The organism is Shewanella sp. SM21, from assembly GCF_025654335.1.
GTDB lineage: Bacteria > Pseudomonadota > Gammaproteobacteria > Enterobacterales > Shewanellaceae > Shewanella > Shewanella oncorhynchi.
Genome location: NZ_JAKKRL010000001.1, coordinates 1 through 57,671 on the forward strand (window position 1 = coordinate 1; position 57,671 = coordinate 57,671).

Consider the following 57,671-nt stretch of genomic DNA (forward strand, 5'->3'; position numbering starts at 1 on the left):
ATGTAAAAATCGAGTATTAAACTCACCCCAAAAACACGACTACAGATAATGAAGTAACAGGTAATACCGGCCTTTGCAGATGCTGAGAGAGTACAAGGAGCATATGACTCCGAAAGGACGATAAGCAGCAAAGGCGCGGTTCTCATTAAGGCCAGAGAACAAAGATTCTCACAAACAGGTCGGATATACGTACGCAGTATTACTTTCTGTTACTCAAAAAGTGGTTGATCTATTCGAGGTGTCCATATACGGACTTGCTGCGTGTCGGTGAGTAAGTACCATGGCAAGCCTATATGCGTGGATACCAGCCAACGCCTAGCAACTAAAATGACAGTTCACTCAGCTATACTAGCCTGCAGAATTTTCCAATGCGTTTTTACCAAATCGAATTGACTCATCATTGCTATTAGTACTGTCAAATCAGTCTATAAAAGCAGTCGGCATTTATTAAGCCGCATTTAAAAGCCCTAAAAGCAAAACGCTCCACAGAGGCTGCGGAGCGTTTTATTCAGCGAATGGCATTACAATAGCAGACTAATACTTGTGTTAGCCTTTCATGTCCTTTTCCATATCTTCGTAGGAAGTATGGCGAACGTCTTTACCTTTCACGTAGTAGATAATGTATTCACAAATATTTTTACAGCGGTCACCGACACGCTCTACTGCGCGTGCAGCCCATAATACGTCGAGTATGTCTGGGATTGAACGCGGATCTTCCATCATATAGGTCATTAACTGGCGAATGATGCCTTCATATTCACGGTCAAGCTTAGCATCTTCTTTATGCAGCTCTAACGCGGTATCTGCATCCATACGGGCCAAGGCATCTAAAGTCGCATGCAACATCCGAGTCGCATGACGCCCCATATTTTCAATGCTAACTAACAAAGGCTGCTGATTATTCAAACGTTTATCTAATGCCGCTTTTGCAATCCGCACACAGGCATCACCAATACGCTCAAGATCGGCGATAGTTTTTGAAATAGCGATAATCAAGCGTAAATCACTGGCAGCAGGTTGACGCTTAGCAATAATACGCGTGCATTCTTCGTCAATGGAAACTTCCATCGCATTGACCTTATGATCGCCTGCAATCACCCGCTGGGCTAACTCGGCATCGAGGGCACTTAAGGCATCAATCGCTTGCTCCAGCTGACGTTCAACCAAGCCACCCATCGCGAGCACTCGATTGCGGATATCATCCAGCTCAGCGGTGAACTGACCCGAAATGTGCTTACTTAAATTCATGTTTTCCATTGCGTTCCAACCTGTTACTTAACTGTTGACCCATACCAAGCCTTGGTGGCCTTATCCGATACTCAAGTGATTAACCGTAACGTCCTGTGATGTAATCTTCAGTCTTACGTTTTTTCGGCGTGGTGAAAATCGTATTAGTATCAGCATATTCAACTAATTCACCCATATACATAAAGGCCGTTTGATCCGATACCCGCGCCGCCTGTTGCATGTTGTGAGTCACGATAACCACAGTGTATTTCGTCTTAAGCTCAGTGATTAACTCTTCAATCGTCAGCGTCGAAATCGGATCGAGTGCCGATGTTGGTTCGTCGAGTAATAGCACTTCTGGCTCAATGGCTATCGCACGGGCAATCACCAGACGTTGCTGTTGACCGCCAGACAAACCAAAGGCGTTATCGTGCAATCTGTCTTTAACTTCGTCCCAAATCGCCGCGCCGCGCAATGAACGCTCAGCCGCTTCGTCGAGTTCACGACGGTTATTCAGCCCTTGCAATCTCAAGCCATAAACAACGTTTTCGTAAATCGACTTAGGGAAAGGATTTGGGCGTTGGAACACCATACCGACATTACGGCGCAAAGCCGCGACATCAATCTTTTTGTCGTAGATATTCTGGCCGTGCAGCAATATCTCGCCGCCAATATGACAATTATCAACTAAGTCATTCATGCGGTTAATACAGCGCAATAGTGTCGATTTACCACAACCACTGGGGCCGATAAAGGCAGTAACTTGCTTCTTGGGGATCTTCATCGATACATTAAACAGCGCTTGCTTATCACCATAGCGCAAATCTAAGTTACGGATCTCCAGCGCGGTGTCGTTCTGGCTTAAGTTAGCTAAATCAAAGTTATTGGTTTTCATTGCTGTCGAATCTATAGAAATCATATTTAGTCCTAATACTTTCAGGATAATCGCTGATTAGTGCTCAAGCGAACGATATTTTTCACGTAAGTGGTTACGCACGCTAATGGCCGTCAAGTTGAGTGCCACAATCACAGACACCAGCAAGAAAGAGGTCGCATACACCAGAGGACGTGCCGCTTCAACGTTAGGACTCTGGAAGCCCACATCATATATATGGAACCCTAAGTGCATGAACTTACGTTCTAAATGCACAAACGGGAAGTTAAAGTCCAGTGGTAATGTTGGCGCTAATTTCACGACACCCACCAACATTAGCGGTGCCACTTCACCGGCAGCACGAGCGACCGCTAAAATCAAACCCGTCATGATCGCTGGACTCGCCATCGGGATCACAATCCGCCACAGGGTTTCAGCCTTAGTCGCGCCCAGTGCCAAACTACCTTGACGCACCGCGCTTGGAATACGACTTAACCCTTCTTCAGTCGACACAATAACCACTGGCAGCGTCAAAATCGCGAGGGTTAATGCCGACCAAATCACCCCTGGCGAACCAAAGGTAGGAGCAGGCAAAGCTTCAGCGTAAAACAATTGGTCGATGGAACCGCCCATCATGTACACGAAGAAACCTAAACCGAATACACCATACACAATCGATGGCACACCCGCTAAGTTGATTACCGCAATACGGATCATCTTAGTAATAGGGCCTTTCTTAGCATATTCATGTAGATAAACCGCCGCGACCACACCAAATGGCGTCACGATCACCGCCATCAACATCACCATAAACACAGTGCCGAAAATCGCGGGGAACACGCCGCCCTCAGTGTTGGCTTCACGCGGGTCGTCACTCATAAAGCGTCCAATACCGACAAACCACTTACCAATTTTGCCTATGAGTCCTAAGTGATTCACATAGGTCACATCAAGAACGGTATCGAGCTTCAGTTCAACTTCTTCGCCGCGCATATCTCGGACGATAACCGAGTCACGCGCCGCATCATCACGCAGGGCAAATAACGCTTTTTCAAGCACTAAGTAATCTTCTTGCAGTTGAGCTCTCTTGGCGACCAACTCAGCTTTAATACTGTCGGTCAGTTCCCCATCCAGCTCGAAACGACGCTCCTGCAAACGCAATTTTTCAATGGCGTAGTTAATCGAGCCAATATCTTGCTTCTGCAAATCAACCGCTTTGTCAGATAAGGCAACAGCGCGTTCGATGTGCTCCATTAAGGAGGATTCAATCGCATCATTCACTAAATCAAGACGCTTGCCATTTTCAATCACGGCTATCGGATAACCGTAGAAGTTACCGTTTTTAGCCCGCTCGATCAGTGCAACCTCGCTTGGCACAGAACGGCTAACAATGTCCGTACCTAATATCCAGCGGAAATCCAAACCCACAAATTCACGGTTACCGGTTTTTACTAAGTAACGGGTCACAAACTCGCCCGGATGTTGCTTAAACACATGGCCAGCAGCAATCAAACGCTCAGTCGGTACTTCTTCCCTATCGTAAACCTCACCAATTAAGATCGAACGTACACCCGTGTTATCTTCAAGCTCCCACTGGTAAACCGTTGCAGGCCAAAAGTAACTTAAGCCGCGCCATGCGATTAACAATAATAAGCCTAAGACGGCAATCAAACTGATGCTCACGGCACCGCCCGTCATCCATATCCATGGCGAGCCTGATTTTACCCACTTACCCATTGCACAAACCTCTCAAGGTCACTGGCGAAATAGTATTTAATGTCATTGTCTTATCCCCGTTACAGCGAGCTATAGCGTTCACGTAGACGCTGTCTCACCACTTCTGCAATGGTGTTAAAGAAGAATGTAAAGATGAATAGTACGAACGCAGCAAGGAAGAGCACACGATAATGCGAGCTACCGATAGCCGATTCAGGCATTTCAACCGCAATGTTTGCCGCCAAGGTTCGCATCCCTTCGAACACGCTCCATTCCATGATGGCAGTGTTACCGGTGGCCATCAGTACAATCATGGTCTCGCCAACGGCACGGCCAAGGCCCATCATAATGGCCGAGAAAATACCCGGACTGGCGGTTAACAACACTACGCGTGTCAATGTCTGCCAAGGCGTCGCACCTAAGGCTAAGCTGCCGTTAGATAAATGACGCGGTACAGAGAAAATAGCATCTTCAGCGATGGAGAAAATCGTTGGGATCACCGCAAAACCCATGGCAATACCGACCACCAGCGCGTTACGTTGGTCGAAGGTGATCCCCAGTTCGTTAGTGATGAATTGACGGGTATTACCATCAAACAGCGCCACTTCGATGATTGGGCTGACCGCAAAAGAGAACCACCCCACGAAACAGACCACAGGGATTAACATCAGCTCTTGGTACACTTCGGGTAAACGTTGTTTCCACTTACCCGGCAACCTGCTCCAGCCATAGGCAGACGTGAGTATCGAGGTCGGCAATAAGATCAGTAGAATTAAAATGCCGGGGAGATGCTCTTCAATCAATGGCGCTAACCACAGACCCGCCAAGAAACCTAAAATCACCGTTGGTAAAGCTTCCATGATTTCAATGGTCGGTTTCACGAAACCGCGTACCTTAGGCGACATAAAGTAAGCCGTGTAAATCGCACCAGCAACGGATAAAGGCACGGCAAATAACATGGCATAAAATGCCGCTTTCATTGTGCCGTAGGCCAATGGCATTAAGCTCAACTTAGCTTCAAAATCATCAGAACCTGAGGTCGATTGCCATACATATTGTGGCTCTGGATAACCTTCATACCACACCTTGTCCCACATGGCGCTCCATGACACTTCTGGGTGGGAGTTTTCCACACTGAAGATATGCAGCTTTTTGTCCGCCTCAACGACTATGCCGTTTGAGCGTGGGGTAAAGCCCATTTTACCTGGGTTTTTAAGGTCAAACTTTGCATCAAACAGTTCACGATGACTCGTAGTATAGAGTAGGGTTAGCTCACCCTCAGGGCTCACTGTCGCGAAACTCTTACGATAAAACTCAGAGGTAATCGAGCTGATGGGCGGTAAGTCATCAAACTGACGAATCTCTTGATATAAACGCCCTTTTTCACCATTAACTTGGAAGTACTGCGCCACAATACCTGTGTCATAACTGACCAGTAATGAACTCGCTCCCGCCAGCAAAGCCACGTTATTGACTTGTGCCTTAGCACGTTCAACATCAATCACCTGCAGCAGATCTAAGCTGTCAGTATCACGGATGTCGTACACGAAAATTTTATTGCCAGTTTGCAACATCAATTGACGTTGATCGGGCGTCATCAGCTCGTGGGAGACTTTCTTCGGCGCATCTTGAATTTGTGACGTCGTAGAAACCCACTCCACTTCTTCAGTCATCATGTTCTCTTGCCCTTCGAGACGAGTGAGGCGCCAAACACCACTCTCATCTTGATAAGCAAAACTCATTTTGTCTGAGCTATAAGTAAAGGTCAGCTTATGAATCGCGCTGCCCGTCTCATCGACGGTAATGGGGGTTTCACCTGCGGGATAACGCAGTTTAGGTGTGATTAAACGTTTGTTATTGGGGTACGTTAAACCAAACTCTAGGCCCGCCACTATGACCTGACCATTACTTAATCCCAGCGCAAAACGTTGTTCGCTCGGTACAGCAACGGCGGCGCTGGTGACTGTAACACCCGCTGGTAACGTCGGGGTAAAGCTAGAAAGTAAGCTACCGTCGGCAACAGTATAGAAGTCCACTTGACCATGAACGCTCACACGGTACATCACCTCATTTTGCTCTTCAGCACCCACCATTAAGGTCGGCACATCCGCGTGTTGATAGCTCACACTCTTAACGGGTGTGACATCAGCACTGTCGAAAATGGGTTTAATCACATACAACAGATAAAAGAAGATCAACAATAAGGCGACAAATACCATAGTGCCGCCGATAGTGACGCTGATTTGCGCCGCTTTATCCTTAAATGCCCTGCGATTCGAGCGTCCGCCTTTAAGCATACTGTGCGATGCAGAACCAGGTTGAGTGACCTGACTTTCCATTAAGAACCTCTATTATTAATAGCTAGCGAGTTTTTTCGCTAGGATTTGCCGAGTGCTATGCTTACACTGTTTGAACGTAAACTGAGCAATAACAACATCCTTTATTCTAAGTGCGTTGGATTATATGACGCAAAGATGACAGTTGTGTTACACCCCGTTTTAAAACAGGTGCCTTTTACAAAAAATAGGAGTCAGTCACTATGCTACGATACTTAATCACACTACAAGCACCTGATAGAAAAGGATTAGTAGAACAAATCGCCCATGCTGTGAGTCGTCATGGCGGCAACTGGCTCGACTCAGAATTACGCCATATTGACGGTGTCTTTGCCGCGATATTGTTACTCGAAGTGCCGTCACTGCGCATGGACGAGCTTATTGAGGCCCTAGAATGCATCGATAGCCTGTCCCTCACCTACTCCAAAACCTCGGTCGCCCTTAAGCCCATCAAACGCTTAAGTTACAACCTAGTGGCCTATGACAGACCCGGACTTGTGCTCGATATATCCAATAAAATCAATGCAATTGGCATCAATATCGAGCAGTTTAGTAGTCAATATGAAACCGCAGGCCACACAGGTATAGCACTCTTTCGGGCCACCATTGGCCTTGGACTCACAGATCTCGCCCAAGAAGATCAACTGGTAGAATCCCTCTATGCTCTTGGGGATGATCTCGTGCTCGATAGATTAAGCCGTTAATGCCATTAACTTTTACGGCAAGCTAACACTTAGCACACCAATATATTTAGAGAGTGCTCTCGCAATGGCACTTTCAAAAAGCACTTTAAGAGCGCTTAAAGCAATGCTTAAAAACCGATATTCGCGACAAGGTGTTCAAATTAAGTTAAGCCAGTGCAATCAATACTGGATAGTTGGAATCGTTAGAATTCGAATAGGAATCAGGCTAGTGGGTTTGTAAGTTGATGTCATCATTTAAAATTTATTAACCATCTAATAATGCTTAATATTTTTACTATAAAAAGCCCACAAAACCCGATTACTGAACCATAAACACACTAACACCAACAAAATTTAATGTTGTAACTGCCTTTCGATTCATGCTCCCTTGGTAGAATAACCCACGAAACACCATAGCTCCGGTTCAGAATGACCACTTTGCCGCTTTCGAGCTTTACCATCTTTATGTTTTATCAATTATTTTAGGGAGTAGTACGTATGGAGCAGTTATACGAACTGGCCCAAGCCATGATACACAATGATCTGGCGGTTTTAGCCAATCCTAAAATCGCCCTCATGGTCAGCGCATTAATTTGTGGCTTTTTAGTGTTAGAAAATGGCTTTATTCCCACCGCATTTTTACCCGGAGATAGCCTACTCTTTCTCACTGGAGTGCTGATTTATCAAGATATTCTTCATATCGGTATTATGCCGTTATTGGTTCTAGCAACCTTTACAGGTACAGCTATAGGTTATTTACAGGGTCGATTTTTAGGGCATACCCAAATTTACCAAAAACTGCTGTCGAATATTGATATCAAACATCAGGAAAAAGCGACCCACCTTATTGATAACTATGGAGTGATAACCCTGCTACTCGCACGTTATATTCCTTTTGTTCGTACCGTTTACCCCTATATTTTAGGTGCAACGGGTATTTCTTCCCGTCGTTTTTTACTCATTAACTTCATCAGTTCAATGGTGTGGATTTTTTCCGTTGTTGGTTTTGGGTATCTCATTAGCCATACCCAATTAGCAACAAAATACCAAACACAATTTATGAGCATAATCATTTACTTACCAGTAGCCTTGCTTACTTTCGGTATTATTGCCTTAGTGTACAAATGGTTAAGTAAAACAAAAGAGGTTTAGGTGCACTCAGTCAATCGACTCACTTATCGACTTACTTATCGAAAAATCCTATCTAAACTGACTGGGATAATCTTGTATACTGACAGTCACGCAATGACGATATAACGAAAGCGTGCACTAGACCGCATGATGAGCGACTAAGCTGCACCAGAACGCAACACATTAGGATGACCATGTTAGGAACGCTAAAAAAGATGCGCGTGCAGTTAGATGACGCGCAACAAGTGCAATATCAACTCGTTGTCGGTGATGAGTTACTCCCGCTCAATCCATTGATAGGCAAGCAATTAATCTTGACCCACACGGGTAATATCTTCTGCTGCAACTGCGGTAAAAAGAGCAAGAAGAGTTACTCGCAGGGCCATTGTTTTGTCTGTATGCAAAAGCTGGCGAGTTGCGATATGTGCATCATGAAGCCGGAAATTTGTCATTACGACCAAGGCACTTGCCGCGAACCAGAGTGGGCCCAGAGCCACTGTTTTGTGCCGCATTATGTATATCTGTCGAATACTTCGGGCGTTAAAGTCGGCATTACCCGCCACACTCAACTGCCCACCCGTTGGATTGACCAAGGTGCTACCCAAGGTTTACCGATTTTTAAAGTCTCAACAAGACAGCTCTCAGGCTTAGTCGAAGTAGAATTGGCAAAACTGGTTAATGATAAAACCCATTGGCAAGCCATGTTAAAAGGCCATGCCGACGATATTGATTTAAATGCTAAGGCTGCGGAACTGATCCCGCAAATTGAGGCTAAGTTGCACGAAATCGGCATGCAAAAAGGCGATTACAGTATCGAGCGTTTGCACGAAACGATTCAGCCAATTCATTATCCAATTGACACCTTTCCGAAGAAGATCACTTCGCACAATTTCGATAAAGATGTAGTCGTCAGCGGAATTTTGCAGGGGATCAAGGGGCAGTATTTGATGTTTGATACGGGCGTGATTAACATTCGTAAGTTTTCATCCTACGAGATCACAGTCGAGCACGACTGAAACAGTCTGAAATCAAAATGGAACTTCCCTCCATTAAAATGAAAAAGCGCGGCAGTTTTCACTGTCGCGCCCTTTATTGAGATGGCTGTCACTAAAGTACCATGTTCCACAGTTCAAAAATGGGAGCTAGCACCACAAACATGGGACCAAGATACCTCAATTAAGCACTAATCCCGTTTATCTGGTGAATGCTCCAACCAAAATGCTGACTCAATTCACTTAGAACTGAACTAAAGCTCAAACGCTGACTAAAGAGCCACATTAACCGACGGCATATTGGCCAACATACTGGCAATGAGACTGTCGAAATTTTCGGTTAGCTCATCCATCTTTTTAATGTTGCCAAAACCTTGGGCAAGCACTCGCCAAATTGGCTCATCAACGCCCTGTATTTTAGTGGGTTTAAAGAGCGCTATCACCACGGTACCTTTGTCATACTTTTGGGTATTCACACCGTCGGTTGACAGCCCAGCGACTAACCCTGTCACTGCCAAAATTTGTTCATCGCTCATTTCAGTTCCCATAGCGACGCCAAAGCCAACCTGAAAATCCGCCAGTAGTGGATCTTCGACCCAGCGATATCCCTTACTCTGCAAAGTTTGCTTTAATACGGCTTGCATGTGTTGCAACACTGGCTGCGGATCTAAGCGTTTATCTGTGATGATTTTTTGAAATTTAGGATGCCAAGTGAATGTCATTGCTGTTGACGGTAATTCACTGAGATCGCCAGACATCACGATTGTGGTTCGCAACGGCTGCGCCGCGTTATCCGTCACAGTTACGCACCCAGTAAGACCTAAAACGCTGCTAAAAAGCAGTATTAACACTCTCAAATACCGACTTAACACTCGGTCGAGAACCCAGCAAGGAACTCGACTGAGCTGTCGATTTAGCACTCCACTTAGCTCACTATGTAATGATGGATTCATCATGCCCTGTTACCTCAATCTATAAAATGCTGTCTAAGGATAGTTGCTATTACTAAAACTGAAAGCTGATATCCATCATAGTGTTAAATCAGCATATTCCAATATATCTTGATTTTCGTACTAACACAGAAAACCATCAAACTGCGCTAGCCCTATTCTCACGCCATTAATCCCATCGAGGCATGTACATATTTTGTTATTCTTTTTAGTTTATAAACTCACTATGTCGTATAGGCGCGGCAACATTTAATCGCTAGAATGCCTCGCCTGCGTTGCAATCAAATGTCGCAATTATAAATAATAGCAACACAGTATTGCGTAACGTCAGATGAGTAAATCGCAGGCTCAATGCGGCAAATAATCACAATGCCATAAAACTAAAATAAAAGGTGTGGATCTATCTATGGAGTTAATACTCGCTATCGCGTTGTTTGCCTTTTCATCGGGGATCACCCCAGGGCCTAACAATATTATGCTGATGACCTCAGGGGTAAACTTTGGCGTAAAACGCAGTATTCCGCATCTTATGGGAATAAGCCTTGGCTTCCCGACCATGATCCTCGCGATAGGTTTGGGCTTGAGTGCCCTATTCCAAAGCTATCCTATCATCCATCAAGTGATTAAAGTCGTCGGCATAGGTTACCTTTTGTATCTGTCTTGGTTGATTGCCAACAGCAGTAGCAAGATGGAAGGTAAAGCCATTACTAAACCCTTCAGTTTTATCCAAGCCGCGGCCTTTCAATGGGTCAATCCTAAGGGCTGGATCATGGCCGTGGGCGCGATTGCGACGTTCACGTCAGTACAGCAGGATTTGACCCCGCAGGTCATCACTATCGCAACGGTATTTTTGTGCGTCGCCTTTCCCTGCGCTATCGTCTGGCTCGGCTTTGGTGTAGCCCTTAAACGCATTTTGAAAAATGAGCGTCAACAGAAGATTTTTAATATCAGCATGGCGCTCTTGCTTGTGGCGTCTATCATCCCTATGATCGCCCCCTAATTTTTAAGCACGAGCAAACGACCGCCATGAACGAAATTGACATGATCACTCAACAAACCGACGACTGGGTGAAAAAAGTGATCATGAAATACAATATTTGCCCCTTCGCCAGACAAGAAGTCGAACGCGGTAGTATTCGGTATCTGGTGGTGGAACAAACTAAAGTCAAACAAGTGCTTAAGGCATTGATCGAAGAATGCCAATACCTCGACGCCCACCCCGAAGCCGAAACCACACTGTTTATTCTACCCCGTGGTTTTGAGGGGTTTTATGCTTATCTCGACCTCATCGACATGGCAACAGATACACTTATCGAACACGAGTACGAAGGCACTTACCAACTCGCCACCTTTCACCCAGACTATTGTTTCGATGGTGAACCACAGGACGGGGCAGCCAACTTCACCAACCGCGCGCCCTACCCAACCCTGCACATCATCCGCGAAGCCAGCATGGAGCTCGCTCTAGCCAGCTACACAGATCCCGAAACCATCCCAGAACGTAACATCGCCTTTTGCGAACGCAAAGGCAGCGACTTTTTCGTCAAACTGTTAGCAGAATGCATGGGGAAATCCTCATAACAGTCCAAATACGGCAGCTTTAATGAGATTGCGGCCTTTATCACTGAAGCGGATGAAGCCCTTTTCGATGATAACTCCAATATCCAGCCAACCTATGTTGAGCTGATTAAAACGATGATTGTTAACCATCTAGGGCTTGAACAAGGCAACAAGATAATCGAGCAATTGGAAATCAGGGTGTACTAATAACGTAGATGTTAATGATTTTAAAGTGTTTAAAATCAATTTTTATAAAAATCTATCGGCCAGCATATCAGCAACATCTTCGTCATGGTCGATACTAAAGGCCATAAAACCATCGGTTTTAGGGATCGCTTGATAGACTTCAGTTTGGGTAAACTGCACTAGGCATTCGTTAAACACTGCGCGTATTTGCCGCACTATCTCCTCCCAGTCACTAAAGTCATCCTCGGGTAAGCTCTGTTGAATCGTCTGCAACTCATCCTCTGAAAGCAGGTAACATGTACTAAAACATTGATACTCCCAGTCACCTGTATTGAATTTAAGTTCTTGGATAGCCTCAGGGCTTTGGTATGACTCAGCCCATTCCCCAGACTGGTAATAGGCCAATCGCTGCTGAAAATCTGCCTCTGTATTAAAACAAAGATTTAATTCTGCGTATTCAGCATGGGTGTCAAAAGCAAAGGCATAAAAGGTTTTATCAGGATGAGCTAATAAAAATTGCTCAACCTCAACCGTTGTAAACCGCAATGTCTCGGCTTTGATTCGAGCAATAAGAGCATTATCTAATGGCATAAAGATGTTCCATTTACACAATATTTTTTGTGTCTCAGTGCATCACTTAAATTAAACCGACGTTACTAAACTCAATGCTTTAGTCATTTTTTACTGACGTCAAGCATTGAGATTAAGCTGAATTAAAGGATTTGTACGCTCCATTTCTCATTGCCATAGCGACGATTTTTATAGCTATCGATACGCCATTCATCGGCTTTTTTAAGAGCAATAAACAAATACTCATCTTCGAAGTTAGTGTTGGTTTTAATATAGATTTCGGCTCTGCTTTTACTTTTTAAAGTAATTTGCACTTCAAGAGGATGATCACAACCATTAAATTTTGAAGGAAACCCGAAGGAATTACGCACTTTTCCGCCGTAAACACGGGGCTTATCGGTACAAAAATCGTCAAATAATGGCGCTATTTGCTCACTCAGTAAAGCAAACCAATCGGTTTGCTTCGCATAATGGAATTCAGCCACTGGCAATTCCTGCCGTAGCTTATCTTCTTCGGCAGTTCTTTCGGTATAGAGGGTATTTTCGATACTGTTCCAGCGCGTACAAAAAGATAACACCCTCTCTGTTAAATATGCTTTTAATTCAATCTCATCCATTTAAATTATTGACTCCTTTATTTATAAGTCTGTCGGTCAAACCCGCCAAGAGTTTATACCATATCGGGACAGACGAATGACTCTTTACCGCGATTAAACGACGTATTAAAACCAACCCTTTACGCTCAAACGAGCTTGCACCACTGCAAACTCGGCAGCAAGCCATAACACCAAGATTTACAATGCTATAGATTTAATCCCCACACCTCAAAGGCATCACGACTCAGTTGTTCCCTAAAATCTGGGTGAGCGATGGCGATCAGCGCTTGTGCCCGTTCGCGCAGTGAACGGCCGCGTAGATTAGCGGCGCCGTATTCGGTCACAATGTAATGCACATGGGCCCGAGTGGTGACAACCCCTGCGCCAGGTGATAACACGCTTGCAATGCGAGAAAGCGTGCCGCCCGCAGCCGTGCTGGGCAGCGCAATCACAGAACGACCACCTTCAGATAACCCTGCTCCGCGGATGAAATCCATCTGGCCACCGACACCGGAATAGATTTTAGTGCCAATGGAATCGGCACACACTTGCCCTGAAAGGTCGACCTGCAGCGCCGAGTTAATCGCCATCACATTGGGATTTTTACGGATAATGGCCGTGTCGTTAACTTGCTCTATGTCCATAAAGATGACCGCAGGATTATCATCAACATAGTCGTATAATTTCTGGCTACCCAGGGCGAAACCTGTGACGAGTTTTCCCGGATAAAAACGCTTCTTGCTGTTGTTAATCACACCCTTTTCAACCAGTTGCAATATACCGTCAGAAAATAGCTCAGTGTGGACGCCTAAGTCTTTATGTTCGGTTAAACAAGACAGCACGGCATCGGGGATCGCACCTATGCCCATTTGCAAACAATCGCCATTACGCACTAATTGGGCAACATTTTTACCGATCGCCAAACTCACCGCATCCCCCGTCGCGAAAGAATGAATGGGCAACGCCGCGCTCTGCTCATACACAGCGGCAAAACGGTCGATATGGATAAAGCTGTCGCCATGGGTTCGCGGCATTTGTGGATTAATATGAGCGATGATCTTACCCGCGACTTGGCAAGCTGCGAGCGTTGCTTCAACCGAAATGCCTAAGGAACACATGCCATGCTTATCGGGTGGCGACACTTGGATAATTGCGGTATCTATTTTTTGCTCGCCGGAACGAAATAACTTAGGCACTTCAGACAGGAAAATCGGCACATAATCCGCGTCACCACTTTGCAGTAATGCCCGCGTTGGCAGCCCACCGAAAAAACATCGATGGCGTAAATGCCCCTGTAAACTGGGATGGCTTAAGGATTCGGCGCCTTCAGTATGTAACTGTAACAGGGTGAGATTTTCTTTGGTGAGTGCATGCTGCGCCAACGCATCTAATAAAATGCGCGGAGTGGCGCCCATGGAATGAGTCCACAGCGTCTCGCCGCTTTGAATTAAAGCAACCGCATCGAGCGCGCTATGACAAATGATTGGAGGCATAATGAATTCCCTTCGCTAAGCATGATGGCGGAAATCGCCCTAGCGGCAGTGTAAGGGATATCCTAATTAAGCAACATCGATTTCAATGGCTTAGCGCGACTGTTTACTGATAATTTGCGCTATATCAAAACTCGGCACTTTGCCCTTGATGATGAAACTCAGTACAGGGTTAATCCAAGCGCTTCGAAAATCTCATACTGGCAATCAATAACCCAATACAAGTAAAACCTATCATCCACAGGGCATCAAATTGCAGATCCATCACTTGGGCATCGCGCAGCACTATGGCCCGTGACATGCGCATAAAATGGGTTGCAGGTAAGGCTTCGGCAATCCACTGCGCCGCGATAGGCATGGCTTCGTAGGGGAACATAAATCCCGACAAGAGAATCGATGGCAGCAGGATAAATACCGTCATCTGCATCGATTGCAACTGGGTTTTCGCTATGGTCGAAATCACTAATCCTAAGGTTAAACTGGCGCAAATGAACAACATAGCAGCAAGGGCGATGGAATCAAGCCCGCCGCGAATGGGCACATCGAACAACAGATGCCCTGCGCTCAGGATAATGGTCACTTGCACAAAGCCAACCATCACATAGGGCACGATTTTACCCAGCATCAACTCCAGTGGCCGCACAGGCGTAGTGATCAAAAACTCCATATTGCCCTGCTCGCGCTCACGCACTATGGCGGCGGAAGTAAACATCACCATGGTCATAGTCAAAATCACCCCCAACAGGCCGGGCACTATGTTGACCACAGAACGTTGTTCTGGGTTGAAATATTGCACCACTTCAAAACTCGGTATCGCCGTTTTTAGTGCTCTTCCTGCGACTTCATCCAGTGGCATTTGCCTTAGGCTACGAATAGTTGAAGCGACAACCGTATCTGAACCATCCACCAGCCATTGGCCAGCGGGTTGTGCGATATAGGACTGAGCTAAATATTGCTGACCCACAAAGCTTGGGTGACGCACTAAGCGCTCATCAAGATCGGCGGGCAAATACAGCACGGCTTTGACTTCGCCGCGAGTGATCGCCGCCTCAGCCTCGGCGGCACTTAAATAACGCTGTTTAAAATCTACGACCTGCGTTGCTTCCACCGCCTTAACCAATGCGCGACTGTAGGCTGAATCACTCAAATTGACTAACCCAGCAGGCAGATGGCGAGCATCGGTATTGATCGCATAACCAAACAACATCAGTTGCACTAACGGGATCATGACTATCATGCCAAAGGTCATGCGATCCCGCGACAACTGCCGCAGCTCTTTGACCACAATCGCAAAAATCCTACGCCACATGGTCAGTCTCTCCCTTGGAAACCCCAGCCAAGCGCTCGCCAGTACAAGTGACAAACACATCTTCTAAGCTAGCGCGCACTTCTTCCATCGTCCGGCTGGCAACCCTAGGTTTAAGCCAAGCGAGCGGATTTTCAATATCGCTGCGCACTAACACCCGCAAACGACTGCCGATTTGCGCCGCCGACAATACCGCAGACTCGCTGATCAGTGATTGTTTTAAATTACGTAAGTCGTCCCCTGAGATCTCAACCACCCGAGCCCCCATAGCCGCCATCAGCTGCTGGGGTGAACCGTCGGCACGTTTTATCCCCCGCTCTAAAATCGCAAGACCATGGCAACGCTCGGCCTCATCCATATAGTGAGTCGACACAAGTATCGTGGTGCCTTGGGCACAGAGATCGAATAAGCGCTCCCAAAACTCGCGTCGATTTTCAGGATCGACCGCCGATGTCGGCTCATCGAGAAACAATAATTCGGGGTGATGTAAGGTCGCTGCCGCTAAGGCCAAACGCTGTTTCTGGCCGCCACTCATGGAGCCCGCCATTTGTTTCTCGCGGCCGACTAAATCGTATAGCATGACTAACTCGGCTATCCGCAGCTTTGAGGCTCGGCGGTTAAGGCCATAAATTTGCGCGACAAACTCTAAGTTTTCCCGCACCGAAAGATTGTCGTACAGGGAGAATTTTTGCGTCATGTAGCCAATGCGGCGGCGCAGTTTTTCCTCGGCGCCGGGTAAGGTTTCACCCAAAACACGAATATTCCCCGATGTGGGACTCAGCAACCCAGTCAACATGCGAATTGAAGTCGATTTTCCGCAGCCATTGGGGCCGAGAAAACCATAAATGGTGCCCTTGGGAATGGCGAGGTCGAGGTTTTCCACCGCATTAACACCACCAAAGGCGCGGGTCATCCCTTGGGTCTCGATAGCAAAATCAGCGCTTTTCATGGCTGCTGCACTTTTTGCTGCACTCCTTGCAGCACATCGAGTTGCAGCACATCGAGTTCAACTTCTAATGCCATGCCAGTAGGTAGATCCTGATCTGTGGCGGAAATGGTGATATCGGTCAAATACATCAGCCGCGCTCGATCACGTTCATTTAGCGCATAAAATGGCGTGTAAGCAGGTTGACTGCGAATATTGCGCACAGTGCCAGCAATCGGTATCTCGCGGCCATCAACAAGAATATTGACGCTATCGCCCGCCTTCACTCTGTCTAACCAAGTCGCGGGCAGGTAAACCCGTACATAGGGATCCTCGCTCGCCAGTAAACCAATCAACTGAGTGCCTGCGGCAATGCGATCGCCGACTCGCCAAGGCAACGTATCGACAACGGCATCACGCGCCGCCACTAAGCTCAAGTCTGCTAAGGCTTTTTGTTCGATGGCTACACTGGCGCGAGCTGCAGCCACCGCGCCTTTGGCTTGTTCAAGCTGCTCACTACGGGTGCCATTTTCTAGCAATCGCAGGCTTTGCAGCGCTTCAGCTTGTTTAGCGATACTGGTATCCCGCGCCGCACGGGCGGTATCTAAATCCGCTTGGCTAAGTACTTTAGTGGCAAATAAACGGTTTGTTCGTTCAAAGGCACGCTGAGCCTCTTTCACACTGGCATTCGCCCCGTCGAGCACGGCCTTGGCGCGTTCTATATCCTCTAAACGCGCACCTGTGACCGCCTCAGAAAGTTTAGCTTTAGCCTGTTCAAGCTCGGCCTGGCGCAGGGCGAGGCGCGCATTGGCTGAGATTGTATCAAGCTGAATTAACACCTCGCCCGCCTTAACCTGTTGACCTTCAACCACATTCACTTGAGTAATCAACTCACCTACGGGCGCGGTAAGCGTCAGCCTGTCCCGCTCGACAGTGCCAAGCACTCTGGGCGGCGCTTCGGTGCAGCCGACTAATAGCAAGATCACACAACCCACACTCACGTGCGTCAGAATTTTAAAATTCACACTCATTACGACTTCCTCGGTTCACGCAGTACACCTTGGGTAAAAACCTGCATATTGTGCAGCGCTAAACGCTGTAAACCATCAGCATCGGCACTAAAAAAACCGAACTGACGCATTAACACCGGGGGCGCAATAAGCGGAAAGACCATCAGACTCACGAAACTGAGGCGTACTAAATCGGGATCTAATCCCTCCTTCAATAGCCCCGCATTGACTAATGTGGATTCGAGCCATTGCCGCGAGAGGGATAAAATTTGCTCAAAAACAGACAACATAATGCGATAGGGTTCTGAGCCATCGCCTTCCTGTAACACCCGTATAATCAACCGTGGCAATCCCAGGTTAGGTGCCATAACGCGATAATATGTTTGCATAAGTTCACCCAAGTTATTAGGGGCATCCGCAGCGGATATTTCGCGAAAACGCGCTAATACGGGTTCAAGGGTTTCCCGCACCATTTGTTCGAACAAGCCCGCTTTTGAACCAAAATAATAACGAATAAGTGCGGCATCAACCTCGGCTTCGCGGGCAATTTCACGGGTAGAAACGCTGGGATAACTGCGATGACTGAAGAGATTTAGGGCTGCGATAATTAAGCGTTGGCGGGCATCGGAATCCCCTTTAGGACGACCAGGAGTCTGCGGCTGTGATTCAGTTTGGGCGGTAAATGGCACAACCCCCTTTGGGCGACCGGGAATAAGCGACATGGCAAGCTCCAGCAAAATTCATCTATTGATGAATATACTGAAAAGCCGCGTAAAAAGGCAGCAGTTAAATTCCTCATTTTCATTGATATTGAGGAATTTAACCCTAGCACTGCAAGGCTAAAATTTGAGTACCGTTCAATCGAAAAATTAAGCGGCCTTCTATTAAAGATTTATACAGTAAAAGCTTATGCGCCTTTCACTATCGCACTCAAACGGGTAATGAATTGCTGTACGGCTTCAACCGTGTCAAAACTAAAGGCAAGGCCATAGTGGGTTTCGGTCAAACTCTTATGTAAACGTTTGGGGAAACGTGTCATCTCGGCATTGTGGAAATAGTCGTATTTGGCATGCACGCCTGCAATAGTGGCAAGTTCGCCGGAAAAGACTTCGAATGCGGGACGAATAATCAAGTTTGGTGATTTACCGTCGAGGTGTAAATAGAAAGCCTCTTTGGTTTCTGGGAGCATGTATTCTGTAATGTTTTTTATGGTGAAGTTAGTGCGACATTGCAGTCCACTTAAGCAACTCACCATCTTATTATGTTCTATCGCCAAACTTATTCTCCCGTGTTTGTTGTCTATTTAGATTAAACCTGCCCATATCGCGCTACTTTTCTACTCCCAGTCAATCCATGGCTCAGATGACTGATTAAGATAAGAAGAATATCATCTCGGCAATGTTGGTTTATTCCGTTTATCCCACTTTACCCCAGCTCAGCCTAATCGGTTTAGTCTTTAAATGCACTAAAGTGATACCCATATCCCAGAGTAAATGGGTGAGTTTGAATTATTTATCACAAAAAACCTTTATATACAGAACGATAAACCTATTAACTCAAACGCTAAGCGGGTGTCACAGAAAATTCTTTTATGTAAGCAAATCGCTATTTCAAACGCGATAAAACACAATTTAGTTTATTAGGCATTGCTTATCATCAGGTTACCAACCTTTAGTTTGACATTAAAACGAACCGTTCAAAATGCGCCCCTGCGATTGCATTTTATAATGATTGTTTTACTTGCCAGCTTAAAATGTTGCGTCTAGGTTAATAAGCTTGAGTTAAGTCCTGTTGATAATGGCTAAGTTACGGCAATCACATTTGATGCCAACGTAAACTAGCGCACTCACGCTATCCCGTCGTATTCAGGCCTTAAGTCATGTTTTACCCAAAATGAGTAACTCGCGCTTGAGCGCCTATAAACCGAGCCATGCCAGCCAATTTCAAGCTTATTTACGGCAAATCCTGCATTAACTGACTTGCCCTAAACTGTCGCAACGGACTGGCGGCCACAATCAACAAGACCAACAACACGAGATATAGCCATGAAGATCAAAAAAGCCCTCATGCTCTTGGGTCTGTTCGCTGTCAGCCCAGTAACGTTAGCCGCAACCGGAGTCGCCTTTATCCATGGTACGGGTCACCAGACCAATGCCTTAGCCGATTACTGGACGCCCGAATTTGTTAACTCAGTGCGCCAAGGCATCCCAGTGCCAAACAATTACACAGTGATCAACTGCGACTTTGACCAATATATGTGGGAAGAAAGCGCCGCAGGTTGTCTGGCCACGCAGCTCAATAGCTTTATCCAAGCCAAAAATATCGACGACTTAATTCTGCTGACCCACTCCAATGGTGGCAACGTAGTGCGGTGGATTTTATCTAACCCAACGTGGGACAGCCGTTATCCTGCAGTGATCAACGCCACCTCAAAGGTTATCGCCATCGCGCCTTCCAGTGCTGGTACGCCGCTGGCCGATGCGGTGAACCAAGGTAATGTGTTCGAAACCAGCTTAGGCTGGCTCTTAGGCTATGGCAGCAATGCGGTGAAACAACAGCAAGTCGGTTGGATGGCAAACTACAACAACGCTTGGCTTAATGGCACAGCGGGTCGCCCATCGCTGGGTAAACCCTTCGAAGTCGTGGTGGGCTCAGATGTTGATTCCGCCATTTGGGACAGCGACAGTTACTGCGCGGGTTATCAATACCAAGTCGCGCTTGAAACCACCCAAAACTGGCTCGATAGCTGCTCCGACGGCTTCTTAAATTGCAGCTCACAAAAGGCGGCTGGCACTGTCTGGTTTACTGATAAACAAAAGACCCGTGGCCAAGAGCCCTTAAGCCATCAGCAGAGTCGTCGTACGTGTTTCAACTTAGACACGCTGATCCGCAACCACATTTAAGGAGCACTAAGATGCACACACTCAGCAAACTTGCCAGTGTCTTGGCGCTAAGCGGACTGCTTGCAGCCTGCCAAGATGAAGCCACACCCATAGATCCCAAAACCAATGCCAGCCCAATGTACGCCAAAGGATTAACCCTAGCCGCGCCGAGCGATACCGATCTCGTCGATAGCAATATTGCCAGTCCAACACTGGCGCCCATCAACACCAGTACGGATTACATTAGCTTTATCACCCCGCTGTACGGTGAGTATCAAGCGAGTATGCTTAAGCTGGAGCAAGCCAGCCAAAGTGACGAGTATTGGGTCAATGTAACCGGCGCACAGCTTAATGCAGGCGTGGGCCTCACCATGAGCCAAGCGTCGAGCTTAGTGCGCATTGCACCTCGGGGCGATACCAGCTCTGGTACTTTGATGCACGCCGAGGTCATCGCCCCTGAGCGCGTACAAATTCAGCGCGTTACCCCTAATCAGTCACCCCAAGGCAAAGCAGCCAACAGCAGTGGGATAAACACCAATGAGTCACTGGTCAAATCGATGGTCAACGCCGATGCTTTGGCTAGCGCAGGGTTAACCGATGATTCCAGTGCATTGCAAATGTCGGCGAAGGCCACACCGGGCGAATATCGCCTGCAGGTCAGCCAGCCGTTAACACCGAGTGCCAGCTACTTAGTCAATGTGAAGGAAAAAGGCTCGCCCTATCAACTGAGCGTCAAAGCCCCCACCGCCATCGCGGCGGATGCGCAAAACCTTGGGCTTGAACTCGCTCTCAGCCAAAGTGATAACACCTTTGTACCACAGGCAAAACTCAAACAAGCCGATGGCAATATGCAACCGCTGGCGATGGTAAAACAAGGGGAGACATGGCAAGCGGTGATCCCCGCGGGCGTCGCACTTTCAAGCAGCAATGCTGGTTTCAGTGAAATTGAAGTCACAGTACAAACCCAAGTCGATGGCCGACCGGTGCAGCGCACGGTCAAATCTGTCTTTAAGTCCTATGTCAATTCGGCGAGCATCAAGCCCGAAGTGCTCACGGTTTGGGATAAAGGCCTGCCTAACCAAATCAACTTTGAGTTATCGGTCGCCGAGGCGGGACGTTTTGGCTTAAGTGGCACGTTAACGGGCACCAATGCCGAAGGTCAAAAGGTAGCGATTCTACGCACCCAAGCAGCCAATTGGCTGACCCCAGAGTCGCCGAAGTTAAAGCTGATGTTAGATCCTAAGCTTATTCAAGCCTCGGGTTTACAGCCGCCATTCGAACTCAATGAGTTAGAACTGCAAGATCAAGGTCAAATGGCCAGATTAAGCTATCAAGCCAAAGCACTAACCTTAACGCGCTAATCCAAAGGGACCAATGTTAAGGGGCTAACGTTAAGATACTCAGCTTAAGGTGCTGATAAGTCAGGCTTGTTAGCCTTAAGTTCCTCTCTAATACAAAGTGCCCAATCACGGGCACTTTTTTATTGTTTATTTTTGTGATTTACACCTAAAAGCCATCACCTGATTTAACACCTAGCGCAAATCACAAACTGTTGACAGAAAAATGACAAGCCAAAGACTATTTACCACACCTCACCCTGATAAAATTTACATTGATTATCAAGGGTTATTCCTTTTAAATAACAATCATCAACGGCATAATGTCAAGGTCTTGACGTCAAACCTTTGAATGACAAGCACAGATCTTTATAACAATACGTATAACAATAAGAGTGACTCACAGCGCAAGTTTTTACCGTGCCATGGTCAATACTCAATAAATGGACATCGTTATGAGTGACAGCACATTTTTCTTTGGTGAATGGCAAATCAATCCCAGCGCCAATAGTCTGCTCCTTGGCAAACAAGTCAAACAACTTGAGCCCAAGGCGATGGATGTGCTGCTATTTCTCTGTCAACGGGCGGGCGAAGTCGTCAGCAGTGATGAAATAGTCAGCCACTGCTGGCCAGGTGTAGATACCGGCGACAATCCACTACACAAGATTATCAATCAGTTACGTCGAGCATTAGGCGATAGCGCCACCGATCCCACCTATATAGAAACCATACGCAAACGCGGCTATCGCACCTTAGCCGAAGTGCGTTTTCCTATCGGACACCAAGCCACCGCCAGCCCACAGAGTTGGCAAGGCGGCTCGCCCTTTCCGGGACTGCAAGCCTATAGCGCTAATTATGCCGAGGTGTTTTTTGGCCGCAGTGAACAAATCAGCACTTTGCTTAACCGGATAAGCCAACAAATCCTGTTTGGCCGTGCCTTCTGCCTGATCTTAGGTCCAAGTGGCAGCGGTAAATCCTCCCTGATTAATGCGGGTGTTGTGCCCAATTTAATGAAGGGCGACGGCTATAACGGCATTGGTGTCGCGTCATTCAGCAGCTTAGATTTTGCCGATGTGAGTAAAGGGCAACTACTCACCGATCTTGCCAGTGCTATGCTCGACTGGGAAATCAACGACACCCCAGTATTCGAAGGCATGAGCGCTGAGACTCTGGCGATTCAACTCGTCGAAGATATCCAAAGCGTGATCAACCAGTGTACCCAAGCGCTCAAGGCTAAACCCTTTTCTAATCCGTTTTTTGCCTTGTTTATCGACCGATTAGAAGTGTTGCTCTCATCACCGCTATTTAGCGATACCGAACGAACTCAGTTCATAGAATTATTGGAACAACTCGCCACCTCAAAAGCCGTGATTATCATCAGTGCCTGTCGCAACGATTTTTATCCTTTATTGGTCAATTACCCAAGCTTAATGGCGGGTAAAGCCCGCGGCGCCCACTTTGACTTAGCGCCGCCAACACGCACTGAGCTATTACAAATGATCCGCCTGCCCGCAGTGGCTGCCAACTTAAGCTGGGAAGTTGACAGCGACACCGCGATGCCGCTCGACGAAATGCTCTGCAGTGATGCGGCCAGTAACCCAGATGCGTTGCCCATGTTGCAATACACTCTGCAAGCCTTGTATTTGCAACGCAGCGCCGACGATAAGTTATTAGTCTCGGTTTATCATGCACTTGGCGGTATTGAAGGGGCGATTGGCAAAAATGCCGAGCAGGCGATTTCACACTTAAGTGATGCCGAAAAAGCCAGTCTGCCGCGGATTTTATCCCTATTAGTCACCCTGCGCGAAGATGAAAAGTCCATCACCAGCCGCACCGCTCGCTGGTCGCAACTGCAAAGCACGGCCGAAACCGCCCTAGTGCAAGCCATGGTCGATAGCCGCTTATTCGTGTCGCATCTGCAAAATGGTGAACCCTGTTTTAGCATCGCCCACGAAGCACTTTTACGCCGTTGGCCGCGTGCAACCGCTTGGATTAGCGAGCATAACGACAGCTTAAGCATTAAGAGTCGCCTACAGCATTTATCTAAGCGTTGGCTCAGCGAAGCCAAACACAGCGCTTATCTGCTCGCCGACGGCAAGCCGTTGAAAGAGGCCCAAAGCCTCAGCCAAAATCCGTTATTCGATTTAGACGATCCCGAAACCGCCTTTATCGCAGCCTCCACCAAACGCGCCAATATGCTGCGCAGGACGAGGCGCGTAACCGTCGCCCTGCTGTGCCTCCTCACCTTAACCTCCGTCATTATGAGCGTTCGCAGCATAGAAGCCGAAAAACTTGCCCTGCAAAAACGCCTCGCCGCCGAAGATTTGCTCGGCTTTATGGTGGGTGACTTCGCCGACAAGATGCGCGGCATCGGCCGTATGGACTTACTCGACGGGATCAGCAATAAGGCACTGGAATATTTCACTGATTTTTCCAATAAAGAGGATGATGCACACTTAAGTTTTGACGCCCGCTTCCAACACGGCCAAACCTTAGAGGCCATGGGGGAAGTCGCCTATTCGCGCAATAAAATCGATGAAGCCCGCAGCGCATTACTCGCGGCGCAAGAAAAAATGTTGCCACTGCTCGAATTGCAGCCGGAAAACTTAGCCCTACTGAAAACCTTAGGTGCCAATGCCTTTTGGTTAGGACAGCTTAAGTATGATGTGAGTGATTGGGCGGCATCGCGCCCCTTCTTCGAGCAGTACTTAGCCTATAGCCAAACTATGTACGCCCTTGCGCCCGAAGATAAAGATGCGCTCATGGAACTTTCTTACGCCCATAACACTTTGGGCTCAGTTTCGATGAAGCAACAGAAATTTGCCAAAGCACAACAAGATTTTGAAGAGTCGCTAAGGCTTAAATTGCTCGCCTTGGCAAAAGCGCCTGAGGATAGTCAGCTAATTGCGGATGTGGCCAATGCACGTTCTTGGTTAGCGAGTGCGGCAGTGTCACAAGGTGATGTACTTTCAGCCATACAGATCCACACTCAACTCCAACAAGAACTAAGCAATAACATTAAACAGCCATATATATTAGATAGACTAGCAGCCAGCCATCAAATTCTTGCTAAGTTATACGATTATCAAGATCTACCAGAACAAGCCCTAAGACAAACCCGACTTGGTTTGGAAGCAATATCAAAAGCGCTAGAACAAGATCCTAAAAACGATATTTGGACAAGACAAAATTACTATTTACACTTCAATCTTCTAGCATTTGCACGCACTGATTCTAATGAGATTACAAGATTAAAATCTTTACTAGATTCAGATATTGATTTGAATTCTTCATCGAAGAGAGACGAAGTGTATGCAAGCTATTTTCTTGCATCAGCACAACACTTACAACGACAAGGTAAGTTTGATAAAAGTATAGAATATGCTGTGCTAGCAAAAAATGAATTTCTTAAGTTATCAAAAAAATTCAATCAAAATATTAACTTCATTTCAAACTTATCGGAAAGTATTCTATTTGAAGCTAAAACGGTCAAAAATTATAAAGCCAAGCATGAATTATGCAACACTTCAAAATATTTACTATTACCTATAATAGAAAAAGATAAATCACCAAATTTCACCATTCATTATGTTAAAGCCCTTGACTGCCTTGGCGAAATTATAAGCGATGACAATCTTAAACATTTACTATTAAAATCTCATATAACCAATACCAAATTTTAACCAAAAGAAAGGAAGTTAATATGTTCACACCACAAGGCTCGGCTCAATTTATTAAAGTCAATGTTAATCTAGAAAATGGCGAACCTGTATTTATTTATACAGATGCTAATGGTGAACAATGCCAAGGGGATGTGACTATCACCCAAGCTGGTACTGTTACCTACTTGCTAAATGATCAAACAGGAAAAGGTTTAAAATTTGTTGGGGTCGGCTTTGTTACCCCATTCGATGACATTGTCGATGCGGTAACCATCAGCAGCGATGGTATGTTAGTACAACTCGTCGATCTAGATAGAACGTCGGGAACTACTAAGTTCCAATTTGTATTGAGCAATACTACTAATACCTTACTGATATTAAGTCCTGATCCAGAAATTATCAATCGTCCTCAAAACTAATCGAAATGCCCAACCTTTAATCGGGCTGGGCAGTTTCTACACCCGAAGAAAAGGGGAAAAGCGGAGACAGCCAGGAAAAGCGGGGACAGCCATGTCTTTTTGTGCTTTGTCCCCTCTTATACTAGCCTTTACATTATCTTGATTGCGTCTGTTTGGAGCGGATGATGACCTCGGCCAGAAGAATGCTTATCGATGCTAATACAACGCCCTTCTATCATGTGATAAATCGCTGTGTCAGAAGGGCTTTTCTGTGCGGTGAGGATAAACTCACAGGTCGCAGTTATGAGCATAGACAAAGAATTAACGCACTCAAGCAGGTAAATAACGCCTTCATCTCACCACAAGCATCAGTCCAATCCGCAAATAATCAGCCTCAAACGATAAACCAATCTCTCGCCAAGTTCGATGCGGCAACACACTCTAGTCAACAAACAGGCATCCCTTTTCATTTTGCGGATTATCTGGAACTTATCGATTGGACTGGCCGCGCCATTCGCCATGATAAAAAAGGCTTTATCGATAATCAGCGACCAAAGCTGCTCAATGAGTTAGGGATTGCATCAGATGCTTGGCTCAGCTCTGCTAAAGATTTTCGCCGCCAGTACAGTGGCATCAGTGGTCGTTGGGATGCGATGTGCGCTTTTAAACGTCAGCAAGGTGGTAAATGGTGTAGAGGAAAATCAAGTAGCGAAGCTCTGCATCCAAATCAACCTTTAGGGTAAACGAACCGTTCCCCACTCTTTATCTGTAGTTAAATTTCGACACTAAAATCCTTTGTGCTTGCCGCTTAATACCCAAAAATCCACTCATGGGTGCCACTTTTTTAACTTAGCCATGCCCCAAAACCTCGCACGTTTCAGTTAAACCTGAGAATTTACCGTGAGAAGATTAAATTTAAAACCTTTATAAACAATAGATTAAATCGGAAGGTAAGCAGAAGGTATCTTTTCTTTGCGAAGAATAAAGTCATCATCAGAAAAGCGCTTAGCGCAGATGGCATTAGGTTCACGGAGAATGATAACAATGACAAGCTCACCTAAACTGACACGTTCACAACATCCATTATCACTTGTGGGTGAAGGCAATGGTTCACAGTGCACTGCGCAGCAAGGCTTGGTCGAACCTTCGTTGCCGTTAACCTTCTTCGAACATGCCTCGATTGAAACGATTCAACAATTTATTCAGCATCTGACTGAGCCGGTGATTATCGTCAATGCCCAAGGTTACATTTACTTTAGCAATAGCAAAGGTGCTGACTTACTGACGTGCCCGCAGGCCAGTTTGAAGGGACAAGATTGGCGCAACTTTTTGACCGAACACCATCAAGCTCGCTACGACAATCTGCTGAGCAATGATATTAAATTAGGCAAAAATTGCGGTATTCCAGTGCAGCACTCCGCCGAAGAAATCACCCTCATTACTGCCTCAGGCAAAGCAAAAGATGTTGAGCTCTCCATTTCCTACATCCCCAGCCATGAACCTCTGTTTGTGATGATGATGCACGATTTGACGCAGCACAAAGCGGAAAATCAAAAACTACGTAAATTGGCCGCCACAGATTCACTGACTGGGCTGGCGAACCGCCGATATTTTGATGAAATGCTGCATCACTATTGGGAAGAATGCACAGGTAAGCTGCGCCCGATCAGCGTGGTGATTATCGATGTGGATTACTTCAAAGTGTTCAACGACCAATTCGGCCATATCCAAGGGGATGAATGCCTACGAAAGATTGCCAAAGTGATTGCTGACATAGTGCCGATAGAAGTTGGCCTGGCAGCGCGTTACGGCGGCGAAGAATTCGCGCTAATTCTACCAAGCCACAATGCCAAAATGGCACTAACGATTGCCCAAAAAGTGCAGCAAGGGATTAATGACCTGCGCTTTACCGAGCAAGGGCTGCGCGATTATGTCTCTGTGAGTGCGAGCCAAGGGATTGCGAGCGAAATCAATGGCCAGTTCCGTACCTCACTCGCCATGCTATGCGCCGCCGATACCGCATTGTACCGCGCCAAAGCCGATGGTCGTGACAGGATCAATACATCGCTTTAATCCCCATTAATTGGCGACTTGTTTGCCCGCAACTGATTGACCCAAAACTGATTGACCCAAAACATAGTTACCCGCGGCTTAGTTATCCGCGATGGATCAACAACGGGATTAATGACCTCAGTAGGCGCTTTAGCGCATTGAGGAAAACACGCAAAGCACACGAAAGGACTCATGAATATGGACAAGCTTGAGGCATCAAGAAATATACGGGCAGTGATTGAAAAAAGCTTACCCGTGAGCACGTCACCCCTTGCCATATTCACTTACCAGTGTTGGTTGAAAACCAGCGCAGGTGGGCGTGTGTTCCATTATAAAACCGATCGAGAAGATACCTATTTCGCGGTGGATATTAATTCACTTGGGCATATTGAATGCGTGATTAATACCACCTTACTGCGGGTTGAAGCAATATCAACCTTAGGTGGACTCAACGATGGTCAGTGGCACTTATTGTCTATCTGCCATGAATACCATGAAATCAGTTGTTATGTGGATGGTGAAATTACCCATACACAACTCAATAACCTGTCACTGGTTGCCGACAATGAGTTTTTAATTGAAAACGTGTCTTTACCGAATCATCGCGATACACATTTCGATGGTGAAATATTTGGCATCACCTTGCTTAATCGATTATTAACCCGAACTGAAATCGTTGACTATTACCGTAATCCAGCGCAACAAAGATCGATTAGCGAAAATAACCTTTACATTTACCAGCATCAAGATGCACATAATATTCGTGGTGAAAACTTTATCCCACTTAAAAGACAAAAAGTGCTGCTGGTCATATTTAATGACACTGAATATCAATTCATAAAAACCACCGCGGATAGCAACGCCTATAATCAACAACTGCCTAAGATTATTCCGCCCCACGAACGCCGAGCCTATATTATTGAGTGTGACTATAACACTTGGCCTAATTTTAATTATGTCGTTAATTACGCGGCGAGCAATCAAGCGGATATCACTCTCAATATCGAAGTATTTAAATCGCTGACGGCCTATCGCTCGAACATTAAAGTGACCGTCGCGAATGAACTCGAACGGGATTGTTTGATTATTCAATCGACCGAAGAAGAATTAAGTGCTGAAGTGCGTATTAGTGAAAACTTAGTGATCACTCAAGCCAAAAACTTTGTTAATTTCATCAATGAAGTTAGCGCACACATTCCGGCCGATAATATTATTACCGGTGGCCATTATTATAGTGAGCAGCAACTCTCGGTCAGCACAGGTAAGCAAATGATTGCCTATCAACAGGCTTGCCAACTGTTCAACCGCAGGTTACAAAAAAAGCCACTGGCGATCATCAAATGCACGTCAACTGAAGAAGTCAAAATCGCCTATAAAGCGGCCATTGATTATAACTTGCCGATCAGCGTGCGCTCGGGTGGGAATGATCACGAAGGTGAAAGCACTGAAACGAATACCGTAGTGTTAGATCTGCTGAAGATGGATAGCCTCACTTTAGATCCCATCACAGGTATTGCGGCCATAGGCCCAGGCAATCGCTTTATCAATCTCACCACAGCGCTTGCCAAACAAGGCGTGATGATCCCCCATAGCACCTGTGGCAGTGTTGCCATAGCGGGATTTATTATGGGCGGCGGCTCAGGACCTTGGACCCGCAAACACGGCATGTGCTGCGAATCCCTATTACAGGCAGAAATCGTCCTCGGCATTGGTGAAACTCAAGTCGTCTCTGTTGCCAATAAACCTGAGTTACTCTGGGCGCTTAAGGGTGGTGGTGGGTTAAGTTATGGCATTGTGACCCGCTTTTTTGTGCAAACCTTTCCACTACCGCCTTGCCTTATCAAGTTTGAATTAGAATGGAATTGCTACGATAAACAAACCCATGAACTTATTGAGCACACCCCAACTAAAGACATTTTACAGCGCTGGGAAGCCATCATAAATGCCGACAGCACTGGCTGTTTGATTGGCACTAATCTCAAGATTAATGCCAAACATTTACCCGTAGAACAACACAAAACACTCGACATAGACACTGACTCAATTACGCATAACTGCTTGATGTATGGTTTTTGGGAGGGCAATTCCGCCAGCCTAAACCACTTTATCCAGACACAATTTAATGAATTTGGCCTAGTCCCCAATGATATTCGCATCGAGGGTATGGGCGGACTCACCAAAGCCTACGGTGAAAACCTAATGCCCAGTTGGGAAAGGGAATCTTTTCATCATCTGCAAGCTGACTTACAAGGCATAAGCCGCTCACCTAATCCAGCGGATGTAGATGAACCCGCGCCCCATAAAGTCACCTCGCGCTTAGTGAATCAAACGGGCCTGAGGGACGGTTATAAGCCACTGCTTGAAAGCTTAACCTCTCGCTATGTGCTTGAAGGCAATCGTCAATTGGGGCTATTTACCTATGTTACCCTTGGCGCCATTGCAGGTGATTATTATCGCACTATGGGCGAAGAGCAAAAGAGTCGCAGCGCCTTCCCCTACAAGGACAGACAATACACGATTCAATATCAAACTTGGTGGAATAACGCCCTGCAAGAGAAACAACAATTGCAGGATAGCCAAGTGGTTACCCGCATTAATCGTGCACTCGATTGGATTGATGCCAGCCGAAATAATGACATCCCCAACACCTCGGGCGCTTTTATCAGTTTCAAAGATAAGGCCATCCCTACAGATGTGTACTTTGACCACAATTACGCTGCGTTAAAACGGATTAAGGCGGCCTACAGCCAAGATAGCTTTAACCATTTCCGCTCACGTAAAAGCATTATCTAAGTTAATACATCGGCATAGCCTAGGGTGAGTTTTTAAGGCAAAATCGACGCCGTCCACAGGACGGTGTCGCCCCTTAACTCTCTGTTCACTCTGTTGTAGGTTATCTATGCCAAGCTCAACTTTAGCTATCATTTTTGCCCTATTGGCGGCCATTCTTATGGGTACAATCGGTGTATTAGCGCGCTTTGCCGCCCTGCCCGCCGAACACATTACCTTCTACCGCTTACTGCTCGGTGCCCTATTTCTATTGGCTTATATGCTGCTCACAGGTAAAGGCCATCAGATTCGCCATAAACCCAGCAAACGCAACTTATACCCAAACAACCTCAAGATGCAGGATTCAGCGGAAATTTAACGCACTTTAGGCAAGGCGGTTATTTGCGGACCTAGTGGACTAAGTTAAAAATAACCAACACAGCATAAAGTGCGTTAAAAACCGCCGGGACGGAGCGCCTAGGGCACTCCACTTCCGTGTTGCATCAATTCAAAAGGTAGCCGACATTCTGTCATTGATGCGCCTTGAATTGAAGCACCCTAGGCGCTCTGAAACTCGTATCTTGAGGTAGCTTGGGTATATAACGGCGCTATGCTCGCGGGTTTTATGGCGTTTTACATTGAAGCCATTCAGTACACCCAAATGGCCAATGTGATCATGATTATTTACTTAGCCCCTGTGGTGTCGGCTATTTTCGCCCATTATTTCTTTGCCGAGAAACTCACCCGCTTAAGCATGGCAAGCGTGGTAGTCGCGCTGATGGGCTTTATGTTAATGATCCCAACAGGGCCGCAGCAAGCGAGCAATCACACTGAATTATTAGGCTATTTTTATTCCCTACTCGCCTTATTAACCTACAGTGGGTTTATGTTAATCAACCGAAAACTGAGCCTGAGTTCGCCCTATCAAAGCACTTTAGTGCAGCTTTGTGTCGGCGCTTTGTGCCTACTGCCCTTAGTGATAAATGCACCGCTGACGCCAAGTTTGCCGCAAATGGGCTGGTTAATTGCGATTGGATTCTTCCCCGGATTTTTAGCTATTTTGCTGGCGGTAAAAGCCCTACGCCAATTGCCAGCAGTCACCTTTGGCACCCTCGCCTATGCGGAACCGGTTATCGTAGTGACGTTAGCATGGTGGATATTTGGTGAAACCTTGAGTCCCATGCAATTAAGCGGTGTCGGCTTGATTATTCTGGCCGGCATTAGCCAAGGCTTTATCAGTCAGCGCAAAGTATTGATTACGAGCGGCTAACCAACAACCTTTGCCAAGTAGCTGAAATAATGTGAAGAAAATAGTGTACGCTCGATAGAGGATTGATTGAACATTGCACTTAAGACGTGCGACTAAGACTTAAGATCAGGAGGTCAAATTGAGAAAGTTACTGTTAGTCATTAGTATATTTTTGCTCAGCGGTTGCTTAGGCATGCCTAAACTGGTTCAACCCGTGAATGATTTTGAGCTAAATAAATACTTAGGTAAATGGTACGAAATTGCACGATTAGATCATTCATTCGAAAGAGGCTTAAGCCAAGTTAGCGCAGAATACAGCCTGAAAGAGGATGGCGGTGTTAGGGTCATTAACCGTGGATTTTCAGCGGCTAAAAACGAATGGAAAGAAGCCGAAGGAAAGGCCTATTTTGTGAATGGGGACTCAGAAGGCTATTTGAAAGTCTCCTTCTTTGGGCCATTTTATGGATCGTATGTGGTCTTCGAATTAGATCATGAAAACTATCAATACGCTTTTATATCGGGACCAGACACGGGTTATTTGTGGCTATTGGCTAAAACCCCGACTGTGCCACCCGAGGTACTGCAAAAGTTTGTTGAAATGTCTAAAGCCCGCGGCTTTGATACCGACAATTTGATTTATGTGCAGCAAGAGTCAGCACCCTAACGAGTGCCACCAATGCACTAAAATCGAGTGCGCGAAAGCTAATCGCTAGATAAAAAGACAGCAAATGGATACAAAAACGCCGCAATACATTGCGGCGTTTTTATTGATGCTGCATTTAGCTGCACTGTATTTAAATGCATGTATTTAAATGCATGTATTTACACATGCAGCTAAATGAGCGAATAACCTTAGACTTCAATGCCTTTGCTGGCAAGGAACTCATCGTAAGTGCCTCTGAAGTCATTCACACCTGTGTGAGTCACTTCGAGGATACGGTTTGCCAGAGACGATACGAATGCACGGTCATGACTCACGAAAATCAAGGTCCCTTCGTACATTTCCAGCGCGTTGTTCAGTGATTCAATCGATTCCATATCCATGTGGTTGGTCGGTTCGTCGAGCACTAAAATGTTGGCTTTTTGCATGATGAGCTTGCCGAATAACATACGACCTTTCTCACCACCAGACAGCACTTTGACTGACTTTTTAATGTCGTCAGATCCAAATAACATACGGCCTAAGATGCCACGTACCGATTGGTCGTCATCTTCTGGCTTGCGCCATTGGCTCATCCACTCGAACAAGGTCATTTCGTTAGCGAAATCAGACTCATGATCCTGTGCATAATAACCAATGTTAGCGTTTTCAGACCATTGGATAGTACCTGCATCCTGCGGGATGTCATGGATCAGGGTACGTAACAGGGTTGTTTTACCGACGCCGTTTTCACCCAATACCGCAATGCGCTCGCCCACTTCAACAATCAAGTTTAAGTCTTTGAATAACGGAGTGTCGTAGCCTTTAGTTAGGTTTTCAATCACTAAGGCATTACGGAACAATTTCTTCTCTTGCTCGAAACGAATGAAGGGGTTCACACGGCTAGAGGCTTTTACTTCATCTAACTTAATCTTGTCGATTTGACGGGCACGAGATGTGGCTTGTTTCGCTTTAGAAGCGTTAGCCGAGAAGCGTGCTACGAAGGTTTGCAGTTCAGAGATTTGGGCTTTTTTCTTCGCATTATCAGACAATAAACGCTCGCGAGCTTGAGTCGCTGCTTGCATGTATTCGTCGTAGTTACCTGGGTAAACGCGCAGTTCGCCGTAGTCTAAGTCAGCCATGTGCGTACAGACTGAGTTTAAGAAATATCTATCGTGCGAAATGATAACCATAGTACTGCTACGTTGGTTCAACATGTCTTGTAACCAACGGATAGTGTCGATGTCCAAGTTGTTGGTAGGTTCGTCAAGCAGCAGCACGTCTGGATCAGAGAACAGGGCTTGCGCTAATAGTACACGCAGTTTTAAACCCGGGGCGATTTCAGACATCAAACCAAAATGGCTGTCGATACCGATACCTACACCTAACAGCAATTCGCCAGCGCGAGATTCAGCGGTATAACCGTCCATCTCAGCAAAATCCATCTCTAGGTTGGCGACGGTAATGCCATCTTCTTCACTCATTTCGGGTAAAGAATAAATACGGTCACGTTCTTGCTTTACCTTCCACAGTTCGCGGTGGCCCATGATCACGGTATCGATCAGGTTGAATTCCTCATAACCGAACTGGTTCTGGCTTAATTTACCCAGACGCTCATTCACATCTAACGAGACGTTACCGCTGCTAGGGTCTAGATCACCACACAGGATCTTCATGAAGGTCGATTTACCACAGCCATTCGCGCCGATAAGACCGTAACGGTTACCACCGCCAAATTTAACTGAGATGTTTTCAAACAGTGGCTTAGCGCCGAACTGCATGGTGATATTTGCTGTTGTGATCAAAATGAACTTCCAAATCGAGTAATGTTGGCCGAGCCCGCTGGCGCCGCTTTAAATAAGCATAAACCAAATAACGCTATGCCGAAGGGGTAAAAATAAACGTGGCACTATAGCAGTTTGGGCTAAATTATCAACTACCAAGGCGGATCAAAAGCCAGAGGGAATGCCGAAATCACCACACTATGCCTGTATGAGAAGCGTAATTGATTTTACCCTATTGGCTTAGCTTTCAATGTATTCGAACAGAATGACAATCGGATGACCCTTAGCGTCGCAAAGCTTGGCGATGCTAAAGGACTATCTGCTTAGGGGCTATCTGCTAAAGACTTATGTGGTAAGTGTTAATGTGGACATAGCCCAGAGTTAGCTCAAGATACCCGTTTCAACATTTTAAGTTAGCTTAGGTATCGACAACTTATAACTTCTGCCGTCTTAAGCGGTTGGCGTTCGTGACGACAGTAAGTGAAGACAAAGCCATGGCTGCACCCGCAATCACAGGGCTTAATAACATGCCCGTAAGTGGATAAAGCACGCCCGCCGCAACCGGAATACCCAAACTGTTATACACAAAGGCGCCGAACAGATTCTGCTTAATATTGGTAATCGTCGCCCGCGACAATGCCAATAAGTTAGCAATCACTATCAATTGCTGCGACAACAAGGTGATATCCGCACTTTCAATCGCCACCTCAGTGCCCGATCCCATCGCGATCCCCACATCCGCGCTCATTAGAGCTGGCGCATCATTAATGCCATCCCCAACCATAGCCACCACATGCCCTTGCTTTTGTAAATCCAGCACATGTTGTTGTTTTTGCTCGGGCAGTACGCCGGCAATCACTTCGGTGATGCCCACTTGGTCGGCCACCGCCTGCGCCGTTTGTGGGTTATCCCCCGTTAACAACACCACGCGAATACCCCTTTGCAGCATGGCCGCGATGGCTTCTTTGGCATCGGGTTTAATCGGATCAGCCAGCGCGATAGTGGCCACTAACTTGCCCGCTTTAGCGACATAAATCGGGGTTTTACCTTGGTTCGCAAAACTTAATGTCGCGTTAGGATCTAAGGCACTGCCATCGGAATTGACAATATTCAATGCCGTCATCAAGGCGAGATTACCAATCGCCAGCGATACGCCATCGACCTTGCCCTCAATCCCCTTACCTTGATGGTTCGTAAATGCCTGTGTGTCGGGCAATTGCGTCAGTGATTCCTTGGCATAACTGACAATCGCCCCCGCTAACGGATGCTCAGAGTGCTGCTCAAGGCTTGCAATTTCGCCCAGCAAGGTTTCTTTGTCGGCATCACTCAATGTTTGTACTAATACAAAGTCAGTAACTTGCGGCTTACCTAAGGTGACAGTGCCGGTTTTATCCAGCACCACACAATCAACTTTACTGGCGGTTTGCAGTGCCTCGCCATTTTTAACTAACACGCCCATTTGGGCTGCGCGGCCAACGGCCACCATGATAGACATAGGCGTAGCCAGCCCCAGCGCACAGGGACACGCTATGATAAGCACACTCGTCAGCACCACTAACGCATGGCTTAAGGCGGGCGCTGGACCTGCAAAATACCAAATAGCCGCTGCCAACAGCGCTATCGCGACCACAGTCGGGACAAATACCGCTGAGATTCTGTCAGCCAATCGACCTATGGGTAATTTCGAGGTTTGCGCTTGCTGCACCAGTGCGATGATTTTGGCGAGTTTGGTATCTTCTTGCCCCGCCGTTACTCGATAAACTAGGCTGCCATTGCCGTTGACTGTGCCCGCACTCACACTGTCGCCGCGATTTTTAAGCACGGGAATAGGCTCACCTGTGAGCATGGCTTCATCAAGTAGGGATTGTCCTGTTTCGACCTCACCATCAAGGGCAACTCTGTCTCCGGGGCGCAAACGCAGCTTATCGCCCAGTTTCAACTGACTTATCTCAACCTTTTCATCCCCCTTATCCGTAATACGAATCGCAGTAGTGGATTGCAACCCGAGCAGTCGCTGCACCGCTTCGCTGGTTTTGCCCCGCGCTTTGAGTTCGAGTCCATGACCTAAGTTAATCAAACCTAGAATCATCACACTCGCCTCAAAGTACACATGGCGGGTATCCATAGGGAATGCGCTAGGCATAATGACTACCAACATGGAATAGGCCCACGCGGTACTGGTGCCCAGCACAATCAACGTATCCATGTTGGTGGTTTTGGCTTTGAGCGCCCGCCACATACCTTGATAAAAATGGCCGCCTGTGGTGATGAGTAAAGCCAAAGTGACCAGTCCCATGATGCCCCAGCCTAGCTGCAGATTTGGGCTGTTGATCATCATTTCACCGCCCAGTAATCCCCACAGCATCATGGGCACACCCACAACGAGCGCAGCAATAGCTTGGCGCATCCGCAATCGATACTCGGCGGCATCTTCAAGGCGTTTTTCTTCGGCGGCGACTTTAGCATCAATAACGACCTGCGCCGGATAACCCGCATTTGCCATCACAGCCAAGGCGGTATCAACGCTCATCTTGCCTTCTACCGTCACTTGCTTATCGGCGAGATTAACACGCGCTTCAACGCCCGCTTGGGCGGTAAACGCCTTTTCAATTTTTGCGACGCAGCCAGCGCAATTCATATTGGCAACATAGAGTCTGGTCATAGACATGGGAGATCCCTCACTTGATGTTTCACACTATAGGTCTAAGATAAAGTCTCCCATCACTGGAGAGTCAAGGATGAATTTGCTCAATGTGATCACATCGACAATTAATTGCAGGGCGAAATGGGTGATACCAATCAGTTGGAAAAATAGAGGTCAAAATGAAGATAGGTGAAGTGGCGAAACAAACGGGCTTAAGTGTTAAGAGTATCCGTTATTACCATGATATTGGCTTAGTGTGCGGCGAGCGCAATGAGGCGGGTTATCGAGTTTATCGCCATCAAGATATTGAAGCACTTAAGTTTGTGCATCAATGTCGCGACTTAGGTTTTAGCCTAGAGGATTGCAAATCCTTGCTTGGTCTTAAGGGTAATGAAAGCCGTAATGCCGAGGACGTTAAGCAGCTTACCCAAACGCACCTTGCCTATGTCGAGCAGCAAATCAATAAGCTACAGCAGCTTAGGGCGCAATTACAGCACATGGTGACCCAATGCCAAGGCGGCGATCAGCCCCACTGCGCCATTATCGACAGCCTAAGTCACGAGACTCATGGCAGCCTCGAAAATCACAAGAGCCAGCAAAATGCTGGCTCTGAGTGTTGCGGTAAAGCCAATCGCAATAGCGATGGCCAAGATCAATAACGGTAAATACCACGTTATTGACTTCTCACTATAGTTGGCTTTAGCGCTGCGGCGTTATCCAGTACCAGTGTTGCAAGCTTACCCGCAGGGGTAAAGTTAAACACTTGCCCATAAAATGCCAGCTCAGTTTCTAATCCTGCGGCCTTGTGCTCAGGTTTCCAACCGCCGTGGGGTTCATCCTGATAAGCGATATAAGCCGTGGGTACGCCTCTCACTTTCAACGCCTCATAAATCTGCCGCGACTGCTGTGGTGGCACGATTTGGTCACGTAATCCTTGAAAAATTAATAAAGGCTCATTCAATCCTTCAAGGTGATGCAGGGGCGACAGTTCCCTATAGCGGGCTTGATTTTCACCATAGGGGCCGATGAGCAGATCTAAGTAGCCAGTCTCGAATTTATGGGTACTCTTGGCGAGCTGTTCAAAGTCACTTATCCCCGCATAGCTCACCCCCGCTTGAAATACATCATAAAATGCCAATGACGACATCACAGTTAACCCACCAGCGCTAACACCTCGAATAGCCAGCTTTTGTCCATCAACCCAGCCCTTATCGACTAAATAACGGGCCGCATTGACCGCATCCTCCACATCAACTTGGCCCCATTTTCCGTAGATACTTTGACGATAAGCACGGCCAAAACCACTGCTACCACGGAAATTAACATCGAGAACCGCAAAGCCTCGGCTGGTCCAAAATTGAATGTCACTGCGATAAGCCAGACTCGCACGCGCCGTAGGACCGCCGTGTAACATTACAATCAAGGGCGGACGGGTATCATTAGGCGCAGTATAGTTGGGGTTAACCGGACCATAAAAATAACCGTAAGCTTGCTGGTTAGCACCTGTTTTAAAAGTAATATTTTTAGCACGGGAGATATAATTGGGATTAAGTTTTGGTAAGTTAGGGGTATACACCAACTCAGTACCACGACCGATCACTTTATAAATGCCCTTCTCTGGCGTCGCCTTAGCGCCGACAAAATAAACAGCATCTTCCCCTCGGATCACTTGGGTGATTTCACCAAAGTCGACGGCCAAAGATTCGGTCAGGCCTGAATCTAGATGCAGTCTAATTAAAACGGCCTGACTACCAAGCATATAACTGGCAATAATCGTTTTTTCGGATTCAAAGGCATAGTTATGATTGCCTAAATACCAATCAGCCACCGCAAACTCGGCCTTTTTCTTTAGCACTGGGTCTAAGGTATTTTGTGCCGTGACTCGATAGATATTCCACCAGTTACTGATATCCGATACGACATACAATTGTCCATCGGGGCTAAATAACGGCTGCGACACCGAAGAATCTGCGGGCGTGTTTACCTTACGAATATTGTGTAATTGCCCTTTACGGTCTAGATCCCCAAGCCAGAGCACACTATTATCCCATGGCATATAGGGATGTTCCCACGTGATCCACGCCAGTTGGCTGTTATCGGGCGAGATGGCTGGCGAAGAAATAAAGTCATGGCCCGAAACAAAGGTATCGCCTTCACCGGCAAAATTAAGATTAATGGTAACAAGACTCGCCTTAGGCTCACCCGCTTGACGATGATCTTCGCGCACACAGATAATCCTCGACCCTTTGGGGTAAGCAATACAATCTGCATGGCGAGTACCATTTGGCGTTAAAGGCAAAGGGGGTTGATTAGGGGCAAAACGATAAAACAGTTGGTCCTGTGCCTTAGTGGCAAACAGACTCTGACCAATCCCCAAAAAGGCGGCACCACCGTATTCATGAACGGCGGATTTAACATTAAACGCAGGCGGCACTATGTCGGTAATTTTTCCCCGTTGGTCGAGGCGTTTAATGCCGACTTGGCCTTGTTTTTCACCATCAGATTCAGAGAAATAAATAGCACCATCAACACTTTGCAACTCAGCCACATTATCGGCCTGCTCAAAAACTTCAGTCGCCGATAGTGGAGACTGCCAACTACCATAGGGCGCAACTATGCGCGCGCCATTATCACTAAGATGCGGCGTCTCTTTGTTCGAGCGCTCGCAAGCACCTAAACAAAATAAGCCCCCCAGCATCCATAAATATCCATGTAGCTTCATTGTTTCTCCCCAATGTTTGCCAACTGCACAAACCGAAACAAAATATGAACTTGCAGAAATGAGTTATGTGTAAATTAGTTATTTTTTAAATTTTTTTAAGAACCAATTTACCACTTGCACTTGTTGTACTTGCGTTAAACCAAAATAAATACACACCCAAGGTGAGATAAGAAAAAACCATGGGATCACGGCCACAGAGCGGCCACTAAAGAGCAGAAAAAAGAAACCGCAATAAATCACAACCAACCCTAAGATACCCACGATCAACATCATGCGCTTAGTGATTTTCTCAAGCCAGTGGGCTTTTTCCTGCCAAGACATCCGGATTTCAAGCTCCATTACATGTGATCAACATGTTTGTAAAGTTATGTAAAAAAACGGGAGAGCGATTGTTGAAGGTTAACAACTAAATGTCAACTCCAACAGTGAAATCTAAATAAATCCGAAAGCTAGAGCATAAGAACCATTATCTTTATTTAACCTATAAAAAAACCGAGCCTAAGCTCGGTTTTTATAAAAATCAATAAGATATCGCTCTAAAGACGGATACCACCATCGATTTCAAACACACGACCGTTAACATAATCGTTTTCAATAATAAAACGTACGGTAGAAGCTATCTCGTCGGCATGACCTAAGCGGCCAACAGGCACGAGTTTCTCTAAACGCTCCAACGCTTCTGGCTTCATTGCCGCCGTCATCTCGGTCGCAATCACACCAGGTGCCACGGCTGCACTACGGATATTGTAGCGCGCTAACTCCTTCGCCCAGCCAACAGACATAGCCGCAACACCCGCTTTTGAGGCCGCGTAATTTGATTGGCCCATATTACCCGCCTTAGCAAGGCTAGAGATGTTAACAATCACCCCCGCTTGACCCGATTCAATCATAGCCGCTGCGGCCTCACGGCCACAGAGGAAACTGCCGGTCAGGTTCACATTGATCACCGATTGGAATTGCTCGTAAGACATACGATCAGTGACTTTGCCGTCTTTGGCTTTGACTAACATGCCATCACGCAGAATACCGGCGTTGTTCACTAACACGTTCACTTGACCAAAATCTTCGAGAATATAGGCAAAACCCGCGACGACATCTTCTTCGTCGGTAATGTCTAAGGCATAACCTTGAACTTCAGTGTCCGATCCAAGCTCAGCGCAGGCTCGCTCGAGTTTTTCTTGGTCCACATCGATAAGCGCTATCTTAGCACCCGCCTGCGCAAAATTTTGCGCCATTGCTAAGCCTAAGCCACCCGCGCCGCCAGTAATGACGACAACCTTATCTTTTAAATCCATCTGGTGATCCCTTGTTATCTGTGTCTATTTTTTAAGTGGTGCAAATTGTTCAAATATACTGGAAAAATCTCGGCGACCATTGCCTTGTCTTGCATGATTAACATACAAGCTGCGGGCTAAAGCGCCCATTGGCGTGCTAGAGTTGCTCAATAATGCAGCTTCTTGTGACAGACCGAGATCTTTGACCATCAAATCTACCATAAAGCCACCCTGATAGCCCTTAGAAGAAGGCACTGTTTCCATCACGCCTGGGCAGGGATTGTACTTCTCTAGCGTCCAGTTTCCGCCACTGCTGACCTTCATAATGTCGGATAACACTTTGGGATCGAGACCATGATCGACGCCCATTTGCAGCGCTTCGGAAGTACCGACCATCAACACAGATAACAGCATGTTATTGCAGATTTTTGCGACTTGCCCCGCACCTGGACCGCCTGCGTGGAAGATATTCACACCCATAGCCTTAAGTACGGGCTGCGCACGTTCAAAAGCGTTATCCGAGCCACCACAAATAAAAGTTAAAGTACCCGCTGCCGCGCCTGCCGTGCCGCCAGAAACTGGTGCATCCATAAATTCGATGCCGCTTTTAGCCGCTTCGGCCGCCACTAATTGTGCGCTTTGTGCATCGATGGTTGAACAATCGATGAGCAAGGTATCACCCGCAACCACTTCAAGCAGACCTTTGTCTGTTCCATTGCCTAAATATAAACTTTTCACATGCTTGCCCGCAGGCAGCATAGTAATCACCACACTTGCGCCCGCTGCTGCGCCGCAGGCGGTACTTGATACTAAGGCGCCTTTTTCGGCCAATTGCTGCATAGCCTCGGGGACTAAATCAAAGACGCGAACCGTCATGCCTGCTTTTAATAAATTGGCCGCCATTGGGCCGCCCATATTACCTAAACCGATAAAGGCTACTGTACTCATGCCATCACTCCTGTGTTGTTCTTTTTAGTGTTGTGATAATGCTATCAAATTGATTATGCTGACTTTATCACAGAGTAAAGCGAGCTTGGCTAAGCAAATAAACACAGCGCTTAGCCAACTCGGCCCTTAAACGCTTAACTCAGTTGGTTAAAGGGATGCGCCTCGCCCCATGGGGAAGCCAATATTTGCTCAAGTACCGCTGTGGGTACTGAGTTAACATCCTTAAAACGCCATTGCGGTTTCTTGTCTTTATCAATCAAGAGTGCACGAACGCCTTCGCAGAAATCACCGTGGGCACACACGTTAACACTTGCGGTTAACTCCCATTTGAAACATTGAGCTAAGCTAAGCTTAGTCCCTAACTGCCCTTGGATATAGACCAAGTGCCAGCTGATAGGGCTACCCGCAAGGAAGGTGTCCCGCGCTTTCATTAACCACTTTTCTTCCGATACCAGAGTTGACATGCGTGCTGCAATATCCTGCAGACTGCCCGCCATAAGCCTGTCAATTATGTCTTGGCTTTCGGCTAATACACTGTCGCACTTAGGAATATCCACTTGATTAGACAGCTCGTTGATCATGCTATCTAAACGTTGATGATTAAGAGCTGGCGTATCACTCCAATCTAAGGTTGCCATGGCATCAAACATCAGCTCTTTGTCGTCGCGGTTCAGGTAATGATCCGCAAGGCCCACATAACAGGCATCGGCGGCATTGAGTTGATAGGCGGTCAATCCCAAAAACAATCCCATCTTGCCCTGCATACGATTAAGGAAATAACTGCCACCCACATCAGGATACAGGCCGATAGTCACCTCTGGCATAGCGATACGCGAGGTTTCGGTAACGACTCTGTGGCTTGCGCCCGCCATCAAACCGAGACCGCCGCCCATGACAATGCCATCGCCCCACACCAACACAGGTTTGCCAAAGGTATGCAGTAGATAATCGAGGCGATATTCCTCTTCGAAGAAAACCTTTGCTTCCTCAGTCACTTGTCCATTAGTGGCAATGGAAGCATGGTATAAAGCGCGCACATCACCCCCGGCACAAAATGCCTTCTCACCGCTGCCATCTAATACGATGCAAGCGATAAGGGGATCTTTCTTCCACAGATTAAGCTGCGCCGTCATAGCGCGCACCATGCCTAAATCTAAGGCGTTGAGGGCTTTTTCCACATTGAGTGTGACTACTCCAACCAATTTGCCAGAAGCTGTGGCTAAGGTTTGAAACACCACATTTTGTGTGGTCGTGACCTGATTTGCGACATGCTCGACCACGTCATTATCTACTACATTCGTCATTAGCGGTTTCTCCACTCAGCTTTACGTTTCCCTAAAAACGCATTCACGCCTTCGGCCTGATCTTCAGTATCAAATAATCCGACAAATAACTCACGCTCAATCGGTAACGCTTGGCTACGCGCCATAGTGCGCCCCGCTTGAATAAGCGTCTTACACGCTGTCACGCTGCTTGGGCTTTGATTCGCCACTTTGACGGCTAAGGCGATTGCCGCATTAAGCGCTTCGCCAGTATCGACCACTTCTTCCACTAAACGTAGATTCAATGCCTGAGTCGCATCGATACGCTCGCCGCATAAAATCATCCGTTTAGCCCACCCTTCACCGACTAATGCAGTCAGATTTTGAGTGCCACCCGCGCAGGGTAATAAACCGACCGTCGCTTCGGGCAATGCCATCACAGCTTGAATTTCGGCGATACGAATATCGCAGGCCAACGCGACTTCTAAGCCGCCGCCCATGGCATAGCCGTTAATCGCGGCAATCGACACACCACGGAATTGGCTTAAGGTTTCAAAAGCTTCACCAAAATGCTTTGCCATCGTTGCCGCTTTGCCTTTGTCACCATCGCTAAACAGTTTTAAATCGGCACCAGCGGAGAAGAACTTTTGCCCTTGGCCCGTTAACACTAAGGCGTAAATCTCTTTATTGGCATTTAGCTCAAGCACTTTGGCTTTAAGCGCCTGCAAACTCTCGGCGGTCCAAGTGTTGGCTGGCGGATTGTTCATGGTCAGAATCGCCGTGTGGCCTTCGATACGTTCAACTAAATATTCCATCTTTATAGACTCCTTTTCAGTTATCGCCGACCTGTAAGTCACGCATATTGCGCGTTGACTTACAGGATTTGTCCTGCATTTTCATCGAGTAAACGACGGGCGATAATTAAGCGCATAATTTCGTTAGTGCCTTCTAAAATCTGATGCACACGCACATCACGGAAATGACGTTCCAGCGGGTACTCCCTTATATAACCATATCCACCATGAATTTGCAGCGCCGCATCGCAGACTTGAAACCCCACATCAGTGGCAAAACGTTTCGCCATGGCGCAATAAGCCGTGGCTTCAGGATCGCCGCTGTCGAGTTTAAAGGCCGCAAGGCGCACCATTTGGCGGGCTGCGACTAATTCTGTCGCCATATCGGCAAGCTTAAATTGCAGCGCTTGGAAAGCCGCTAAAGGTTTACCAAATTGCTGACGCTCATTCATATATTGAGTTGCGCGCTCTAAAGCCGACTGCGCCGTACCCACAGAACAGGTAGCGATATTGATGCGACCGCCATCTAAGCCTTTCATCGCGAACGCAAAACCTTGGCCTTCTTCACCGAGCAAATTCGCTACTGGCACGCGCACGTTTTCAAAGGTGATTTGACGGGTCGGCTGTGCATTCCAGCCCATTTTATCTTCGGCTTTACCGTAGATAACACCAGCGGCATCCGCCGGAATGGCAATGGCCGAAATTCCCTTAGGCCCAGCTTGACCTGTACGGCACATCACGACTAAAAGCTCAGTGGCGCCCGCACCTGAGATAAACATTTTCGAACCTGAAATCACATATTCATCGCCGTCGCGCACCGCTTTGGTTTGCAAAGATGCAGCGTCCGAACCCGCGCCCGGCTCAGTTAAGCAATATGACGCTAACATCTGCCCTGTGGTTAACGGCTCAGACCAAGTCTGACGCAGGGTTTCAGTGCCCCAAGTCGTCACCATCCAAGTGGCCATATTGTGAATGGTCAGCATGGCCGTGGTCGCGGTGCAGCCCTTGGCGAGTTCTTCAAAAATAATCGAGGCATCGAGGCGCGATAGGCCCATGCCGCCTTCAGATTCTGGCGAATAGAGTGAGCAAAAACCCAGCTCGCCGGCTTTTTGGATCACGTCTTTGGGGAAATGATGTTCTTCATCCCACTTAGCCGCAAAAGGGGCTAACTCATCTGCGGCAAATTGGCGCGCCAGATCGGCAAACTGGCGTTGGTCATCGTTGAAATTAAAATCCATCTGGCTCTCCTATGACTCTGTGGTCACTTCTTTATTGAATAAATTGGGCGCCGTAAAGACGCCGTGGTTTATCGATTAATCACCGAGCTTAACGTAGGTTAATGCTCATATTTGGCGTAGAAGCTACGGCGATATCGGACTCAAACCAGCGGGAAGTGATGGTTTTAGTCTCGGTATAAAAACGCACCGCTTGCTTACCGTAGGCATGTTGGTCGCCGTAGAAACTGCCCTTCCAACCCGTGAATGAGAAGAATGGCAATGGCACAGGAATAGGCACGTTAATGCCGACTTGGCCGACTTCTATTTCATGTTGATATTTACGGGCCGCGGCGCCGCTAGCGGTAAAGATAGATGTGCCGTTGCCATAAGGGCTAGCGTTGACTAATTCGATGGCGGCTTCTAAGGAGTCTGATTCCATACAACACAGTACAGGGCCAAAGATTTCTTCCTTGTAGATGCTCATCTCAGTGGTGACTTTATCGAACATGGTTGGGCCAATCCAATTACCGGATTCATAACCTTCCACGGTAAAATCGCTACCATCGAGTAAACACTCGGCGCCTTCGGCTTTACCTTGGGCGATAAGTTTAAGCACCCGCGCCTTAGCGGCTGGGCTGATAACCGGACCATAACCCGCTTCTTTGTCGTCCCATAAACCTGGGCGAACTTTGGCTAAGGCTTCTTTTAATTCTGGGATCCACTCTTTAGCGGCACCAACAAACACGGCAACCGAAATCGCCATACAACGCTGACCCGCCGCGCCCACAGAAGCGCCGACTAAGTTGTTGATCACTTGCTGTTTGTTTGCATCAGGCATAATCACGCAGTGGTTTTTCGCGCCCGCAAAGGCTTGCACGCGTTTTAAGTTATCGGTACCCGTTTTATAAATATATTGACCCACAGCCACAGAACCGACGAAAGAAATGGCTTTAATCGCAGGGTCTGCCAGCAGGATATCTACGGCGGTTTTATCGCCATGCACTAATTGCAATACGCCCTTAGGTGCGCCCGCCTCAACAAACAGCTCAACCAGACGCTGCGGCGTCATAGGATCTTGTTCTGAAGGCTTTAAAATGAAAGTGTTACCGCAGGCAATCGACAGTGGGAACATCCATAACGGGATCATCGCAGGGAAGTTAAATGGCGTAATACCGGCACACACTCCGAGCGGTTGAGTGTAGCTGTAAGTATCGATTGAACGCGCGACGTTCTCGACGGTTTCGCCCATCAATAATGACGCCACATTACAAGCATGTTCAGCGACTTCGATACCGCGCCATACATCGCCCTTGGCATCTTCGAAGGTTTTACCGGTTTCCTTGGCAAGAATGGTCGCCAGTTCGTCGTGATGTTCTTTTAGCAGATGTTGATAACGCAACATAACGCGTGCACGTTCAGACACTGGCACTTCTTTCCAGGTTTTAAAGGCCACTTTGGCGCTGGCAATCGCAGCGTGAACTTCTTCGCTAGTGGCAGCATTAATCACAGCAATCGGCGAGTTATTCGCGGGATTGGTGACAATAATCTGTGATGTGCCCGTACCTTGGATAAACTCGCCGTCAATGTAATGTTTTACTTGTGTGGTCATGTTGCAATCCTTTCCTTGTAGAGTGATGGGCTGGCGGTGCGATATTATGATTATCCTCAAGGGAAGTGATTGCCCTTGCCAGCCCCGTCTTGTTGATTTAACTAAAACCTGATTTGACAAAAACCTTTGCGATTAGACCTCAATCGCCATCGCTGTTGCTTCACCACCGCCGATACACAGCGAGGCAACACCGCGTTTAAGGCCGCGGGCTTTTAATGCATGGATTAAGGTCACCAGCAAACGAGAACCCGAGCAACCAATAGGATGACCTAAAGCGCAGGCGCCGCCATTGACGTTAACTTTAGCCACATCTAAACCCAGTTCAGACACGGCAAGCATAGTCACCATGGCGAAGGCTTCGTTGATTTCGAATAAATCGACTTCATCCGTTGACCAACCCACATTGGCAAGTAATTTCGCCATAGCGCCGACAGGTGCAGTGGTAAAGAGTGAAGGCTCTTGGGCGTGGGTCGTGTGGCATTTAATGGTGGCTAATACTGTTAAGCCTAAACGCTCAGCTTCGCCGCGAGAGGTCAGCATCAATGCCGCTGCGCCATCGGAAATAGAGCTAGAGTTAGCCGCTGTGATAGTGCCATCTTTGGTAAAGGCTGGTCGCAGCGTAGGAATTTTTTCAGGGCGGGCATTACCGGGTTGCTCGTCGGTGTCGATAGTCACATCACCGCGACGATCACTGACTGTGACAGGCGTGATTTCGGCCTTAAAGGCGCCCGAGTTAATCGCGGCATTGGCTTTTTCGAGCGAACTTAGCGCAAAGGCGTCCATCTGCTCGCGGGTGATACCAAATTCATCGGCGGTTTTCTGGGCAAACGTTCCCATGGCGCCGCCAGTATAAGCATCCTCAAGACCATCTAAAAACATATGATCGAGCACTTTGCCGTGGCCCATGCGCATGCCGCCGCGAGCTTTATCCAAAAGATACGGCGCTTGGCTCATACTTTCCATACCGCCAGCGATCACGACTTTTGCACTGCCCGCTTTAATCAAATCGTGGGCTAACATTACCGTCTTCATGCCTGAGCCACAGACTTTGTTCACTGTGGTCGCACCAACGGATAAGGGTAATCCCGCACCTAAAGTGGCTTGACGTGCAGGCGCTTGACCTAAACCAGCGGGTAATACGCAGCCCATCAAGACTTCATCAACATGCTCACCCGCTAATTGAGTCTCCGCCAACAAGCCCTTAATGGCTGTCGCGGCTAAAGTCGGTGATGCAACAGATGACAAACTGCCTTGAAAACCACCCATAGGGGTGCGTTTAGCGGCAACAATAACAATATCTTGATTTAACGGTTCAGTACTCATGCAGGCTCCAACCCAAATTGACCACAAGGCCTAGTGCTAACCTTGGGACGTTTAATAAAATCGACAATAAAACCACTCTGACGTTTACGCGAACGTAAAGCAAGTATTCCTTGGTCTAATGTGTCGATTTTATCGGGTAAAAATTGTCAGTAAGGATTTACAGCGAGGCAGGGATTAAGCGCAGTCAAGCGTGGACAACAGAATCGAAGGGAGAGATAAATTAAGAGCTTTTGGGTATCAGCTTAGGTCACATCCATGTGACCACATCACCATAAAAGGCTAGCGCGATTCCCACGGCGTCATCGCCGTCATATCACTTAAGTCATAAGGCGTTAACTGGTAAACGTAATAATTGAGCCAATTACTGACCAACAAACTACCGTGGCTGTGCCAGCGGGCAATGGCTTCGGCTTCTGGATTATTATTTCGATAATAGTTTTGTGGCACATTTGGCGTTAAGCCTTGGGCTAAATCCCTATGGTATTCATCGTTTAAGGTCGATTTTTGATATTCAGGGTGCCCCATTACAAACAAGTTACGGTTATTGCGACTTAATACTAAATAGGCCCCGGCCTCATCGGACTGCGCTAACACTTGCAACTGCGGGTGTTGTCTAATTTCTTCCACATCCATCTCGGCAAAACGCGAATGGGGTGCAAAGAACTCATCATCAAAACCACGTAACAGTGGGAAATGCTGACAAGTGCGCCTATGTACAAATACGCCAGAACGCTTCTGTTGCAATATTTTTCGATTTAAACCATAGAGATGATACAAGCCCGCATGAGCTGCCCAGCATAAAAACAACACTGAGGTGACATGCTCTTGGGACCAGTCGATGATTTCACGGATATGATCCCAATAAACCACATCTTCGAAATCGATTTGCCCAAGCGGCGCGCCTGTGATGATAAGACCGTCATAATTTTTATGGCGCACAGCTTCAAAGTCACGGTAAAAAGTATTCATGTGGTCGATGGAAGTATGCTTGGACTCTTTGTCGTGAATGCGCAGTAAATCCACATCGACTTGTAAAGGCGTGTTGCCCAGTAAGCGCAATAACTGGGTTTCAGTCTCGATTTTGTTCGGCATCAAGTTCAAAATCAGCACCTTCATCGGCCTGATATCTTGATTCGCCGCCCGCGTCTCGGACATAACGAAAATATTTTCTGACTCTAACACCCCTGCTGCGGGCAGATGATCTGGAATTCTAACCGGCATACCGCGCCTCTTCTGTTCGTAAATACTAACGGATTCGGCGCGTATGTCAGCTCACTTCTGAGCGAGCTAACTAGCCACCGACTTTCTCTAGCAGTATCGTCATTGGCTCAGTGGAATTGAGATCAATATGATAGGCTTGAGTATTAATAAACAATAACTTATCACCCAACATAATCCGGGCACCTATGGCATAAGTGTGACCGGGTTGGAACTGATCGCTACCAATCGCAAAACTGAATGGCGCCGGTGTCGCAGCACCTTGTTGCACGCGCTCCGCCATCACTATGGCTGGCACATCCATTTTTGAGACATCAAGCAGTTGCACTATGACCTTAGCATCGGCAGGTAAGGCTATCCGTTCGCGATATAAGGTCTCGCCTTTTATCTCAACGATAGCATTCGGTGTCGCACAACCCGATAACACCCCCATTACGGCCATTAATGCTAAGGCTGTTAATCTCAACGCGCTTAAACGCAACCATTTGTTCATTTTGTTTCTCCTAATCATACATAAAGACTTCTAGATGTCCACACGCCCAAGCTATAAATCTTGTCTTGGTGAACATAACTTTCTATCATAAGCCACCATTTCGTTGCCGAAAAATCTATGACCCAAGCAACTGCAATCATTGTGGGAGCTAGCTCACAATTAAGTCGTGAACTTGCAAAGCAATTGGCAGATCAACATGTTGAATTAGTCTTATTCGCCCAAGATCCAGAATCACTGCGCGATTTTGCCTTATCCTTGCCAACAAAAGTACAAGTTTTTGCACTTCAAATTGAACAACCTCAAGCCATCATCAATCAACTTGAATCAGTCTGGCAAACTCTTGGCGGCGCGCACTTAGTCTTAGTCAATACTGGCCTCAATAGCTATGACCCCGAGTTGCCTTGGCTACCGGAGCAAGACATTATCGATGTCAATGTGCGAGGTTTTGCTGCCATCTGCAATACGGCATTTAGACTATTTCGCGAGCAAGGTTATGGACAACTGGCGGCAATCAACTCGATTGCGGGCCTACGCGGCGGGCCGAGTGTGGCCTATCACGCCTCAAAAGCCTTTGGGCAGAATTACCTTGAGGGCTTAAGTATGCATGCTCAGCGCCTTAAGCTACCGATTACGATTACCGATATCCAACTTGGTTTGCTCGATAAAGCCGCTATGCAGCAAAGTGCGATGTGGCTTGCACCATTGCCACAAGTCGCAGCACAAATCATCAAGGCAATGAAACAAGGCAAACGCCGCGTCTATGTGACCAAACGCTGGCGCCTCGTCGCTTGGCTCACCGTATTATTACCCGAATTTATCTATAACACTCGCCACTGGAAAGCTAAAAAGCCAAAGCGCTAAATCGGCTTAGCCAAAGTAGAAAATATTACGATAAAAAGTGCAGAAACGAAAAAGGAGCCTAAGGCTCCTTTTTACGCTTATCTAATCAGTGGATTAGAAAGTGTAACCCACGCTGACCATATAAACCCATGGGTTGATATCAGTGTCGATAACTACAGTGTCGCCCGCTAATTTAAACTTCACGTCACTGCTAATTTGCGCGTACCACACTGAAGCGTTCACTAACCAGTTTTTGTTAACTTGATAATCAACACCTGCTTGTGCCGCTAAGCCCCACGAAGTGCTCATGCTCAAGTCAGTTAACGCACCATTTAAATCGTTGGTGAACTCATTGTCGAAGAAATTAGTATAGTTAACACCGACACCCACGTATGGACGTAATTTAGACTGCGCATCACCAAAGTAGTACTGCGCTACTAAAGTGGGTGGCAAATGTTTAGTTTCGGCAATCTTAGTGCCACCCAAAGAAACATCGTGGCTAAAAGGTGTGGCAGCTAATAACTCAACCCCAAAGTTATCTGTCAGCATGTAGCCAAAGTTTAAACCCACTTGAGTGTTATTGCTGATTTGGAACTCGCCGTTACCCGCAACATCATCACTTGATTCATTTGGCGCAACAACTACAGCACCCGCACGAACGATAATGTCACCCGCTTGGTGAGCCGATACAGAGGCAGAAAAACCAGCAGCTAAAAGGGTGGCAGCGACCAGTGTAGAAACAGTGTTTTTATTCATCATCATACTCCATATGTACAACATAGGTTTTTGTTTTGTATTACATCCTTAACAATTGACGCCTACACTGCCAGAGATATGCGGCTAATTTATTGATCCAAATCAAAGTGAGTGAGCAATACTCACTTATAGGTACTACACATGGGAGCTGAATCACGAAATTCAAACATTTATTGATAATACCCCTTTGTTTTCTGTGAGCTAAGTGTTGTATTAGCCATCACTAATGACTACCGCAAGTGGTAGTGACCAATAACACCATAAACATTTTAGTAACAATAAAAAGCACTTAACTAAGAGGTTATTTGAACATTAAGTTCAAATTATTGAGACGAGTTAAATGATACCAATCACATTAAATATCTAATCAGTTCAGATCCTCACAGGCATCTCAATCCAAGGCGCATTGACGCAAAAATGGTTATTCCCTTTTAAGTCAATGCCACACCGAAGTGGGATGCCTGTGTGGCTCCCGAAGGGTGGGTTTCAACGCGCTTTATACTGCGTTTAAGGCTTTCGACAGAGCACCACTATGCCTTCAAGCCTTAGCCTTGTCTAAAGCGCGTTGAACTCCCGCTGAATGAACAGATATTTAATACGATTGGTATTAGGATAAAAACAAAAAATGGACAAATAAAAACGGCTTGAGGATGATACCTATCATGTTAGATAACTAGATTGCATGGAATGATAGTGTGAGGCGGTTAAGTCAGTTTTAGACTGAACGAATAAGAAAGTGAGAAGATTAGCTTGAGTAGCAACACGTAAGCAAAGGATAGCGAGTTAGCCACCCCTTAGTCGCAACTCTGTGATGAAACACGGGTAATGATCGCTTTGGATTGGCGCTCAATTTGAGGGCAAACAGGGAGTTCAGCCCAAAGGGAATCACCAGCTCAATACCGTAATGTGTGGAATGATGATCAGTCTCTGCATCTACCTGAGTATCTGTCTCAACATGAGATTTTAAACCCACCCCAACCGCGGTTTCTAACTCTGGCCAATGAGCCATAGCATCAATACAAGATGTGTAAGCCATGTCTTGATTGCGACTATGCATGCGCGCCTGATTCTTAACCGACCAAGGTAACTCAGGGGCAAGCTGATGAAGATAGGTTTCAATCGCCAGATCCCGCTCAGGGCTAATATCTAAAGGGCAAAAATAGATCAGATCGATATCGTTCAGTGGACTCAACTCAAATTCGTGCAAGCGATCCCAGACTAAATTACGGACAAATCCCGCCGCCAGACACCACTGCGGCATTGAGTGTACTTTGGCGCATTGAAGCACGAGTTCAAGCGCCCTCACCCGCTCACAGTCTTGAGCTATCCATTCGAGTAATTGATGCTCTAGCGCTGCTTCCCTCATTGCATCATTCATAACATTATTCGTAGCAACACTCATGACATTACCCCTAGCACCACTCATAGCAGTATCGCCCGCTTCAATATCAGATAAAAACACGGGAAAGACATTAAGCTTACTCCACTTCGCCATCGGTTTCTGAGCACTTTACGACCTCATGACAGAGCAGAGAAACGAGACTATAAATAGGTGCCATCACCGCAACACAAATCCAAAAACCATGTACATCTTTGTCTAGCAGATTAACGCTAACAATATAGATAGGCACGAACAGGACCATCCATTTTATTATATTGAATTTGTACAGTATCGGCTTATCACAATGACAGCAGCGTCCTTCCTTAATCGGCACTTCCTTAGCGCCGAGTTTACCTTTGCAATACGGACATTTTTTACTGAAAAGCATTTAAACTCCATCGCTGAGATTAGACTTGTAAAGCAAGCCTCATCATCCATTCTTTCTATTCGTAAAAACCGTATCCACGCAATTCGTTACACCGCATCCGCTTGGCGCTCTGGCGCAGCATTGGCAAAGGCTTCAAGCTGATTACACTCAGCCCACACGCGCATGATATTGGGATAAGGCGTTAAATCCACATTAAAACGCTGGGCGTTATACACCTGCGGTACTAAACACAAATCAGCTAATGTCACTGCATTTCCAAAGCAATAACGACCGCTATGCCGTGTTAACAAGGTTTCTAAGGCCGTAAAACCACTTGCGACCCAATGGTGATACCAAGTATTTTTGGCGGTGTCATCAGCACCTAAGGTTTGCGTTAAATATTGCAATACCCGCAAGTTGTTTAATGGATGGATCTCACAGGCGACCGTAAGTGCCATAGCGCGCACGTGGGCACGTTCAAGAGCCGATGCAGGCAATAATGGCGACTGTGGATGTATCTCATCAAGATATTCGATAATCGCTAAAGATTGCGACAAGGCATCCACATCCAGCTCATCATCCACCACTAAGGTTGGCACTAACTCTAAAGGATTAAGTGCAATGTAGGCCGCTTTATGTTGCTCGCCGCCATCACGCACGAGATGCACTGAAAACTGTTCGGCTGAAATCCCCTTGAGATTAAGGGCAATACGAACCCGATAGGCTGCACTGGAACGCCAATAACCGTAAAGTTTCATATTTTCATGTCCTTATAAAAGTCAGTATAAAAACGGGGCAATTAAGCCCCGTTAGTTTGAGTCGGTGTCGCCCTTTAAAGGAAAGCCTTAGGCTTTGTATTCAACCACTTTTTGATCGATAGAACCAAAAATGGTTACATCATTATCATCGAGCATTTCGATACGCACTGTGTCACCAAAACGCATAAATGGCGTAGTGGCTTTGCCTTCGGCAATCACTTCTAACATACGTTTTTCCGCTAAACAGCTCGAACCTGCGCTACGGTCATAGTTAGAAATAGTACCAGAGCCAATAATCGCGCCTGCGCCCAATGGACGGGTTTTTGCAACATGCGAAACTAACTGACTGAAATTGAAGGTCATATCAACGCCTGCATTCGGACGACCAAATAATTCACCATTCAAATAGGTGATCAGCGGTAAATGCACTTTCGAATCTTCCCAACGGACACCCAATTCATCCGGTGTCACAGCCACAGGCGAAAAACTGCTCGATGGTTTAGATTGGAAAAAACCAAAGCCTTTCGCCAACTCACCAGGGATCAAGTTACGCAATGACACATCGTTAACTAGCATCAACAATTTAATGTGCTTAGCTGCATTGTCAGTGCTCACGCCCATAGGCACATCATCGGTAATAACCGCAATTTCAGATTCGAAATCGATACCCCAGTCTTCATTCGCCAATGGGATATCCGCTTTAGGGGCAATAAAGCTGTCTGAGCCACCTTGATAAAACAACGGATCTGTCCAAAAGGTTTCTGGCATTTCTGCGCCACGGGCTTTACGGACTAACTCAACGTGATTCACATAAGCGCTACCATCGGCCCATTGGTAAGCACGCGGTAATGGCGACAAGCACTTAGCTTCGTCGAACGCTTGCGCGTTATCTAACATGCCTTCATTTAACGCATCGTACAATTCTTGCAATTGCGGTCTCAGTAAATCCCAACCATCGAGTAATTGCTGCATAGTGTGGGCAATGGCAGGAACGGCAACCGTTTTAGTGAGATCGCGGCTGACTAACATCAACTGACCATCACGACGACCATTGTTATAACTTGCAAGTTTCATATTGGCTCCAGTGCTCTTCGGCTAGGTGTACAATTTTATTGTGCTGGAAAACGCGCGTCGTCACCCAGCTTATATTCGGCGATTTAAATCGGACTTTTTGACTCATTAAGGGCATACACGTTACGCAGTCCGCGCCAACGAGGCGTGCTCTGTTACTTGCTTTAACGTATTTGTTGCGCGTAGAAATACCCGATGCAGCTCAAGATTCCTATAGCGTGACCAAAATCACATTTAGGTTAATTATTTCACATTTTGTAAACTAATCATTACGTTTATAACCTAGTTACCGCTTATCAATATCTCGGTAAGCAATATGCCTGAAAAGTCGGCAACTAAGTGGAACGATACTGTTACATTGACTGTGTCAACCCAACGAGACTCTGACTAACGGCGCTTGGCTATCTTGTATTCACGCAGTTTATTAGCAATAGCTGTGTGTGATACACCTAGCTTTTTCGCCAACTGGCGAGTGCTCGGATAGGCCGGATATAATCGACGCAACAGACTCGCTTCAAACTGCTTCATTGCATCGTCGAGATTGCCCTCAAACTCATTATCAAAGTAACCAAAACCTTCGGCGTATGACGGCAATTTCAGCTGTTCTACCGTCAACTCGGCCGAGCCATCCCACATAGACACGGCTCTAAATACCGCGTTCTTTAATTGGCGTACGTTACCTGGCCAAGCGTAGGTGAGCAAATGATCGCGGCACTGGGCCGAAATCCGCCGCACTGGGCTAGACAACTGTTGACTGTAATGTTCGAGGAACATTTCCGTCAGTGGAATGATATCGACTTTACGCTCACGTAATGACGGGATGTGATAACTCAGCACATGGATGCGATAGTACAAATCTTCCCTAAACTCGCCGGTTTGGCATAATTCAGCTAAATTCTTCTGGGTCGAGCAGATAATTCGCACATCTGCACGCACTTCTTCATCGCCCCCTATGCGTCTAAAAGTGCCATCTTGCAATAGCCGTAGCAGCTTAACTTGAGCCGCCCTAGACATTTCCGCCACTTCATCGAGAAATACTGTGCCCCCCTTAGCTTCTTCAAAAAAGCCCCGTTTGACGACTTTGCCCTGACTGACATAACCGAATAATTCCTCTTCGGCAGCGCTGTCGGGTAGAGCGGCGCAGTTGATGGCGATAAAAGGTTTTTCACGGCGCATCCCCGCATCATGGCTAGCTCTGGCCATTAATTCTTTGCCAGTACCCGTTTCACCCGTGATCAACAAAGGTGCATCGAGCTGGGCCATACGCCGCGCTTGCTTAAGCACTTCCTTCATCTTGTCACTGCTGGCTAATACATTTTCAAAGCCAGTGGTTTGGTTCTGCAGCGCGTTAAACTGTTTTCCAACGCGCGCAGGGGATTTCAGCGACACCACAGCACCAACCAAGATGGTTTTTTCATCCTCATCGGGTAGGTAAATCGGCAGCATTTCCGCTAAATATTCGTTTGGACCGATTTGAACTCGCGCCGCTTGTGGCAATACTTGTGCTTCACTCAACCAACGGCTGAAGTTAAAACCTTGCACCCAATGATTAAGCGACTCTTCGAGCACTTCGTGCTCACCCATGCCGATATTGAGCAAGGCGGACTCATTAACGATACGGATACGTGCCTTGGCATCGATAGAAAAAACGGAGTCGGGTAAGGTTTTGAGCAGGGTTTTAAGGGCGTAATGTTCTTGCTCTGAAGGCATAAATGACACCGTACGCACATCGTGCACGCTTTCCACTTTGCGGATCTGCGGCATCAAGGCACTCAAAGTTTCAAAACTAATTTCGGCAAATTGTAAGTACAGGAATCCTTGGTTACTGGCATCAATGGCAATTAAATTAATGCCATAACGCTCTAACACGACTAAGATATCTTTGGCTAAACCAACACGATCCTGACAGCTGACTTCCAAGCGCATAATGACTGATATTCCCTTTTTTGATTTGAATTTTGGGGATAAACCGTGCAGAGCTATTTTTCGCCTTAGGCTTTACAACAAAAATAACGCTTGCTAGGCAAATCGTTACCTTTGACGAAAACGTCAGCGATGAGGGGAAATAGCAGAGCCCGTATACGTTAGAAGGTTAAACTGAAAGTGGCAAGCCTAGTTTACAGTTGAATTGTAACAGGAAGAAAAAATCAGCATCATAAAACACGTTAAGATGCTGATTAAATTGATTAAATAATTAACCTAGTAACTGGTCTGTCTTGGCGGCCATGATGAAGTCATTCTTATGTAGCCCCTTAATGGAGTGTGACCACCAAGTGACAGTCACTTTACCCCATTCAGTGAAAATGCCGGGATGATGGAATTCTTCTTCCGCTAAATCCGCCAGCTTATTCGTGAATGCCATCGCCAGTTTAAAGTTTTTAAACTTGTAGACGCGCTCAAGCTGCATTACGCCGTCACGCACTTGCACGCCCCAGTCAGGGATCATACGAATAAGTTCTGCCAATTCTTCATCGGTCACTTTTGGTGCATCGGCTTGGCACGCTTCACATTTCATATTCGATAACGCAGTCATACATACTCCTGTTGGCAACATTGATAGAGATATTCAGTTGCACTTTACTCATTACTTATTAATTACTTAAATCACATGACTAAATTAGATGGCGACTCAAATAACACATCAAACCATCCATCGAATCGAGACTAGC

At 46.8% G+C, this 57,671-nt stretch carries 50 protein-coding genes and 2 pseudogenes (1 of these 52 running past the window's edge); 18 read left to right on the forward strand and 34 right to left on the reverse strand.

Features of this window, described 5'->3' with window-relative positions; all coding sequences use genetic code 11:
* Positions 1–546: 546 nt before the first annotated feature.
* From phoU to L5L94_RS00020, 4 genes are all read right to left on the reverse strand, one after another.
* Positions 547–1,257 (reverse strand): phosphate signaling complex protein PhoU, encoded by a 711-nt coding sequence (phoU, locus tag L5L94_RS00005; protein ID WP_028760530.1) that lies wholly within the window; start codon positions 1,255–1,257, stop codon positions 547–549.
* 70 nt (positions 1,258–1,327) lie between these two features.
* Positions 1,328–2,146 (reverse strand): phosphate ABC transporter ATP-binding protein PstB, encoded by an 819-nt coding sequence (pstB, locus tag L5L94_RS00010; protein WP_028760531.1) that lies wholly within the window; start codon positions 2,144–2,146, stop codon positions 1,328–1,330.
* A gap of 33 nt (positions 2,147–2,179) precedes the next feature.
* Positions 2,180–3,838: a phosphate ABC transporter permease PstA gene (pstA, locus tag L5L94_RS00015; protein WP_263160595.1), complete on the reverse strand. Its 1,659-nt coding sequence runs from the start codon at positions 3,836–3,838 to the stop codon at positions 2,180–2,182.
* A 59-nt stretch (positions 3,839–3,897) separates the two neighbouring features.
* The gene (locus L5L94_RS00020; RefSeq protein WP_168823090.1) at positions 3,898–6,156 is read right to left on the reverse strand and encodes an ABC transporter permease subunit; all 2,259 of its coding nucleotides are present in this window, start codon (positions 6,154–6,156) and stop codon (positions 3,898–3,900) included.
* A gap of 200 nt (positions 6,157–6,356) precedes the next feature.
* On the opposite strand from L5L94_RS00020, the gene L5L94_RS00025 reads away from it, so the two are divergent.
* The 3 genes from L5L94_RS00025 (at position 6,357) to L5L94_RS00035 (ending at position 8,983) form a co-directional block, all read left to right on the forward strand.
* The gene (locus L5L94_RS00025; protein WP_028760534.1) at positions 6,357–6,857 is read left to right on the forward strand and encodes a glycine cleavage system protein R; all 501 of its coding nucleotides are present in this window, start codon (positions 6,357–6,359) and stop codon (positions 6,855–6,857) included.
* A 477-nt stretch (positions 6,858–7,334) separates the two neighbouring features.
* Positions 7,335–7,988 (forward strand): DedA family protein, encoded by a 654-nt coding sequence (locus L5L94_RS00030; protein WP_168823092.1) that lies wholly within the window; start codon positions 7,335–7,337, stop codon positions 7,986–7,988.
* A 173-nt stretch (positions 7,989–8,161) separates the two neighbouring features.
* The gene (locus tag L5L94_RS00035; protein ID WP_263160598.1) at positions 8,162–8,983 is read left to right on the forward strand and encodes a DUF2797 domain-containing protein; all 822 of its coding nucleotides are present in this window, start codon (positions 8,162–8,164) and stop codon (positions 8,981–8,983) included.
* 248 nt (positions 8,984–9,231) lie between these two features.
* Here the strand turns inward: L5L94_RS00035 and L5L94_RS00040 are convergent, their stop codons facing one another.
* Positions 9,232–9,915 carry a DUF4136 domain-containing protein gene (locus L5L94_RS00040; protein WP_317629614.1) on the reverse strand — a complete coding sequence of 228 codons (684 nt, stop codon included), beginning with the start codon at positions 9,913–9,915 and terminating at the stop codon, positions 9,232–9,234.
* A gap of 400 nt (positions 9,916–10,315) precedes the next feature.
* On the opposite strand from L5L94_RS00040, the gene L5L94_RS00045 reads away from it, so the two are divergent.
* Both L5L94_RS00045 and L5L94_RS00050 read left to right on the forward strand, forming a co-directional pair.
* Complete coding sequence (locus L5L94_RS00045; RefSeq protein WP_263160602.1) at positions 10,316–10,909, forward strand: LysE family translocator; 594 nt, start codon at positions 10,316–10,318, stop codon at positions 10,907–10,909.
* Between the two features lie 26 nt (positions 10,910–10,935).
* Positions 10,936–11,490 carry a DUF1415 domain-containing protein gene (locus tag L5L94_RS00050; protein ID WP_168823098.1) on the forward strand — a complete coding sequence of 185 codons (555 nt, stop codon included), beginning with the start codon at positions 10,936–10,938 and terminating at the stop codon, positions 11,488–11,490.
* A gap of 228 nt (positions 11,491–11,718) precedes the next feature.
* On the opposite strand, the gene L5L94_RS00055 is transcribed toward L5L94_RS00050, so the two are convergent.
* From L5L94_RS00055 to L5L94_RS00090, 8 genes are all read right to left on the reverse strand, one after another.
* Positions 11,719–12,246 carry a DUF4303 domain-containing protein gene (locus tag L5L94_RS00055; protein ID WP_263160603.1) on the reverse strand — a complete coding sequence of 176 codons (528 nt, stop codon included), beginning with the start codon at positions 12,244–12,246 and terminating at the stop codon, positions 11,719–11,721.
* Between the two features lie 122 nt (positions 12,247–12,368).
* Entirely contained in the window at positions 12,369–12,842 is a 474-nt protein-coding gene (locus L5L94_RS00060; protein WP_105249681.1) for an NTF2 fold immunity protein, read from the reverse strand.
* A 185-nt stretch (positions 12,843–13,027) separates the two neighbouring features.
* Positions 13,028–14,314 (reverse strand): acetyl-CoA hydrolase/transferase family protein, encoded by a 1,287-nt coding sequence (locus L5L94_RS00065; RefSeq protein WP_212600061.1) that lies wholly within the window; start codon positions 14,312–14,314, stop codon positions 13,028–13,030.
* Positions 14,315–14,483: 169 nt separating this feature from the next.
* Positions 14,484–15,620, reverse strand: a complete 1,137-nt coding sequence (locus L5L94_RS00070; RefSeq protein ID WP_219256166.1) for an ABC transporter permease — start codon at positions 15,618–15,620, stop codon at positions 14,484–14,486.
* Positions 15,610–16,566, reverse strand: a complete 957-nt coding sequence (locus L5L94_RS00075) for an ATP-binding cassette domain-containing protein (RefSeq protein WP_263160606.1) — start codon at positions 16,564–16,566, stop codon at positions 15,610–15,612. The genes L5L94_RS00070 and L5L94_RS00075 overlap by 11 nt, the downstream gene beginning before the upstream one ends.
* Positions 16,563–17,573 carry an HlyD family secretion protein gene (locus L5L94_RS00080; protein ID WP_263160608.1) on the reverse strand — a complete coding sequence of 337 codons (1,011 nt, stop codon included), beginning with the start codon at positions 17,571–17,573 and terminating at the stop codon, positions 16,563–16,565. The genes L5L94_RS00075 and L5L94_RS00080 overlap by 4 nt, the downstream gene beginning before the upstream one ends.
* Entirely contained in the window at positions 17,573–18,274 is a 702-nt protein-coding gene (locus L5L94_RS00085) for a TetR/AcrR family transcriptional regulator (protein ID WP_198573577.1), read from the reverse strand. The genes L5L94_RS00080 and L5L94_RS00085 overlap by 1 nt, the downstream gene beginning before the upstream one ends.
* Before the next feature lie 185 nt (positions 18,275–18,459).
* Entirely contained in the window at positions 18,460–18,807 is a 348-nt protein-coding gene (locus L5L94_RS00090) for a hypothetical protein (RefSeq protein ID WP_113938914.1), read from the reverse strand.
* A gap of 790 nt (positions 18,808–19,597) precedes the next feature.
* Here L5L94_RS00090 and L5L94_RS00095 point away from each other — a divergent pair.
* From L5L94_RS00095 to L5L94_RS00140, 10 genes and pseudogenes are all read left to right on the forward strand, one after another.
* Positions 19,598–20,455: a hypothetical protein gene (locus L5L94_RS00095; RefSeq protein ID WP_028760548.1), complete on the forward strand. Its 858-nt coding sequence runs from the start codon at positions 19,598–19,600 to the stop codon at positions 20,453–20,455.
* Positions 20,456–20,466: 11 nt separating this feature from the next.
* Positions 20,467–21,795, forward strand: a complete 1,329-nt coding sequence (locus L5L94_RS00100; RefSeq protein WP_263160610.1) for a DUF4785 domain-containing protein — start codon at positions 20,467–20,469, stop codon at positions 21,793–21,795.
* 431 nt (positions 21,796–22,226) lie between these two features.
* Positions 22,227–25,454 (forward strand): winged helix-turn-helix domain-containing protein, encoded by a 3,228-nt coding sequence (locus L5L94_RS00105; RefSeq protein WP_263160611.1) that lies wholly within the window; start codon positions 22,227–22,229, stop codon positions 25,452–25,454.
* Positions 25,455–25,474: 20 nt separating this feature from the next.
* Positions 25,475–25,852 (forward strand): DP-EP family protein, encoded by a 378-nt coding sequence (locus L5L94_RS00110; RefSeq protein ID WP_263160614.1) that lies wholly within the window; start codon positions 25,475–25,477, stop codon positions 25,850–25,852.
* 164 nt (positions 25,853–26,016) lie between these two features.
* A complete protein-coding gene (locus L5L94_RS00115; RefSeq protein ID WP_263160616.1) occupies positions 26,017–26,574 on the forward strand; it encodes a hypothetical protein in 558 nt (185 codons plus the stop codon).
* 301 nt (positions 26,575–26,875) lie between these two features.
* Complete coding sequence (locus L5L94_RS00120) at positions 26,876–27,904, forward strand: diguanylate cyclase (protein ID WP_168823125.1); 1,029 nt, start codon at positions 26,876–26,878, stop codon at positions 27,902–27,904.
* 177 nt (positions 27,905–28,081) lie between these two features.
* The gene (locus L5L94_RS00125) at positions 28,082–30,676 is read left to right on the forward strand and encodes an FAD-binding protein (protein ID WP_263160618.1); all 2,595 of its coding nucleotides are present in this window, start codon (positions 28,082–28,084) and stop codon (positions 30,674–30,676) included.
* 106 nt (positions 30,677–30,782) lie between these two features.
* Positions 30,783–31,031 carry an EamA family transporter gene (locus L5L94_RS00130; protein WP_263160620.1) on the forward strand — a complete coding sequence of 83 codons (249 nt, stop codon included), beginning with the start codon at positions 30,783–30,785 and terminating at the stop codon, positions 31,029–31,031.
* Positions 31,032–31,253: 222 nt separating this feature from the next.
* Positions 31,254–31,922 (forward strand): annotated as a pseudogene (locus L5L94_RS00135) (DMT family transporter); the annotation flags it as partial.
* Between the two features lie 118 nt (positions 31,923–32,040).
* Positions 32,041–32,565 carry a lipocalin family protein gene (locus L5L94_RS00140; protein WP_106650068.1) on the forward strand — a complete coding sequence of 175 codons (525 nt, stop codon included), beginning with the start codon at positions 32,041–32,043 and terminating at the stop codon, positions 32,563–32,565.
* 188 nt (positions 32,566–32,753) lie between these two features.
* On the opposite strand, the gene L5L94_RS00145 is transcribed toward L5L94_RS00140, so the two are convergent.
* Together L5L94_RS00145 and L5L94_RS00150 are read right to left on the reverse strand one after the other, a co-directional pair.
* Positions 32,754–34,346, reverse strand: a complete 1,593-nt coding sequence (locus tag L5L94_RS00145) for an ABC-F family ATPase (protein ID WP_263160625.1) — start codon at positions 34,344–34,346, stop codon at positions 32,754–32,756.
* Positions 34,347–34,758: 412 nt separating this feature from the next.
* Positions 34,759–36,993 carry a heavy metal translocating P-type ATPase gene (locus L5L94_RS00150; RefSeq protein ID WP_263160627.1) on the reverse strand — a complete coding sequence of 745 codons (2,235 nt, stop codon included), beginning with the start codon at positions 36,991–36,993 and terminating at the stop codon, positions 34,759–34,761.
* A 155-nt stretch (positions 36,994–37,148) separates the two neighbouring features.
* On the opposite strand from L5L94_RS00150, the gene L5L94_RS00155 reads away from it, so the two are divergent.
* The gene (locus L5L94_RS00155) at positions 37,149–37,628 is read left to right on the forward strand and encodes a Cu(I)-responsive transcriptional regulator (protein WP_263160628.1); all 480 of its coding nucleotides are present in this window, start codon (positions 37,149–37,151) and stop codon (positions 37,626–37,628) included.
* Positions 37,629–37,642: 14 nt separating this feature from the next.
* Here the strand turns inward: L5L94_RS00155 and L5L94_RS00160 are convergent, their stop codons facing one another.
* From L5L94_RS00160 to L5L94_RS00210, 11 genes are all read right to left on the reverse strand, one after another.
* Positions 37,643–39,691, reverse strand: a complete 2,049-nt coding sequence (locus L5L94_RS00160) for an alpha/beta hydrolase family protein (RefSeq protein WP_028760559.1) — start codon at positions 39,689–39,691, stop codon at positions 37,643–37,645.
* 78 nt (positions 39,692–39,769) lie between these two features.
* A complete protein-coding gene (locus tag L5L94_RS00165; RefSeq protein WP_028760560.1) occupies positions 39,770–40,012 on the reverse strand; it encodes a hypothetical protein in 243 nt (80 codons plus the stop codon).
* Between the two features lie 215 nt (positions 40,013–40,227).
* A complete protein-coding gene (locus L5L94_RS00170) occupies positions 40,228–40,986 on the reverse strand; it encodes an SDR family oxidoreductase (protein ID WP_011846385.1) in 759 nt (252 codons plus the stop codon).
* A 24-nt stretch (positions 40,987–41,010) separates the two neighbouring features.
* Positions 41,011–41,913 carry a 3-hydroxyisobutyrate dehydrogenase gene (gene mmsB, locus L5L94_RS00175; protein WP_113938927.1) on the reverse strand — a complete coding sequence of 301 codons (903 nt, stop codon included), beginning with the start codon at positions 41,911–41,913 and terminating at the stop codon, positions 41,011–41,013.
* A gap of 134 nt (positions 41,914–42,047) precedes the next feature.
* Positions 42,048–43,217, reverse strand: coding sequence for an enoyl-CoA hydratase/isomerase family protein (locus L5L94_RS00180; RefSeq protein ID WP_263160630.1), 1,170 nt, complete (start codon positions 43,215–43,217; stop codon positions 42,048–42,050).
* Entirely contained in the window at positions 43,217–43,990 is a 774-nt protein-coding gene (locus L5L94_RS00185) for an enoyl-CoA hydratase (RefSeq protein ID WP_263160631.1), read from the reverse strand. The genes L5L94_RS00180 and L5L94_RS00185 overlap by 1 nt, the downstream gene beginning before the upstream one ends.
* A gap of 59 nt (positions 43,991–44,049) precedes the next feature.
* Positions 44,050–45,207 carry an acyl-CoA dehydrogenase family protein gene (locus L5L94_RS00190; RefSeq protein ID WP_263160633.1) on the reverse strand — a complete coding sequence of 386 codons (1,158 nt, stop codon included), beginning with the start codon at positions 45,205–45,207 and terminating at the stop codon, positions 44,050–44,052.
* An 88-nt stretch (positions 45,208–45,295) separates the two neighbouring features.
* Positions 45,296–46,795 (reverse strand): CoA-acylating methylmalonate-semialdehyde dehydrogenase, encoded by a 1,500-nt coding sequence (locus tag L5L94_RS00195; protein WP_173245778.1) that lies wholly within the window; start codon positions 46,793–46,795, stop codon positions 45,296–45,298.
* A gap of 132 nt (positions 46,796–46,927) precedes the next feature.
* Positions 46,928–48,118, reverse strand: a complete 1,191-nt coding sequence (locus tag L5L94_RS00200; RefSeq protein ID WP_263160635.1) for a thiolase family protein — start codon at positions 48,116–48,118, stop codon at positions 46,928–46,930.
* A 279-nt stretch (positions 48,119–48,397) separates the two neighbouring features.
* Positions 48,398–49,339 (reverse strand): homoserine O-acetyltransferase MetA, encoded by a 942-nt coding sequence (gene metA / locus L5L94_RS00205; protein ID WP_028760567.1) that lies wholly within the window; start codon positions 49,337–49,339, stop codon positions 48,398–48,400.
* A gap of 70 nt (positions 49,340–49,409) precedes the next feature.
* On the reverse strand, positions 49,410–49,829 hold the full coding sequence (locus tag L5L94_RS00210; RefSeq protein WP_173245790.1) for a YbaY family lipoprotein: 420 nt from the start codon (positions 49,827–49,829) through the stop codon (positions 49,410–49,412).
* A 117-nt stretch (positions 49,830–49,946) separates the two neighbouring features.
* On the opposite strand from L5L94_RS00210, the gene L5L94_RS00215 reads away from it, so the two are divergent.
* Positions 49,947–50,690, forward strand: coding sequence for an SDR family NAD(P)-dependent oxidoreductase (locus tag L5L94_RS00215; protein WP_263160637.1), 744 nt, complete (start codon positions 49,947–49,949; stop codon positions 50,688–50,690).
* 93 nt (positions 50,691–50,783) lie between these two features.
* Here L5L94_RS00215 and ompW read toward each other — a convergent pair whose 3' ends face one another.
* The gene (ompW, locus tag L5L94_RS00220; protein ID WP_263160639.1) at positions 50,784–51,428 is read right to left on the reverse strand and encodes an outer membrane protein OmpW; all 645 of its coding nucleotides are present in this window, start codon (positions 51,426–51,428) and stop codon (positions 50,784–50,786) included.
* 462 nt (positions 51,429–51,890) lie between these two features.
* Here ompW and L5L94_RS00225 point away from each other — a divergent pair.
* A pseudogene (locus L5L94_RS00225) lies at positions 51,891–52,073 on the forward strand (hypothetical protein).
* Positions 52,074–52,170: 97 nt separating this feature from the next.
* Here L5L94_RS00225 and L5L94_RS00230 read toward each other — a convergent pair.
* The 7 genes from L5L94_RS00230 to phhA form a co-directional block, all read right to left on the reverse strand.
* Positions 52,171–52,827 (reverse strand): nucleotidyltransferase family protein, encoded by a 657-nt coding sequence (locus L5L94_RS00230; protein ID WP_411569082.1) that lies wholly within the window; start codon positions 52,825–52,827, stop codon positions 52,171–52,173.
* Between the two features lie 76 nt (positions 52,828–52,903).
* The gene (locus L5L94_RS00235; protein WP_263144908.1) at positions 52,904–53,194 is read right to left on the reverse strand and encodes a hypothetical protein; all 291 of its coding nucleotides are present in this window, start codon (positions 53,192–53,194) and stop codon (positions 52,904–52,906) included.
* An 86-nt stretch (positions 53,195–53,280) separates the two neighbouring features.
* A complete protein-coding gene (gene maiA / locus L5L94_RS00240; RefSeq protein ID WP_212600044.1) occupies positions 53,281–53,931 on the reverse strand; it encodes a maleylacetoacetate isomerase in 651 nt (216 codons plus the stop codon).
* Positions 53,932–54,018: 87 nt separating this feature from the next.
* The gene (locus tag L5L94_RS00245; RefSeq protein WP_263160641.1) at positions 54,019–55,005 is read right to left on the reverse strand and encodes a fumarylacetoacetate hydrolase family protein; all 987 of its coding nucleotides are present in this window, start codon (positions 55,003–55,005) and stop codon (positions 54,019–54,021) included.
* A gap of 384 nt (positions 55,006–55,389) precedes the next feature.
* Positions 55,390–56,928, reverse strand: coding sequence for a transcriptional regulator TyrR (tyrR, locus tag L5L94_RS00250; RefSeq protein ID WP_113938940.1), 1,539 nt, complete (start codon positions 56,926–56,928; stop codon positions 55,390–55,392).
* Between the two features lie 268 nt (positions 56,929–57,196).
* Positions 57,197–57,535 (reverse strand): 4a-hydroxytetrahydrobiopterin dehydratase, encoded by a 339-nt coding sequence (locus L5L94_RS00255; protein WP_106650051.1) that lies wholly within the window; start codon positions 57,533–57,535, stop codon positions 57,197–57,199.
* A gap of 131 nt (positions 57,536–57,666) precedes the next feature.
* Positions 57,667–57,671, reverse strand: partial view of a phenylalanine 4-monooxygenase gene (phhA, locus tag L5L94_RS00260; RefSeq protein WP_212600043.1) — the 3' portion only. 796 nt of this gene lie beyond the right edge of the window; the window shows 5 of its 801 coding nt (coding positions 797–801); its start codon lies off the right edge, out of view; its stop codon occupies positions 57,667–57,669.

Bases quoted from the DNA above. Each gene is read 5' to 3' on its own strand.
- phoU (WP_028760530.1), bottom strand. From the start codon at position 1,257: ATGGAAAACATGAATTTAAGTAAGCACATTTCGGGTCAGTTCACCGCT.
- pstB (WP_028760531.1), bottom strand. From the start codon at position 2,146: ATGATTTCTATAGATTCGACAGCAATGAAAACCAATAACTTTGATTTA.
- pstA (WP_263160595.1), bottom strand. From the start codon at position 3,838: ATGGGTAAGTGGGTAAAATCAGGCTCGCCATGGATATGGATGACGGGC.
- L5L94_RS00020 (WP_168823090.1), bottom strand. From the start codon at position 6,156: ATGGAAAGTCAGGTCACTCAACCTGGTTCTGCATCGCACAGTATGCTT.
- L5L94_RS00025 (WP_028760534.1), top strand. From the start codon at position 6,357: ATGCTACGATACTTAATCACACTACAAGCACCTGATAGAAAAGGATTA.
- L5L94_RS00030 (WP_168823092.1), top strand. From the start codon at position 7,335: ATGGAGCAGTTATACGAACTGGCCCAAGCCATGATACACAATGATCTG.
- L5L94_RS00035 (WP_263160598.1), top strand. From the start codon at position 8,162: ATGTTAGGAACGCTAAAAAAGATGCGCGTGCAGTTAGATGACGCGCAA.
- L5L94_RS00040 (WP_317629614.1), bottom strand. From the start codon at position 9,915: ATGATGAATCCATCATTACATAGTGAGCTAAGTGGAGTGCTAAATCGA.
- L5L94_RS00045 (WP_263160602.1), top strand. From the start codon at position 10,316: ATGGAGTTAATACTCGCTATCGCGTTGTTTGCCTTTTCATCGGGGATC.
- L5L94_RS00050 (WP_168823098.1), top strand. From the start codon at position 10,936: ATGAACGAAATTGACATGATCACTCAACAAACCGACGACTGGGTGAAA.
- L5L94_RS00055 (WP_263160603.1), bottom strand. From the start codon at position 12,246: ATGCCATTAGATAATGCTCTTATTGCTCGAATCAAAGCCGAGACATTG.
- L5L94_RS00060 (WP_105249681.1), bottom strand. From the start codon at position 12,842: ATGGATGAGATTGAATTAAAAGCATATTTAACAGAGAGGGTGTTATCT.
- L5L94_RS00065 (WP_212600061.1), bottom strand. From the start codon at position 14,314: ATGCCTCCAATCATTTGTCATAGCGCGCTCGATGCGGTTGCTTTAATT.
- L5L94_RS00070 (WP_219256166.1), bottom strand. From the start codon at position 15,620: ATGTGGCGTAGGATTTTTGCGATTGTGGTCAAAGAGCTGCGGCAGTTG.
- L5L94_RS00075 (WP_263160606.1), bottom strand. From the start codon at position 16,566: ATGAAAAGCGCTGATTTTGCTATCGAGACCCAAGGGATGACCCGCGCC.
- L5L94_RS00080 (WP_263160608.1), bottom strand. From the start codon at position 17,573: ATGAGTGTGAATTTTAAAATTCTGACGCACGTGAGTGTGGGTTGTGTG.
- L5L94_RS00085 (WP_198573577.1), bottom strand. From the start codon at position 18,274: ATGTCGCTTATTCCCGGTCGCCCAAAGGGGGTTGTGCCATTTACCGCC.
- L5L94_RS00090 (WP_113938914.1), bottom strand. From the start codon at position 18,807: ATGGTGAGTTGCTTAAGTGGACTGCAATGTCGCACTAACTTCACCATA.
- L5L94_RS00095 (WP_028760548.1), top strand. From the start codon at position 19,598: ATGAAGATCAAAAAAGCCCTCATGCTCTTGGGTCTGTTCGCTGTCAGC.
- L5L94_RS00100 (WP_263160610.1), top strand. From the start codon at position 20,467: ATGCACACACTCAGCAAACTTGCCAGTGTCTTGGCGCTAAGCGGACTG.
- L5L94_RS00105 (WP_263160611.1), top strand. From the start codon at position 22,227: ATGAGTGACAGCACATTTTTCTTTGGTGAATGGCAAATCAATCCCAGC.
- L5L94_RS00110 (WP_263160614.1), top strand. From the start codon at position 25,475: ATGTTCACACCACAAGGCTCGGCTCAATTTATTAAAGTCAATGTTAAT.
- L5L94_RS00115 (WP_263160616.1), top strand. From the start codon at position 26,017: ATGACCTCGGCCAGAAGAATGCTTATCGATGCTAATACAACGCCCTTC.
- L5L94_RS00120 (WP_168823125.1), top strand. From the start codon at position 26,876: ATGACAAGCTCACCTAAACTGACACGTTCACAACATCCATTATCACTT.
- L5L94_RS00125 (WP_263160618.1), top strand. From the start codon at position 28,082: ATGGACAAGCTTGAGGCATCAAGAAATATACGGGCAGTGATTGAAAAA.
- L5L94_RS00130 (WP_263160620.1), top strand. From the start codon at position 30,783: ATGCCAAGCTCAACTTTAGCTATCATTTTTGCCCTATTGGCGGCCATT.
- L5L94_RS00150 (WP_263160627.1), bottom strand. From the start codon at position 36,993: ATGTCTATGACCAGACTCTATGTTGCCAATATGAATTGCGCTGGCTGC.
- L5L94_RS00155 (WP_263160628.1), top strand. From the start codon at position 37,149: ATGAAGATAGGTGAAGTGGCGAAACAAACGGGCTTAAGTGTTAAGAGT.
- L5L94_RS00160 (WP_028760559.1), bottom strand. From the start codon at position 39,691: ATGAAGCTACATGGATATTTATGGATGCTGGGGGGCTTATTTTGTTTA.
- L5L94_RS00165 (WP_028760560.1), bottom strand. From the start codon at position 40,012: ATGTCTTGGCAGGAAAAAGCCCACTGGCTTGAGAAAATCACTAAGCGC.
- L5L94_RS00170 (WP_011846385.1), bottom strand. From the start codon at position 40,986: ATGGATTTAAAAGATAAGGTTGTCGTCATTACTGGCGGCGCGGGTGGC.
- mmsB (WP_113938927.1), bottom strand. From the start codon at position 41,913: ATGAGTACAGTAGCCTTTATCGGTTTAGGTAATATGGGCGGCCCAATG.
- L5L94_RS00180 (WP_263160630.1), bottom strand. From the start codon at position 43,217: ATGACGAATGTAGTAGATAATGACGTGGTCGAGCATGTCGCAAATCAG.
- L5L94_RS00185 (WP_263160631.1), bottom strand. From the start codon at position 43,990: ATGGAATATTTAGTTGAACGTATCGAAGGCCACACGGCGATTCTGACC.
- L5L94_RS00190 (WP_263160633.1), bottom strand. From the start codon at position 45,207: ATGGATTTTAATTTCAACGATGACCAACGCCAGTTTGCCGATCTGGCG.
- L5L94_RS00195 (WP_173245778.1), bottom strand. From the start codon at position 46,795: ATGACCACACAAGTAAAACATTACATTGACGGCGAGTTTATCCAAGGT.
- L5L94_RS00200 (WP_263160635.1), bottom strand. From the start codon at position 48,118: ATGAGTACTGAACCGTTAAATCAAGATATTGTTATTGTTGCCGCTAAA.
- metA (WP_028760567.1), bottom strand. From the start codon at position 49,339: ATGCCGGTTAGAATTCCAGATCATCTGCCCGCAGCAGGGGTGTTAGAG.
- L5L94_RS00210 (WP_173245790.1), bottom strand. From the start codon at position 49,829: ATGAACAAATGGTTGCGTTTAAGCGCGTTGAGATTAACAGCCTTAGCA.
- L5L94_RS00215 (WP_263160637.1), top strand. From the start codon at position 49,947: ATGACCCAAGCAACTGCAATCATTGTGGGAGCTAGCTCACAATTAAGT.
- ompW (WP_263160639.1), bottom strand. From the start codon at position 51,428: ATGATGAATAAAAACACTGTTTCTACACTGGTCGCTGCCACCCTTTTA.
- L5L94_RS00230 (WP_411569082.1), bottom strand. From the start codon at position 52,827: ATGAGTGTTGCTACGAATAATGTTATGAATGATGCAATGAGGGAAGCA.
- L5L94_RS00235 (WP_263144908.1), bottom strand. From the start codon at position 53,194: ATGCTTTTCAGTAAAAAATGTCCGTATTGCAAAGGTAAACTCGGCGCT.
- maiA (WP_212600044.1), bottom strand. From the start codon at position 53,931: ATGAAACTTTACGGTTATTGGCGTTCCAGTGCAGCCTATCGGGTTCGT.
- L5L94_RS00245 (WP_263160641.1), bottom strand. From the start codon at position 55,005: ATGAAACTTGCAAGTTATAACAATGGTCGTCGTGATGGTCAGTTGATG.
- tyrR (WP_113938940.1), bottom strand. From the start codon at position 56,928: ATGCGCTTGGAAGTCAGCTGTCAGGATCGTGTTGGTTTAGCCAAAGAT.
- L5L94_RS00255 (WP_106650051.1), bottom strand. From the start codon at position 57,535: ATGACTGCGTTATCGAATATGAAATGTGAAGCGTGCCAAGCCGATGCA.